Here is a 50,486-nt window from a genome sequence, read left to right on the forward strand (position 1 = left end):
GTGAGCGCCGTGACGACGAGGGCGGGACGGGTGGCGAGCACCGTGCCGTCGGTGTTCCAGGCGAGCGCGGCGGCGGCCGGGCCGACCGCGAAACCGAGGGCGCGGGCGCACTGCACGCCGGCGCCGGCGGTCGCCATCCGGTCCCGCGCGGCCCCGGCGAGGACGAGCACCTGGGTGGGGCCGCCGTAGAGCCCGGTGCCCAGTCCGGCCAGCGCCACCCGCCAGGCGACGTCGACCGGGGTCCAGGACCCCCCGTCGGGCAGCGCGGCGAGCAGCGTGAAGCCGACCGCGGCGAGGGCGACGCCCGCGACCGCGACCGCGCGCGGGGAGAAGCGGTCGGCGAGCCGGCCAGCTGGCGGCCCGGCCACGACCATCCCCAGCGGGAACGCCAGCAGCGCCAGCCCCGCGGCGGCGGGACCGGAGCCCCCGGCCTGCAACCCGACGGCGACCAGGTACGAGGCGGCCGCGAACGCCCCGGCGAGCAGGGCCACGGCGGCGGCGGGCGCGACGCCACGCGGCCGAAGCGCCGCGGCGACCGCGCGAGCGCCGGGGCGCGACGCCGAGGTGACGAGCGCGGCGACCGCGACCACGACCGCCGCGGCCACCACCGCCGGACCGGCGAGAACACCGGTGGCGACGGCACACACGAGTCCGAGACCGGCGACGAGCAGTGCGGCGTCGACCAGATCCGCCCGGTCCGGCCCGGCCAGCACCCCGGCCGGGATCCTGGACCGGCGGACCAGCACGACCGCGACCAGCGACAACGCGACCACCGGGACGAACGCGACGCGCCAGCCGGCCAGCTCGATCATCGGCCCGCCCACCGCGGGACCCAGCACCCCGCCGATCGGGCCGGCCGTCGCGGGCACCGCCATCGCCCGGCCCCGACGCTGCGGGGCGACCGCGGCCACCGCGAGCACCGGCATGAGCACCATCAGCACCGCGCCGCCGGCACCCTGCAGGACGCGCAGCCCGACCAGCACCGGCAGCGACGGCGCGACCACGGCCGTGAGGTTCGCGGCGGCGAAGACGCCGACGGCGGTGAGCAGCGCGGGGCGCACGGCGACCCGGTCCAGCCACCGACCCGCCGGCAGCAGCAGCGCCACGGCCGGGATCGCATACGCCAGCACGACCCACTGGACCGACCGGGGATCGGCGCCGAATCCCTCCGCGATCCGCGGCAGGGCCACGGTGACGACGTTCATGTCGAACATCGCCGTGAACGACAGCAGGCCCGCCACCGCGACCGCGGCCCGGTCGTCACGCACCTGCCCGGCCGGCTCCGACGCCGTTCCGTCCTCGACCACTCCACCTCCGATCGCCACACCGTCGAGTGACGAGTCGTCACCACACGTGGTCGGGTTCCCGGGCGATACGGCCGAACGGCGCGATCCACGTCACACGTCGTGACGACGACCGGAGGAACTGATCGACCGCGGACGCCGACTGGTGAGGTGTCCAGGACGAGTACGGCATGAAGGACGTGTGCGGGTGCGACGACACCGACGGACGATCACGACGGCAGTGGCCGCCCTCGCCACCACGGTCCTCCTGCTGGCCGGGTGCGGCAGCGGCGCACCGGCCGCCCGCGACCACGCCGGTCACGAGGGCATGGACGGGGGCGGATCGTCGGCGGGCGGTGCCGGACACCCGGCCGCACCCGCCTGCCCTCCGGTGCCGCAGCTCGCGGCCCCGCCCCGGCGCGTGGTCACCATGGACGGTGGCGCCGCCGCGATCCTGACCGAGCTCGGCCAACGTGACCGGATCGTCGGCACCGCCGCCCCGGACTTCTTCGCCGCCTTCACCGGCGCCGAGCGGACCGAGCTCGACTCGATCCCGGTGCTGGACCCCGGACAGGGCAGCACCGAGTCGGTCGTCGCGGCGAAGCCCGACCTCGTCGTCGGGATCTCCAGCTACAGCTTCGGCGGTTTCGACGGCACCCCCTCGGTGGAGCGGCTGCAGCAGGCCGGCGCCGCCAGTCTGGTGGCCTGCGAGGACGCACCCTCGCCGGTGCAGGACATCGATGAGACCTACACGTTCATCCAGCAGGTCGCGACCGTCTTCGGCGCGCAGGAACGGGGCACGCAGCTGGTCGACCGGATCAAAGCCCAGGTCGCCGCGGCGGCACCCGCCCCCGGCACCGCGCCGGTCCGGGTGCTGGCGCTGTCCTCTGCCCCGCAGACCGCCCAGCCGCTGATGACCCAGGGCGGCTCCGGCCTCGCCAACGGCATCATCACCCTCGCCGGCGGGCAGAACATCGCCGCCGACCAGGACGCCGACTTCGCGAGCCTGTCCGCCGAGCAGGTCGCCGCGCTCGACCCGCAGGCGATCGTCGTGATCACCGGGTTCTCCCCGCAGAGCGACGCCGAGCTGACCGCGGCCATCCGGTCCAGCCCCGTCCTCGCCTCGACGACCGCGGTGCGCGAGAACCGACTGGTCACCGTTCCGCAGTCGATCACCCTGTCCCCCAGCGTGCTCAACGGGCAGGCCGTCGCCACGATCGCCAAGGGCATCCACGGCACCGGATGACCACCCACGACGAGACCGCGCGGACCGGCAGGCCCTCCGGAGGTCCGGGCTCACCCCTGCCGTCCCCGGCTCCCGCGACCGGCGGCCTGCTCGGCCGGGTCCCGCCGGCGGCGGTGCTCACCGGGCTGCTGCTCGCCCTGCTGGCCTCGGTCGTCGTGGCGATCGGGCTCGGCCCCGTGTCGATCCCGCCCGGCAGGGTGCTCGACGCCGTGACGGCCCACCTGGCCGGGGGTTCCTCCGGGATCGACCGGGCCGAGGACTTCATCGTCTGGGAGCTGCGTACCCCGCGGGTGCTGCTCGGCGTCGTCGTCGGGGCGGGGCTGGCCGTCGCCGGGCTGCTGGTGCAGGCGATGGTCCGCAACCCGATCGGCGACCCCTACATCCTGGGGCTGTCGTCGGGTGCCTCGGTCGGCGCCGTCCTGGTCATCACCACGATCGGGACCGCGACGGCCGGGCTGTTCACCCTGCCCGCCGCCGCGTTCGCCGGTGCGGTGCTCACCGGGGTGGGCGTCTTCGTCCTGTCCCGGGTCCGTGGACGGCTGCACGCGACCCGGATGGTGCTCGCCGGCGTCGCGGTCGGGCAGCTGCTCGGTGGTGTCACCTCGTTCCTGCTGCTGCGCACCCGCAACACCGATGCCCAGCAGCAGGTCCTGTTCTGGATGCTCGGAAGCCTCGCCGGGGCCCGCTGGGACCTGCTCGGGTTGTCCGCAGCGGTGGTCGGGGTGCTGCTGGTGCCGTTGTGGTGGCAGGCGAACCGGGTCAACCTGCTCGTACTCGGCGAGGACGCGGCCTCGGCTCTCGGTACCGACCCGACCCGGCTGCGAGCGGCGCTGTTCGTCCTCACCGGGCTGCTCACCGGGGCGGTCGTCGCGGTGTCGGGCAGCATCGGGTTCGTCGGACTGGTCGTGCCGAACCTGGCCCGGCTGCTGTTCGGCGCCGACCACCGCCGCACCCTGCCGGTGTGCGTGCTGCTCGGTGCGCTGGTCGTCGTCTGGTCCGACACCGCCGCCCGTCTCGTGCTCGCCCCGACCGAGCTCCCGATCGGCATCCTCACCGCCGCGATCGGCGTGCCCTTCTTCCTGTACGTGCTGCGCCGCAGCGCGGCCGGGGCGGTGGGGGTGTGAGCTCCCGGCTCGTGATCGACGGCGTCAGCGTCGGCCACGGCGGGGACCCGGTCGTGCACGACGCCACCCTGACCGTCCCCGACGGCGCGGTGCTCGCCCTCGTCGGGCCCAACGGATCGGGCAAGTCCACCCTGCTCAAGAGCCTCTACCGGGTGCTCAAGCCAGTGCGCGGGCATCTGCTGCTCGGCGACGACGACCTGGTCGCGATGCCGCACCGCGACAACGCCCGCGCGGTCGGGGTGCTCTCCCAGGACGACCCCGGCGGGTTCGACTTCACCGCGTGGGAGGCCGTGATGCTCGGTCGCTCCCCGCACCTGGGCACGTTCGGGCGTCCCGGCCCCGGCGACGCCGCCGTCGTCGCCGACGCGCTGGAGCGCACCGGCTGTACCGCGTTCTCCGCCCGCCCGCTGTCGGAGCTGTCCGGCGGGGAACGCCAACGGGTGCTCCTCGCCCGTGCGCTGGCCCAGCAGCCCCGGGTCCTGGTGCTCGACGAGCCCACCAACCACCTCGACCCCCGTCACCAGCTCGGAGTCCTGCGGCTGGCGAGGGACCTCGGGATCACCGTCGTCGCCGCGCTGCACTCCCTCGACCTCGCCGCCCAGTACGCCGACCTGGTCGCCGTGCTGTCCGCGGGCCGCATCGCGGCACTGGGCGCACCGACCGAAGTGTTGACCCCCGGGCTGCTCGCGGCGCACTTCCGGGTCGACGGCTCGATCGTCGCGGACCCCGTGACCGGGGCGCCCCGGGTACTGCTGCGGGAGCTGGACGCCGGTCGGGCCGCTGAGTGACCGCACCGGCACCCGGCCTGCTCATCTCCGGATTCGCTCGCGCTCGGCACCGGGGTCGCGGCAGTATCACGGCTCGTGGAGACGAACCCCTGTGACGGCCGCCGGGCCGCCGACCGCCGTGGCGCGGCGATGCCGCTGCACCGGTGATCGACGAGAGCGGAGACCGGACGGTCCGCCGGGTCCGCATCACCCAGCTCGTCGGGTCCACCGTCGACGGCGCCGTTCTCGCGACGGCGGTGCTGTACTTCAGCACCCGGGTCGGGTTGGCGGCCGAGACTGTCGGGCTCGTGCTCGCCGTCGCGGCCGCGTGCGCACTGGGTTTGTCCGTGCCCATCGGGGTGCTGGCCGACGCTGTCGGTCTGCGCCGGGCGGGCGTGGCGCTGAGCGGTCTGGTCGTGGTCTCGCTCGTGGTCTACGCCCTGGCCGGCGGGCTCGTCTCCTACGCGGCCGGGGCGATCTGCTTCGTCGTCGCGCAGGCGGGGATCGGCGCGGTCCGCCAGGCCGTCGTCGCCGCGGCGGTGGCACCGGAGGACCGCGTACGAGCCCGGGCGGCGCTGCACGCACTGCTCAACGCCGGGATGGGACTGGGCACGGTGTGGGGCGCGGTCGTCCTGGCCGCCGACTCGGCGGCGCTCTACCGGGCGACGTTCGTCGGGGGCGCCGCTGCGGCACTGGTCTGCACCGTCCTGTTCGCCGGGCTGCCCGCGACGGCCCCGACGAGGGGCGGGACGGCGCCCGGGGCTCGCCGCCCTGCGTGACGGCCGGTTCGTCACGGTGACCGGCCTGTCGGCGCTGCTGCAGCTCACCATGCCGGTGCTCAGCGTGATCCTGCCGCTCTGGGTGGCTACCAGGACCGGTGCCCCGGAGTGGGTCGCTGCCGTCGCGCTCGGGCTGAACACGATCCTGGTCCTCCTTCTCCAGACCGCCTGGGCTGCGAGGATCGGCTCCGTCACGGCCGCCCGGCGCTCGGCCGTGACGGCAGGGACCGCACTGCTCGTCTCGTGTGTCCTGATCGGACTCGCGGGCAGCGTAGGCGGGGCGGTGCTGCCCACCGTGCTCGTGCTGATCGGGGTGACGGTTCTGACCGCGGGCGAGATCGGGGCGGGCGCGGCGACGTGGTTCGTCGCGTTTCGCTCCGTCCCGGAGGGCGCCCAGGGCCAGTACCAGGCCGTGTTCGGGATGGCGGCCTCGTTCGCGCGGATCATCGGACCGGCGCTGGTGCTACCGCTCGTCCTCGCCACCGGCGAGATCGGGTGGTTGGCGGTCGGCGCCGTGATGGCCGCCGCGGGAATCGTGCTCTCGGCGATCACCGGGCGATCCGACCGAACTCCGCCGCAGCTCGGCTGATCGGAGACCATCGCACGCGCTCACCGGTAGATGCCGATGTCACCGTCCGGTCCGGGACTACGGCATCTGCCGGTCGATTCGGCGTGCGGCCAGGCTGGTCTCACTGCCCCGACGGCAGCCACCCCTCCGGGAAGGACCGACCATGACCACCGCCACCGACCAGGACGTCGAGCTGCGCCCCTTCCGCATCGACGTCCCGCAGGCCGCGCTCGACGACCTGTCCGACCGCCTCGCCCGCACTCGCTGGGCCCCGGAGCTTCCGGGCGTCGGTTGGGAACGCGGCGTGGCGATCGGCCACGTGCGCGAGCTGGCCGAGTACTGGCGCACGACCTACGACTGGCGAGCGCACGAGGCGGCCCTCAACGCGTTCCCGCAGTTCACCACCGTCATCGACGGCCAGGAGATTCACTTCCTGCACGTGCGCTCGCCCGAACCCGACGCCATGCCGCTGCTGATGTGCCACGGCTGGCCGAGCTCTGTCGTGGAGTTCCAGCGCGTCATCGGCCCGCTCACCGACCCCCGGGCGCACGGCGGGGACCCGGCGCACGCCTTCCATCTCGTGCTGCCGTCGCTGCCCGGGTTCGGCTTCTCCCCACCGGTCACGGAACCGGGCTGGGGCATGGTGCGGACCACCGCGGCCTTCGCAGAGCTCATGCGTCGGCTCGGCTACTCCCGGTACGGCACACAGGGCGGGGATGCGGGCGCCGGGATCGTCGCGATGCTCGCCGGCCTCGCGCCGATGGCCGGCGGCCAGGTGGCCGGGATCCACCTGAACGGCCCGTCGAGCTTCGGGCCGCCCGCGGACGAGGCCGGCTGTGACAGGCTGCAGGAGGTGCTCGCCGATCCGGACGCGGAGCTGTCCACCTCGGCGGGGCAGGAGCTGATCACCGTCCTGTTGCACGGTGCCGCGCTCTCCGGTCGGGTGCCGGCCGCCTCCGTGGCGGGGCTCGGGGCGCGGCTGCTGCGGATCGTCCCGGCCCACGAGCTGGATCCGACCGGCGCGCTGCCCGAGCTCCTGGGACTCGCACTGGTGGCGGCGGACCGGGCGGGGTCGCTGGCGCACCGGATCGCCGAGCAGCAGGGAGCGGCGGCGGGCGCCGGCCGTTCCGCGGATCTGCACGCCCTGCTCGCACTCGCGCGTGGCCGCGAGGTCCGTCTCGCCCCCCGCGATCCGGACGCGCCGGTCACCCCGCTCGCGGTGGCCCTGACGGCCACCGCCGTGGTGAAGGAGATCCGGATCCGGGGCACCGACACCGACACCGACCTCGCACGTCCGCGACTGCCCGAGCGCGCGATGCACCGGCTGCGCCGCAGCGGTGCGGCGTCGGCCGCCGGGGACCTCCCACTGGCGCTGGAGTGCCTGCTCGACGCCGGTCGTCACCTGGACCACCTGGGCTGGCGCAATCCGGCGGTGTTCCCGTGGCGTGGGCGGGCCGCCCTGCTGGCCGCCCGGCTGGGCGAGGTCGGCACCGCCCGCGACCTCGCCGAGACCGAGCTCTCGCTCGCCACGAGCTGGGGGGCACCGGCCGCACTCGGCCGTGCGCTGCGGGTCCGTGCCGAGCTCGCCGAGGGGCCGGAGCGCCTGCGCCTGCTGCGCTCGGCGTCGGCGGTACTCGCGGACTCCGAGGACGGCGCCGAGATCGACCGGGTCACGGTGGCGCTCGAACACTGTCCCGATGCCGTCCCCCGGCCCGGGGCTGCCGGCGGGGGGTCGGTCCCGCCCCGACCCGTCCCCCGCCCGGTGCTCGCCCCGCGTCCCGCGGCAGGCGCACCGGCAGCGTCGGCCGAGGCGCCGCTCGGCGCCGCCGTCGCGGCTCGTGCCGGCTCGTCACGGTCCACGGGGACCGGGGCCGGCCGGCTCACCGCGGGCGAGCAGGAGGCCGTGGCCCTGGTCCGCGCCGGGGCCTCCAACCAGCAGATCGCGCAGCAGCTGAGGGTCAGCCGGCGCGCCGTCGAGAAGCGCCTCACCAGCGCCTACCGCAAGCTCGGAATCGGTGGCCGCGGCGACCTCGGCCCGGGCTGAACGCCGGCGAGCCGCTGTCACCCGGCAGGAGTCGGATACTGGTGATATCCGCACATGACGTCCCCGACACTGGTCGTCATGAACAGCGGTCGCGCCGTAGATGACATTCTGATGTACGTCGCGTCCGAACTCGATGACGAATTGCCGCGCCATGTCGCGTGAGACACGGAATCGACGGATCGGCCCCGCCCCCGGAATGACGGTCAGCGTGCTGAGCAACGGGTGGATGGAAATCCGGCTCGCCGGAAGTCCCGACACGCTCCTCTGCACCGCCGCGCAGACGGCGATGTGGGTCAGCCTCAGCCGGGCCCAGTGGGTCCTGGGCGATGCCGCCCTGGAGCTGGCCCGCGCCTGGCAGGCCGATCCCTGGGTCGTCCGCGACCGCATGACGGGATGACTGGCCGAACTCGCCGCGAACGGCTTCGTCCGCCTCCTCGACCGCACCTGACCTGCGGCGATGGTCGCCATGACTCCAGCATGACCACGGTATGACCGTGACATGACCCGACCCCGGGTCTGCCGTGCAGGTGCCCCGGGTGAGCCCCCGACGATGCCGCAGACCGTATTGAGGAAACCCCCAGAATCCACCCCTCCACACCGTAGTGATACCCATCACACACCGCCCCCTCTCGCCACCCGGCCGAGTGACTGCACAGCCACAGTGTTAAGCGCTTGCGGCCACTCCGCGTTGACGCTCCGGCGTAACGGTTCATAACGTCGGTGGAAGCCGTTCGGCGTAAAGAGTTGATCCTCCCGAACACGCCGGGATCCCGATTCGCAGGGGAGCGACATGAACCAGTCGACGACAGGGACACGCTCGTCACAGTCACGCGGCCCCGGGGCGCACCAGTCCTGCATGGTGTCCCTGGACCGATCGCTGCGGATCGTCGCGGCGAATCAGGAGATGTTCCGGCGGTTCCGTCAGCAGCTGCAGGAGGACCTCTGCGGGTCGGCGTTCTGTGACCTGCTCGACCCGAGCGTGCGGACCGCGGTGCACGGTCGGCTGCAGCGACTGCTCGACGGTCAGCAGTCCCGGTTGAAGGACACCACGGTCACGCTGCAGTCCCCCGAGGGGCAGCTCCAGGGCGAGCTGACCGCGACCCCGTTCGCCCGCGGGGCGGGCCGGATCGAGGGCGTCATCGCCGTCCTCGCGCCGCACGCCGAGCGCGGCGCGCCAGTCCCGCGACCGCGCCGGATCCTGTCCGACATGGACGCCAAGATCCTCGAAGGGGTGGCATCGGGGGCGTCCACCGTCCAGCTCGCCTCGACGCTGTTCCTCAGCCGCGGCGGGGTGGAGTACCACGTCACCTCCCTGCTGCGCCGCATGAAGGTCAAGAACCGTCCGGCGCTGATCTCGAAGGCGTACGCGCTCGGGATGTTCGAGATGGGGTCGTGGCCCCCGCAGGTCGTCGCCGACCACGTGAAGTGAGCGGAGCCGACCGACGGAGGGATGGACATGACCACGACCAGGGACGGCGTCGGCACGACCGGGGACCCCACCGAGCCCGACCTGCGGTCGCGGGTCGGTGAGCTCGCCGAGCTGCGTGAGCAGGCCCGCAGCGGCCCGTCGGCGCAGGCGACCGCGGCCCAGCACGCCCGCGGGAAGCTCACCGTGCACGAACGCCTCGCACTGCTGCTCGCCCCCGGTTCGTTCCGGGAGATCGAACGCTTCCGCCGGCACCGCGCCCACGGGTTCGGGCTCGAGGACCGCCGGCCGCACTCCGACGGCGTCGTCACCGGCTGGGGGCGGATCGACGGACGGACGGTCTTCGTCTACGCCCACGACTTCCGCATCTTCGGCGGCTCGCTCGGCGAGGCCCACGCCAGCAAGATCCACAAGGTCATGGACATGGCCGAGGCGGCCGGGGCACCGCTGATCGCGCTCAGCGACGGGGCCGGGGCCCGCATCCAGGAGGGGGTCACGGCGCTCGCGGGATACGGCGGGATCTTCCGCCGCAACGTCCGCTCGTCCGGGGTGATCCCGCAGATCAGCGTGATGCTCGGGCCGTGCGCCGGCGGCGCCGCCTACTCCCCCGCACTCACCGACTACGTGTTCATGGTCCGCGACGTCGCGCAGATGTACATCACCGGGCCGGACGTCGTGTCCGCGGTCACCGGTGAGGACATCGACCACGAGGGGCTCGGCGGCGCGCACGTGCACGCGACGCGGTCGGGTTCCGCCGGCTTCGTCCACGACGACGAGGCCTCCTGCTTCGCCGACGTCCGGCACCTCGTCTCACTGCTGCCGTCCAACAACCGGGAGGCGCCACCACGGGTCGAGACCGGTGATCCCGCCGACCGGCCCACCCCGTCCCTGCTGGACCTCGTCCCCGCCGACACGACGCGTGCCTACGACATGCGCGCGGTCGTCGCGGAGATCGTGGACGACGGCGACCTGTTCGAGGTGCACGCGGACTGGGCGCCGAACATCGTCTGCGGGTTGGCCCGGCTCGACGGGCACACCGTCGGGATCGTGGCGAACCAGCCGGCCTCGCTCGCGGGCGTGCTGGACATCGCGGCCTCGGAGAAGGCGGCCCGCTTCGTGTCCACCTGCGACTCGTTCAGCATCCCGCTGGTCACGCTGGTCGACGTGCCGGGCTTCCTCCCGGGCGGCGACCAGGAGCACCGCGGGATCATCCGGCACGGCGCGAAGCTCCTGTACGCCTACTGCAACGCCACGGTGCCCCGGGTGCAGCTGATCCTGCGCAAGGCCTACGGCGGTGCCTACATCGTCATGGACTCCCGCTCCATCGGCGCCGACGTCTCGCTGGCGTGGCCGACCAACGAGATCGCGGTGATGGGCGCCGAGGCCGCCGCGAACGTCGTCTTCCGGCGGGAGATCGCCGGCTCGCCGGACCCGGAGGCGACGCGGCTGCAGCGGATCAAGCAGTACCGCCAGGAGCTGATGCACCCCTACTACGCGGCCGAGGCCGGCCTGGTCGACGACGTCATCGATCCCGCCGACACCCGGTCCGCCCTGGTCGACGCCCTGGCCGTGCTGCGTGCCAAGCGTGCCGACCTGCCGTTCCGCAAGCACGGGAACCCGCCCACGTGAGCGGCCGCACGACCGCGGGCACCGGCTCCCCCGGGCCGGTGCCCGCGGCGGTCCACGTCCTGCGCGGGCGACCGGACGACGCCGAGCTGGCGGCGCTCGTCGCCGCCGTCCTGGCCGCTCGGCGGCCCGCCCCCGCCACCGCCGCGCCGCAGGCCCGGCCGGTGTCGTGGGGCGGCCCGCCCGGGTTCGTCGCTCCCACCAGCTGGATCGGTCCGGGCTGACGGCGTCGGTCCGGGCTCGCTGTCTCGGACCGGGCCGGCACCGCCCCGGCCGACGCGGCACTCATCGCCGACGCGGCGCTCACCGCGGGCACCTGCCCGCGATGAGCGCCGCGCCCTCAGCCCTCGTGCGGGAAGGACCGGACCGCGTCGATGATCGCGTCCTGGTCGGCCGTGGACAGCCCGGTGTGGGTGGGCAGGTAGAGCCCGGTCTCGGCGTAGCGGTGTGCGGCGAGCTCCGGCCAGCGCGGGTCGAGGTACATCGGCTGACGGCTCATCGGCTTGAAGAACACCCGGGTCTCCACGCCCGCGGAACTCAGGTGCGTGCGCAGGTCGTCACGGCGTTCGTGCAGCAGGTCGTACATCCACAGCACGTCGCGCGGGGGCATGCGGGTCAGGCCCGGCACGTGTTCGAGGCCGGCGTCGTAGCGCTTCTCGATCTCCCGGCGGCGCTCGAGGATCTCGTCGAGGGCCTCGGTCTGGGCGAGCGCCACGGCGGCCTGCAGGTTGGTCATCCGGAAGTTGAAGGCGAGCTTGCGGTGCAGGAACGTGTGGTCGGGGTCGAACGTCATCCCCCGCAGGTGCGCCATCTGGGCGGCGAGGCGCGGGGAGTCGGTCAGGCAGATCCCGCCCTCCCCCGAGGTGATGATCTTGTTGCCGAACAGCGAGAAGCAGGCGATGTCCCCCACCGGGCGGACGCCGTGGGCCTCGGCCGAGTCCTCGACGACGGAGAGGTTGTAGTCGTGCGCCAGGGCCATCACCGCGTCCATGTCGCAGCGGCGGCCGTAGACGTGCACCGGCATGATCGCCCGGGTGCGCGGGGTGATGGCCTCCTCGATCCGGGTGACGTCGATGTCGAGGTCGTCGGCGCAGTCGACGAAGACCGGCGTGGCGCCGTTGTAGGTGACCGCGAACGCCGAGGCGATCATCGTGAACTCCGGGACGATCACCTCGTCCCCTGGCCCGATGTCCAGCGCGCGCAGGGCCAGGGTGAGGGCGGTGGTCCCCGACGAGCAGGCCACGCCGTGGGCGGATCCGTTCCAGTCGGCGAAGGCCCGCTCGAACCGGGCCACGTAGGGGCCCTGCGAGGAGATCCAGCCGGACTCGACGGCATCGGTGACGTAGTCGCGTTCCCGGTCGGTGAGATACGGCTTGGACACCGGATGGACGATGGTCATGGGCTCCTCGCAGGGGCTGGTGCGGACGGTCTCCCGGCGCGACGCTAGGTCCGCGGCGCCCCGGAATCGCCTAGTACGGGGTGCCGCGGGACCCGGATCGCTCACCCGTCGCCGAGCTCCTGGTCGAGCAGGGCGAACATCTCGTCGTCGGTGGCGTCGGCGAGGTCGACCGAGCCCGCGCTCGCGCCGTCGCGGGCGTGGCGCACATCGGCCCAGCGGTCGCGCAGCGCGTCGAGCCGGCCGGTGACGGTGCGGTGCAGCCGGTCGTCGGCCTCGATCCCGGCCAGGGCACGTTCGAGCCGGTCGAGCTCGTCGAGCAGGGTCTCGGCCGCCGACGGCGGGTCGAGGTCCAGCTGGTCGAGGACGTGCGCGGCGAGCTCGGCGGGGGTCGGGAAGTCGAACACCAGCGTCGCGGCGAGCCGCAGTCCGGTCTCGGCGGAGAGCCGGTTGCGCAGCTCGACCGCGGTGAGCGAGTCGAACCCGAGGTCGGTGAACGCCCGGTCCGGTCCGATCGCGGACGCGTCGCCGTGGCCGAGCACCTCGGCGGCCCGCTCCCCGATCAGCGTCTCCACGATGCGGGTGCGGGTGCCGGCGTCGGCCGCGGTGAGCCGGGCCAGCAGCTCGGCGGCCCGGGCCGGGTCGGGGGCGCCGCCGGCGTCGGTGCGGGGCCGGACCAGCCCGCGCAGCAGCGGTGGCACCTCGCCGCGGGCGGCGACCGCGGCGGTGTCGAGCTGCAGCGGCAGCACGACGGCGGACCCGGCCGCGGCGCCGGCGTCGAGCAGGGCGAGGCCCTGCTCGACCGGCAGCGGCGGCAGTCCCGCGCGGGCGAGCCGCTCGGCGGCGACGTCGTCGAGCATGCCGGGCCCCCGCCAGGTTCCCCAGGCCAGCGAGACGGCGGGGAGGCCCGCGGCACGACGGCCCGCGGCGAGCGCGTCGAGGAACGCGTTGCCCGCGGCGTAGTTGCCCTGTCCGGGGTTGCCGAAGGTGCCGACGGCCGAGGAGAACAGCACGAACGTGTCGACGCCGGTCGCCAGCTCGTGCAGGTTCCAGGCGGCGTCGACCTTGGGCCGCAGGACGTCCCGTACCCGCTCGGGGGTGAGCCCGGCGAGCGTCGCGTCGTCCAGGACGCCCGCGGCGTGCACGACGGCGGTGACCGGGTGCTCGTCGAGGACGCGGGCCAGGGCGGCGCGGTCGGCCGCGTCGCAGGCGAGCAGCGTGGCCCCGGTGCCGAGCGCGCGGACCTCGTCCAGCAGTTCGGCGGCGCCGGCGGCGTCGGGTCCGCGCCGACTGAGCAGCACCAGCGTCCGCGCCCCGCGCTCGGCGAGGTGCCGGGCGACGGCACGGCCGAGGCCGCCGGTCGCGCCGGTGAGCAGGACGTCGGCGTCCCGCCACGGGTCGGTGCCCGTGGGCAGCTCGGTGCGGACGAGACGCGGCACGCGGACCTGCCCGTCGCGGACCCGGGTCTCCGGTTCGCCGACCGTGAGTGCGCGGGCCTCCGTGTCTCCGGGTGCCGTGTCCGGGTCGAGGTCGAGCAGGCCGATCCGGCCCGGGTGCTCCGATGCCGCGGAGCGGACCAGGCCGCGCACGGCGGCCACGGCGGGGTCGTCGCCCCGGGTGACGACGACGAGGCGTCCGTCGCCGTCGTGTGCGGCCCACTCCTGGAGCAACGCCAGCGCACGCCGGGTGAGTGCGTGTGCTCGTGTGGCCTCGGTGCCCTCGGGGCCGGCGTCGAGTGCGACGAGGACGGTGCCGCCGCCGGTGGCGGTGAGCGCGGCCGGGTCGGCGTCGTGGGTGTCCACCCAGGACAGTCCGGCGAGCGCGAACGGGTCAGGCCCGACCTGGGTGACGGGGCCCGTGGTGCCGGTCCCGCCGCCGGGGGCCTCGACGTGCTCGACGAGGTAGGCCGTCGGTGCGCCGCCCAGCCGGGAGCGGTCCAGCGGGCGCACGGTGAGCCGGTCGACGGTGACCACGGGCGCGCCGGTGGCGTCGGTGACCAGCACCGACATGGCGTCGCCGGTGGGGCGCAGCCGGGCCAGCGCCGCGCCGGTGCCGGAGCGGTGCACGGTGACCCCGCTCCAGGCGAAGGGCAGACCGCCCGCTCCACCGGATCCGTCGCCGGAGAGCATCCAGGCGTGGAGGACGGCGTCGAGCAACGCGGGGTGCACGCCGTAGGCGGCGTCCCGGACGTCCTCGGGGAGCCGGACCTCGGCGTAGACGTCGTCGCCGTCGCGCCAGGCGGAGGTCAGCGCCCGGAAGGCGGGGCCGTAGGCGAAGCCGCGGTCGGCGAGGACGTCGTAGCCGCCGTCGAGCGGGACCGGGACGGCACCGGCCGGGGCGTTCGCGGTGTCGCCCGGCGTCCCGCCGGTGCCCGCCGGGGCCAGCAGGCCCTCGGCGTGCAGCGTCCAGGGGTCGTCGCCGCCCGGGCGGGAGTGGACGGCGACGGTGCGCCTCCCGTCGGCGCCGGGCTCGGCGACGGTGACCTGGAGCCGGATCCCGCCGTCGGGGACGACCAGCGGGGCGGCCAGGGTCAGCTCGTCGATGTGCGGGCAGCCGAGCCGGTCCCCGGCGCGGGCTGCGAGCTCGACGAAGGCGGTGCCGGGCAGCAGGGTCGCGCCGGCGACGACGTGGTCGGCGATCCAGGGGTGGGTGCCCGCGGACAGCCGGCTGGTGAACACGACCGCGTCGGACCCGGCCAGGTCGACGGCCGCGCCGAGCAGCGGGTGCCCGGCGGTGCTCAGCCCGAGCCCGTCGGCGTCGCGGGGCAGGGCCGACGGCGACGGCCAGTACCGGCGGTGCTCGAAGGCGTAGGAGGGCAGTGCGGTGCGTCGTCCGCCGGGGGCGGTGGCGGCCCAGTCGACGGTGCCGCCCGCGGTCCAGAGCCGGGCGAGCGCGGTGAGCGCGGTGGCGTCCTCGGCCCGGCCGTCGCGCAGCAGCGGTGCGGCGGCCGCGTCCGGTACGAGGTCGGCGAGCATCGCGGTGAGGACTCCGCCGGGTCCCACCTCCAGGAAGCGGGTCACCCCGGCCTCGGACAGCGCGGTGACGCGGTCGGCGAACCGGACCGTGTCCTGGACGTGCGCGACCCAGAACTCCGGGTCGGTGACCTTGGCGGTCGCCTCGCCGCCGACCTCGATCGGTAGTTCCGGCTCGTCGAAGGTCAGCGAGCCGACGACGGCGCGGAAGTCCTCCGCCATCGGCTCCATCAGCACCGAGTGGAACGCGTGCGAAGTGTTCAACCTCTTGTGACGGAACCCCTCCGCCACCGCCAGGACCTCGGCCTCCACACCGGACAGCACCACCGACGACGGACCATTCACCGCCGCCAACGACACCCCGGAGGACAGCAGCGGCAATACCTCGGCCTCGGAGGCCTGCACCGCCACCATCACCCCACCCGACGGCAACCCCTGCATCAACCGCGCCCGGGCCGCCACCAACACCGCAGCATCGGACAACGACAACACACCGGCCACATGCGCAGCGGCGATCTCCCCCACCGAATGCCCCGCGAGCCGGTCGACCCGGACTCCCCACGACTCCAACAACCGGAACTGGGCGACCTGCAGGGCGAACAACGCAGGCTGGGCGACACCGGTCGCATCCAGGGCAGCGGGGTCGTCGGAGAACACGACCGCGCCCAGATCCGTCAGCGCGGGGTCCGCGTCGGCGAGCTCAGCCAGCACCGCGTCGAACGACTCGGCGAACACCGGGAACGACGCGTACAACTCGCGCCCCGCGCCAGGACGCTGTGAGCCCTGACCGGAGAACACCACCGCGGTGCCACCCGGCACGACAGCGCCCCGCGCGACCTCCGACGGTCCGGTCCCGTCGTGCAGCAACACCGCACGGTGGTCGAACACCGCACGGGTCGTGGCCAGCGAGAACGCCACGTCCACCGGACGCGCGTCGTCCAGCACCGACATCTGCGCGACCTGCCCGTCGAGCGCGGTCGCGGTGCGCGCGGACACCGGCCAGGCGACGACCCCCGCCGGCTCGACGGTCGGGTCGGACGTGTCGGCGGGAGCGGGTGCGGCCTGCTCCAGGATCACGTGGGCGTTGGTGCCGCTGATCCCGAACGAGGACACCGCGGCACGGCGGGGGCGCCCGGTCTCCGGCCACGCGGTCCGCTCGGCGACCAGCTCCACCGCACCCGCGGACCAGTCCACGTGCGACGACGGGGTGCCTGCGTGCAGGGTGGCCGGCACGGTCCCCCGCCGCATCGCCTCCACCATCTTGATCACACCCGCGACACCCGCGGCGGCCTGGGTGTGCCCGATGTTCGACTTCACCGACCCCAACAACAGCGGGACCTCACGGTCCCGCCCGTAGGTCGCCAGCAACGCCTGCGCCTCGATCGGGTCACCCAGCGCGGTACCGGTGCCGTGGCCCTCGACCACGTCGACGTCGCCGCTGGTCAGCCCGGCGGAGGCGAGCGCGTCGCGGATCACCCGCTGCTGCGACGGGCCGTTCGGGGCGGTCAACCCGTTCGACGCACCGTCCTGGTTCACCGCCGACCCGCGCAGCACCGCCAGGACCTCGTGCCCGTTGCGGCGGGCGTCCGACAGCCGCTCCAACACGACCAGACCGACACCCTCACCCCACCCGACACCGTCGGCGTCGTCGGAGAACGCCTTGCACCGGCCGTCGACGGACAGGCCCCGTTGACGTGAGAACCCGATCAGCGCACCGGGGGCGGACATGACGGTCACCCCGCCGGCGACGGCGAGATCCGACTCCCCCGCACGCAGCGCCTGCGCCGCGAGGTGCAGGGCGACCAGCGACGACGAGCAGGCGGTGTCGACGGTGACCGCGGGCCCCTCGAAGCCGAAGGTGTAGGACACCCGGCCGGACGCGACGCTGCCGGAGCTGCCGGTGACCTGGGTTCCGGCGTCGGAGCCGTCGAGCAGGGTGGCGTAGTCGTTGTACATGACGCCGGTGAACACCCCGGTCCGCGAACCGCGCAACGCAGCCGGGTCGATCCCGGCGTTCTCGACGGCCTCCCAGGTGGTCTCCAGCAGCAGGCGGTGCTGCACGTCGGTGCCGACCGCCTCGCGCGGGCTCATCCCGAAGAACGCGGGGTCGAAGTCCCCGGCGTCGTGCAGGAAGCCGCCGTGGCGGGTGTAGGCCGTGCCGGGGTGGTCCGGGTCCGGGTGGTAGAGCGCGGCGAGGTCCCAGCCACGGTCGGCCGGGAACCCGGTGATCGCGTCGGTGCCGCTGTCGACGAGCCGCCACAGGTCCTCGGGTGAGGCGACCCCGCCGGGGAACCGGCAGGCGGTGCCGACGACGACGACCGGGTCGTCGCCGGTCGCCAGGGTGGCCCGGGTACGGGGGCCGGGCACGGCGTCGGTGGTGCCGGACAGCTCGGCGTCGAGGTGGCGGGCCAGTGCGGTGGCGTTCGGGTGGTCGAACACCAGTGTCGCGGGAAGGTCGAGACCGGTGACGGTCTGCAGGTGGTTCCGCAGCTCGATCGCGGCGAGCGAGTCGAACCCGAGGTCGTTGAACGACCGGTCCGGGTCGACGGCGTCGGCATGGGCATGGCCGAGGGCCGACGCGACACGATCCCGCACCAGGGTCAGCAGCGCGGCGGCGCGGGCGTCGGCGTCGAGGCCGGCGAGGCTCCCGGTCAGGGCCGCGGCGCCGGTGTCGGCGGTGCGGCGTCGGGTCGTGCCCGCGGTGTCGCGCAGCAGGGCGGGCACGGTGTCGGTGCGGGCCCGGACGGCCCGCCGGTCCACGATCATGGGTGCGACGACGGGGACGTCGGTGGCGAGCGCCGCGGAGAACAGCAGCTCGCCGTCCTCCTTCCCGACCGGCGGGACGCCGTGGGCGACCATCCGCGCCCGGTCGGCGTCGGACAGCCAGGCGCCGAGTCCGGCGCCGACGTCCCACAGGGAGAACGCGGTGGCGGTGGCCGGGAGTCCCGCGGCGTGCCGGTGCGCGGCGAGGGCGTCGAGGAACACGTTCGCGGCGGCGTACCCGCCCTGCCCGGCGGCGAGCACCTGCCCACCCGCCGAGGAGACCAGGACGAACGCGGCCAGGTCGGCACCCGCGGTGAGCTCGTGCAGGTACCAGGCCAGGGCCCCGGCAAAGTCGTGATGGGTGGGTCCTGAGCTGCGGTGATGTGGGGGGTGGGGGTGGGTGCGGACACAGGCTTGGCGTGATCATGAGGGTGTCGAATCCTTGCTCACGTCAGGAAGCCTGTGTCCGCAGTGTCAGTGTCTCCGATCGTTGCTGCTCTGGAAGGCCTGGAGGTCGGTCCTGACGCGGGGAGAGCCGCGCCGGTCGGTGAGGCGGCGGGGTTGTCGCTGGTGGAGGCCCTGTCGCGAGTGCCGGACCCGCGGAAACCACGCGGTGTCCGCCACGGTGTCCTCGCGGTGTTGCTACTGGGGGCGTGCGCGGTGTTGGCGGGGGCCCGGTCGTTCACCGCGATCGCCGAGTACGCCCATGACGTCGGCCGCGCCGTGCTGGACGTGCTCGGGGTGGGCGCGGTCGCTCCGCACGAGTCGACCATCCGCCGGGTCCTGCAACGGGTCGACGCCTCGGCGCTGGAGGCGGCGTTGCAGTCCTGGGTGTTGCCCCAGCTCAGCGCCCAGCCGGCGGCGGAGGGCACACCCCGGCGAGAACAGCGTCGCGTGCTGGCCTTGGACGGCAAGACCCTGCGCGGCGCCCGCGTCCGTGCCGCCGACGGCAGGGTCTGGCTCCCGCATCTGGTGTCGGTGCTCGACCAGACCAGCGGTGGCGTGCTCGGCCAGGTTCAGGTCGCAGAGAAGGGCAGCGAGATCACCGCGTTCACCGCGCTGCTCGACCCCCTCGACCTCGACGATGTACTGGTCACCGCGGACGCTCTGCACACCCAGCGAGCCCACGCCGACTACCTACACCGCCGCGGCGGGCACTACCTGATGACGATCAAAGCGAACCAGCCCACGCTGCTGGCACGGGTACGGGCGCTGCCCTGGACCCAGATCGGCGTCGCTGATCGTCAACGCGGGCGTGGGCACGGCCGCGTCGAGACCCGCACGATCAGCGTGGTCAGCCTGCACCCCTGTCCCGACCTGGGCGCAGAGTTCTTCCCCCACGCATCCCAGGCGATCAAGCTGGTGCGCCGGCGTCGCCCACTGCGGCCTGGCGGGAAGTGGAGAACCGAGACCGCCTACGCGATCACCAGCCTGACCAGCACCGACGCCGATCCAGGACTGCTCGCCCGCTGGATCCGTGGGCACTGGTCGATCGAGAATCGCCTGCACTGGGTCCGTGATGTCTGCTTCGACGAAGACCGCGCCACCGCCCACACCGGTCACGCCCCGCAGGTCATGTCGGCGTTGCGGAACCTCGCGATCACCGCGCTACGCCTGCACGGCGTCAGCAACATCGCCGCAGCACTCCGCCACCACGCCCGCGACCCCCATCGACCACTGACCACCTACAAGATCATCTAGCGACTTTGCCGGGGCCCTGGGTGTCACCCCCCACGACCGCAGCAGCGCGGCCGCCGCGACGTGGAACGCGAACAGGGCGGGCTGGGCGGTGCCGGTACGGGCGAGCCGCTCGGCGTCGTCGCCCCACACGATGTCGCGCAGCCCCGGGCGGAGGTGGCCCAGCACCTCGTCGAACGCCTCGGCGAAGGCGGGGAAGCGCCCGTACAGCTCCCGCCCCATCCCCGGACGCTGGGTGCCCTGGCCGGAGAACAGCACCGCGACCCGCCGCGGCACGGCCCGCCCACGCGCGACCTCACGCACCCCGGAGTCGGTGGCGAGCAGCACCGCGCGGTGCTCGAACCGGGACCGGCCGTGCACCAGCGCGTGCGCGACGTCGCCGCGCGGGAGCCCGCCTGCCACCGCCGTGATCCGGGCGACGTGGGCGTCGAGCGCCTCGGGGGTGGCGGCCGAGACGAACCACGCCTCCGTGCCCGCCGGCTCCCGCGCCGGGCCGGTCCCGCTGTCGGGGGCCTGCTCCAGCACGACGTGGGCGTTCGTACCGCTGATCCCGAACGCCGACACCGCGGCCCGGCGCGGACGGTCGCGGTCCGGCCACTTCTCGGTGGCGGTCACCAGCCGCACCGGCCCGGCCGCCCAGTCCACCGCGGACGACGGCGCGTCCACCCCGGGGGTCGCGGGCACGACCCCGTGCCGCATCGCCTGCACCATCGCGATCACCCCGGCGGCCCCGGCGGCGGCCTGGGTGTGGCCCAGGTTCGCCTTGACCGAGCCCAGCAGCAGCTCCTCCGACCGGTCGCCGTAGGCGACGCGCAGCGCCTCGGCCTCGATCGGGTCCCCCAGCGTGGTGCCGGTGCCGTGGGCCTGCACGACGTCGACGTCGTCCGGGCCGAGCCCGGCGGCGGCCAGCGCCGCGTCGATCACCCGCTGTTGGGACGGCCCGTTCGGGGCGGTCAGCCCGTTGGACGCGCCGTCGGAGTTCACCGCGGACCCCCGCAGCACCGCGAGGACCTCGTGGCCGTTGCGGAGGGCGTCGGACTGCCGCTCCAGCAGCAGCAGCCCGACCCCCTCCGACCACGCGGTGCCGTCCGCGGCCTCGGCGAACGGCTTGCACCGCCCGTCCGGGGCGAGCCCGCCCTGGCGGGTGAACTCGACGAAGCTGCCCGGCGTCGCCATCACGGTGACGCCGCCCGCGACGGCCAGGTCGCACTCCCCCGCCCGCAGGCTCTGCGCCGCGAGGTGCAGCGCCACCAGCGACGACGAGCACGCCGTGTCCACCGTGATCGCCGGCCCCTCCAGCCCGAGCTGGTAGGCGATCCGGCCGGAGACGACACTGCCCGCCGTACCGACGCCCCAGTGCGCCTCGGTGCCCTGCGGCGGACCGGCGTGCCCGCTGCCGTAGTCGTGGTACATCACCCCGGCGAACACACCGGTCCGGGTGCCGTGCAGCGAGTCCGGGGCGATCCCGGCACGTTCGAACAGCTCCCAGGCGCTCTCGAGGAGCAGCCGCTGCTGGGGATCGCTGGCCAGCGCCTCCCGCGGCGAGATGCCGAAGAAGGCGGCATCGAAGTCGGCGGCGCCGGACAGGAACCCGCCCTCCCGGGTCGCGCTCGCCCCACCGGCCAGCGCGGCGAGGTCCCAGCCCCGGTCGTCCGGGAACGGGCCCATCACGTGCCCGCCGGCGTCGAGGACCCGCCACAGGTCCTCCGGCGAGGCGATCCCACCCGGGTACCGGCAGGCCGTCCCGACCAGCACCACCGGGTCGTCGTCCGACGGCGGCCGCACCGGGAGCGCACGCCGTGACGGCGCCGTCTCGCCCAGGACCCCGGCCCGCAGGAACGCTGCCAGCGCCGCCGGGGTCGGGTGGTCGAAGGCGACCGCCGCGGACAGCTCCAGCCCGGTGGCCGCGGCCAGCCGGTCGCGCAGCTGCACCGCACCCACCGAGTTCAGGCCGGCCTCGCGGAACGCGCGCCCGTCCCGTGACGCCGGCACGTCGACGCCCAGCGTCCCGGCCAGCGCCGTGCGCACGATCGCGGTGAACGCCGCGGTGCGCCCGGCCTCGTCCAGCGGTTCCACCCGTGCGCGCAGGGCGTCGCGCACCGGGTCCGAGGGGCCCGCGGCCCCGACGGTCTCGAGCAGGCCGCGCAACAGCACCGGGACCGGCCCGGGTGTTCCCGTTCCGGTCGCCTCCAGCCGGACGACGACGGCGTCGGCGCGGGCGGGCAACGCCACGTCGGCCGCGGCGGCGACCTCCTCGACCGCGACGGCGCCCACCCCGGCCGCCGGCGGCACCTCCGGCTCCGGGTCGCCCCAGGCCAGGACGCAGCCGCCGAGACCGTCGCGGACCCGGGCCGCGGCGAGCGCGGACAGGAACGCCGCGGCCGCCGACTCCGCGCCGCACCCGGCCGAACCGAGCGCACCCCGCACGGTCCCGGTGAGGACCAGCGCCGGCGCCCGCGCGGCCGACCGGGAGGCACGGTCGCAGTGCAGCGCGCCCGCCAGCACCGCGTCGAGCTCGGCACCCCGTTCGCCGTCGGCGTGCACCAGCACGGTCACCGGCCGCGGTGCGGACGCCAGGGCGGCGGCGAGCGCGTCGGGGTCGGCCGGGTCGGTGTCGTGCACCGCGCAGGCCGCGCCGAGGTCGTCCAGCTCCCCGGCGAGCCGGGCGATCGCGGGGTCGCCGAGCCCGCCGGGCCCGCACAGCAGGACCTGGCCGAGGCGGTGGCCGCGGACCAGGTGACGGACCAGCGCCGCGGTGCGCGGGCCGGGTGCCCCGGCGACGGCGACCGCGCCTCGCGGGTCGGGGGCGGGGGCCGCCGTGCCACCGTCGGGCGGGCCGGCCGGGGCCAGCCGCGGGACCAGGGCGACCCCCTCGCGCAGCGCCAGCCGCGGCTCGGCGGTGCCGACGGCCAGGGCGAGCGCGTCGGCCGAGGCGGGCGTGCCGTCGGTGTCGAGCAGGACGAGCCGGTCGGGGTACTCGGCCTGCAGCGCGGCCAGCCCGCCCCACACGGCGGCGGCCGCCGGGTCGGGGACACCCGGGTCACCGCCGGGGTCGACCGCGCCGACGGTCACGGCCACGACCCGGCCGGGACCGGCGAGCAGTGCACGGCAACGCGCGTCGGCGTCGCGGGTCGCCGTCGCCACGGACGCCGCGTCGGGAACGCCACGACCACCCGCCGGGGGCACGACGGCGGCCAGCACGGTGATCTCCGGGTCCTCGGCGTCGCGGTCGACGCCGAGCGCGTCGAGCACCCCGGCGATGCCGTGCAGGTCGGCCGGCGCCCCGCCGGCTGCCGACCAGCGGCGCGGCAGCTCGCGCACCCCGGTGCGGGTGGACGGCAACGGCGTCCACGACGTCCGCAGCACCGTGCGGTGCCGGCCGCCCGCGGTGGCGCGCAGCCGGGCCGGGCCGTCGAGCAGCAGGTGCCGGGTGATCTTGCCCGACGAGGTGCGCGGCACCCGGTCGATCTCGAACAGCTCCTCGGGCACCTTGAACGCCGCCAGCCGCTCCCGGCACGCGGCGAGGGCGGCGTCGGGGTCGACACCACCGGGTCCGGCGACGACGAACGCGACGGGGACCTCGCCCTGCACCTCGTGCGGGCGGCCGGTGACGGCGGCGTCGGCCACGCCCGGCACGCCGAGCAGCACGTCCTCGATCTCGGCGGGGTGCACGTTCTCACCACTGCGGATGATCAGCTCGCGGGTGCGGCCGGTGATGGTGAGGTACCCGGCCTCGTCGAACCGGCCCAGGTCACCGGTCCGGTACCAGCCGCCGGGCATCGCCTCGGCGGTCGCGTCCGGGCGGCCGTGGTAGCCGACCATGAGGTTCGGTCCGCGGACCCACACCTCACCCTCCGCGCCGGCGTCGACGTCACGGCCGTCGTCGCCGACCAGGCGCAGTGCGATGCCGGGCACCGGCAGCCCGCACGACCCGTCGACGGTGGCCCCGGTCGGCCAGTTGACCGCCATCAGACCGCAGGTCTCCGTGCTGCCGTAGCCGTCGAGCAGCGGGGCCCCGAAGGTCTGCTCGAACGCGGTCCGCAGCGGGCCGGGGCAGATGGAGCCCGCGGTGAGGGCCCGGGTGAGGCCGTTCGGCACCCCGCCCGCGGCGCGGGCCTCGGCGACGAGCCGGTGGTACATCGCGGGGACCCCGGCCAGGAAGGTGTAGGAGCCCGCGCGCAGCTCGGCGAGGACGTCGTGCGGGTCGAAGGCCGCCATCAGCCGGGCCGTCGCGCCGACCGCGGTCACCCCGACCACGCACAGCACGTGGGCGAGGCTGTGGTGCAGCGGGAGCGGCCAGAGCACCCGGTCCCCCGCGGCCAGCCCGACGATCGGCGCGTAGCAGGCCGCCACCGACCACAGGCAGCTGCGCTGGGTGGACAGCACGCCCTTGGGGCTGCCGGTGGTGCCCGAGGTGTAGAGCATGAACGCGACGTCGTCGAGGTCCTGGTCGTCGCGGGCGGGCTGCGGGGGCTCGGTCCGGGCGAGGCGCTCGTAGCCGTGGACCCCCCGCGGCAACGGCCCGTCCCCGGTCACGAGCACCGTCACCGAGGACCGACCGGGCAGCAGGCCGAGCACCTGCTCCAGGTGGGCCGGGTCGGTGAGCACGACCCGGGCCCCGCTGTCGTCGAGGACGTGCGCGAGCTCGTCGGCGGACCCGGCCGGGTTGCAGGGCACCGCGACGCCGGACGCGCGCAGCACCGCCAGATAGCTCTCGACCACCTCGACCGCGTTGCCCTGCAGGATCACCGCCCGGTCGCCGGGATGCAGTCGCAGGGCCGCCAGGTGCCCGGCGAGCCGGCCCGTGCGCGCGTGCAGCTCGGCGTAGGTCACCGACCGGACCCGGTCGGCGAAGGCAACCGTGTCGCCCCGCTCCGAGGCGTGCCCGGCGACCAGCTCGTGCAGCGGCCGGATCAGCTCTGTGCGCAACATGCCGTCTCCCTGGGTCGAGATCCGGCGTGACGGTAGGTGCGACGGGACCGGCGAATCCTCAGTCCTGAACGGATTCCCCACCCCCTGCCCACCCCCTGGAACCCCCCTGTGACGTGTCCGGCCGGATCGACGCCACGGGATCGGACCTACCGTCGGGACGAGCGACGACCGCACGATTCCGCCGCGATGTCGCTGAGATGTCTCCGGGATTCGACGGCGATTCCACGGTGATTCCACGGCGATTCCGCCGAGGCTCCGCTGCCGTTCCTCCGCGACGCCGCCGCACTGTCCGACCCATTCACCGACGCGAACGGGAAGCCGACGTGACGCAGATCCAGTTCCAGCCCCGCACCGATCTCCCCCGACGCCCCGCCCCCGGCCGCGCCCCGGCCGCCGCGTTCGTCGACATCGCCGACGCCGACGCCTACTGCGCGACCCGCCCCGTGCTCGGCCGGATCGACTACGGCGACACCGCCACCGGCGCGTCGCTGACCGGGGGGCATCCCCGGCTCGGGCTCGGGATGGGCACCGGCACCGCGGATCTGCCCGCGTTCTCCGAGGTGTGGACGACCGAGGGCCCGGTCGAGACGGGCAGCACCGACGGGATCGTGTGGTCGCGCGACGACGAGTTCCTGCTCTGTGCCGGGCACATCGCCGAGGCCGACAGCTACGCGGAGGCGACCCGCTCGGCGTACACCACCGCGATCGACCTGATGCACGAGCTGGGCCACACCCGCTGCTTCCGGATGTGGAACTTCGTCAACCGGATCAACGAGGACAACGCCGACGGCCTGGAGGTCTACCGCGACTTCTGCCTCGGCCGTGCGCACGCCTTCCGCCGCAACGGGTTCCCCGACACCGAGGTCCCGGCCGCGACCGGCATCGGCGCCCGCGGCGACGGGATCATGTTCTACCTGCTGGCCAGCCGCAACGGGCACGGCACGCCGGCCGAGAACCCGCAGCAGGTCGCGGCCTACCGCTACCCGAAGCGGTACGGGCCGGAGGCGCCGAGGTTCGCCCGCGCGACCCGGCTGGTGCTGGACGGGCCCGGACCGGTGTACGTGTCGGGCACCGCGAGCATCACCGGGCACCTCACCCGGTTCCACGGCGACGTCGAGCGCCAGACCGGGCTCGCCCTGGAGAACATCGCTCGTGTGCTCGCCGCCTCCGGCCCGGCCGCCGGGGCCGTCCCCGACCTGTACGACCTCGACCTGGTCAAGGTGTACGTGCGACACGCGGACGACGTCCCGACGGTGCGCGCGATCGTCGAGGCCACCCTGTCCCCGCACGCCGAGGTGCGCTACCTCGTCGTGGACGTCTGCCGGGCCGACCTGCTGGTCGAGATCGAGGGCATCGCCCGCACCGTCGCCGGACCGCGGCCGTGACCCGGTCCGCCATCCCGGCCGCGCCGGCCGTGGCGGACCCCGCCGGGCCACCCGCCGCGCAGCAGCCCGACTGGGCGGGCCACCCGGGCCTCGGCCGCGCCGTGCGCAGGCTCGCCTCGACCCCGCCGCTGGTCGGCCCGGACGAGATCGCCCGGGCCCGGCGCGCGCTGGGCGAGGTCGCCGAGGGGCGGGCGGTGGTGCTGCAGGCGGGCGACTGCGCCGAGCGGCTCGACGAGTGCGGCGCCGGGCACAACGCCCGCCGGCTCGCCGAGCTCGACGCGCTCGCCGCGCTGCTCTCCGACCGCACCGGGCACCCGGTGCTGCGGATCGGGCGGATGGCCGGCCAGTACGCCAAGCCGCGGTCGTCGCCGGTGGAGGAGCACGACGGTGTCGTCCTGCCGGTCTACCGCGGGGACCTGGTGAACGCACCCGAGCCGGACGAGCGGGCCCGCAGGCCCGACCCGGACCGCCTGGTGCGTGCCCACCGGGCGGCGGCCACGGTGCTGGCCGGGGTCCGCGCGCACCCGTCGCGGTCCGGGACCGGGCCCTTCACCAGCCACGAGGCGCTGGTGCTCGACTACGAGCGACCCCAGGTGCGCCACGACCCGGTCAGCGGCGACGACCACCTCACCTCCACCCACCTGCCGTGGATCGGCGACCGCACCGCCGACCCCGGGCAGGCACACGTCGCGCTGCTCGCCCGGGTCGCCAACCCGGTCGCCTGCAAGGTCGGTCCCACCGCGACGCCGGACCGGCTGCGGCGGCTGTGCGCGCTCCTGGACCCGGACCGCTCCCCCGGCCGACTGACCCTCGTCTCCCGGATGGGCCGGGACCGGGTCCGGACGCTGCTCGCGCCGCTGGTCGCCGCGGTCCGCGACGCCGGCCACCCGGTGGTGTGGCTGTGCGACCCGATGCACGGCAACACCGTGCGGACGCCCGACGGGACGAAGACCCGGATGCTGGCCGACGTCGTCGCCGAGGTGCGCGCGTTCGGCGAGGTCCTCGCCGCGGCGGGGCTGCACGCCGGCGGGCTCCACCTGGAGACCGCCGCGACCCCGGTGACCGAGTGCGTCGGTGCCGACGTCCCCGGCCCCGGTGCGCTGGCGGCCCGCTACGAGTCGCCGTGCGATCCCCGGCTGAACCCGGCCCAGGCGCGCGCGGTGATCGCCGCCTGCTGAACGCGGGCGGTCTACGCCGACGCCGCTTCCGGTTCCGCGGCCGTTCCGGGTCCGAGGGACGCCGGCAGCGAGGTGCGGTCCCGCACGCCGAGCTTGCGGAACACCCGGGTCAGGTGCTGCTCGGCGGTGCTGGCGGTGATGTGCAGCCGCTGCGCGATCTCGCGGTTCGTCAGGCCCGCCGCTGCCAGCTCCGCCACCCGACGCTCGCCCGCGGTCAGCACCGCGGCCGTCCGCCCCGGCTCCGGATCGGGATCCGCGGTGCAGTGGGCGCGCAGCGTCGTGGCCAGCGCGTCGGCCCCGCAGTCGACGGCGAGGGTCAGCGCCTGCCGGGCGGTGGCCAGCGCGCGTCGGTGCCGGCGCGCTCCGGCGTGCACCCGGGCCAGGTCGGCGAGTGCCCGGGCGGTCCCGTAGCGGTCCCCGGCCGCCTCCAGCACGGCGACCGCCTCCTCCAGCACCTGCTCCCGGCCTGCGCTGCGACCCGCGGCGGCGAGCAGCCGCAGCGCCGTGCCGCGCTCCCCCGACGGGCCCGCGCCGGTCGCGGCGAGCTGTTCCTGGAGCAGCCGCCGGGCCTCGGAGCGGCCCTCGTCCCGCGGGGTGGTCCCACCCAGCCGGGCGGCGGCCGCTCCGGCCCGCCACGGCACGAGACCCGGCCGGTCCAGGCCCCAGCCGACCGCGAGCTCACCGCAGGACAGGAAGTCCGCGAGCGCGGCGTGCGCGTGGTCCGCGGCCAGGTGGTACTCCCCGCGGGCGAACAGGTAGTGCAGTCCGTAGCGGGTGCCGAACAGCGCGGGAGGCACCGGGCGGGCGAGCAGCGCGGCCGCGTCGCCGAGCCGGCCTGCGCGGGTGGCCGCGACGACCGCGGTGGCCAGCGGCACCCCGCAGGCCACGCCCCAGTCCCCCGGTCCGATCTCCAGCGCCGCCGACGCCGCCGCTCCCGCCGCCCCGAGCCGACCCAGCCGCAGCGCGGCCTCCGCGCCCGCCGCGCGGACCAGGGCCCGCCCGGGGCCCGGCGGTTCCTCGGCCGCGATCGCCGCGGCCCGCTCGCACGCGACGGCAGGCCGTCCCGCGTAGACCAGCACGAGCAGCAGCTCGAACGCCACCTCCGGCCACCAGCACGCGTGGTCCCGGGGCCGGACACGGACCAGCGCCTGCTCGGCGGTCGCCGCGGCCTCGGCCCGCCGGTCGCGGGTGCACACCGCGGCCAGCGCGTCGGCGACGGCCGTCCAGGCCGGGACGGCCGGGTCTCCCGGGACCGGCCCGGGCCGCGCGGACAGCGGAGCCGGGCCCGGGCCCGCCGATCCCGGATGGGTGCGGACCAGCCAGCCCTCGACGGCGCCGGTGTCCGGGCCCCCGACGGCCCGCAGCCGCGCCGCCACCGCACCGGCCTCGTCCGTGCGGCCGTGCCAGAGCAACCGACGCAGCAGCGGCGCCAGCTCGGGATCGGGCAGCTGCGCCACGGCCGCGGCCGGGCGGGTCAGCAACCGGTCCGCGAGGCCCGGTCCGGCCCGCCACTCGGCGCAGGTGGCGCAGGTGTCCGCGGCCAGGACGTCGGCGGGGCCGGCACCGGCGGCCGCGGTCACCGCGGCCCGGGCCAGCGTGCGGGCCGTGGCGGTGCGCCCGTCGCACAGCGCCTCGTCCGCGGCGCGGACCAGCACCCCGACCGCCCACGACGGCAGGGCCCCACCGGCCTCGGCCAGCCGCTCGGCGACGTCGGCGACCGGAGCGCCGCGGTCGTGCAGGCGTTCGGCGGCCCGCAGCCGCAGGGCCCGCAGCTCCGTGGGGGGCACACCGGCCAGGACCGCGTCGCGGACCCCGCCGGGCAGCTCGTCGCCGGTCAGCAGCCCGGCGGCGGCGAGCGCACAGGTCGCGGCCGACCGCCGCGGCTCGGCAGGGCCCGGTACCGCACCGGTCGCCGGCGGCGGCGCCGCGGTCCGGCGCCCGGTGACCGCGAGGGCGAGCGCGAGCCGCGACGCCCCCTCGGGCAGCCGTGCGAGCAGCACCTCGACCGCCCGGACCAGCGCCGGCCCCGGCACCGTCGTCCGCCCGGCCGCGTGGTCGGTGAGCAGTGCCGCGACCAGCCCCGGGTGCCCGCCGGTGGCCGCCAGCACGGCCTCCGGCCCCGGCCCCGGCCGGGCCCGGCAGACCTCGGCGACCGCGTCGGCGTCCAGCGGGCCGACGACGTGCTCCCGGGCCGCCGGGCAGCGCCGCAGGTCGTGGGCGAGCGCGGCACCGGGTGCGGCGACCAGCAGCAGGACCGGTCGCCCCGGACCGGTCCGGCGCGCGATCCAGCACAGCAGGCCCAGCGAGGCGTCGTCGGTCTCGCCCGCGTCGTCGACCGCCACCAGCACCGGCCCGGGTGGCAGCGCCGCGCCGAGCTCCTCCACCCGCAGCGCGCGGGCCGCCTGGTCCGGGCCCGGGTCGGGCAGCGGACGGCCGCACAGCTGGGCGGCGACACCGAAGGGCACCGGCCGCTCGGCCGCGGACGCCGTGGCCCGCAGCACCGTCGTCCCGGTCGCCGCGGCCCGCGCGGTGACGGCGTCGAGCAGTGCGGTACGCCCGCAGCCGGGTGGCCCGTCGAGCAGCGCGACCCCGCCGGTCCCGCGGCGCAGCAGGTCGAGCTGCTCGCCGAGGGCGGCCCACTGCGCGGTGCGGCCGGGCAGGACGGTGCTCACGACCACCGAGGCTAGGTCGTCGAAGACTGGCAATATCCCGGTTCCCGATCCGGTGCCATGGACGGCATGAACGCGACCCGCCCCGCGGTGCTGATGGTCGGGCTGCCGGAGAGCGGCCTGATCAACCCGATGCTCGTGCTCGCCGGGGAGCTGTCCCGACGCGACGTCGCCGACCTCTGGTTCGCCACCGACGACCACCGACGCGACGACGTCAAGGCGGCCGGCGCGGACGGTGGCGCCCCGGTGCGGTTCTGCGGCCTCGGGGAGGTCGTCGGCGAGCTGTCGTCGGTGACCTGGGACGACCGCACCTACCGGCGGGTGACCGGGCGGTCCCGGTTCCGGGCCCGCGCCGCGGTCATCCGGAAGACCTACGTGCCCGGAGCGCAGGCCGAGAAGTACCGCAGGCTGCTCGCGGTGGTGGACCGGGTGCGGCCGTCGCTGATGGTCGTCGAGAGCATGTGCCAGTACGGCGTCCAGGTCGCGATCACCCGCGGCATCCCGTTCGTGCTGAGCAACCCGTTCGTCCCCAGCAACCTGCTGACCTCGCTGGTGCCGTTCGGGCCGTCCTACACGCCGAAGGACTTCCCGGTGCCGCACTCGGGGCGCTCCGCGCACGCGGGGCCGCTGGGCCGGCTGGCCAACCGCTGGTTCCGGTGGCGGATGCTCGGGCTGTTCCTGTCCCCGGCCATGCGCCGTCGCAACGCCGAGGACGCCCGGATCGCCGCCGAGCTCGGCGTCGACCCCGCCTCGGCGGGCCAGTTCACCCGGACCGAGTCCGCGGCGATGGTCCTCAACTACTCGATCCCGGAGCTGGACTACCCGTTCGAGCTGCCCGCGGTGTTCCGGACCGTCGGCGCGATGATCCCGCCGCTGCCGCAGGAGCCCCCCGGTGAGCTGACCGACTGGCTGGACGCACAGACCTCGGTGCTCTACGCGGGCTTCGGCACCATCACCCGGCTCACCCGCCCCGAGGTCGCCACGATGGTGGAGCTCGCCCGCCGGCTGGAGGGCCGTCACCAGGTGCTGTGGAAGCTCCCCGCCGAGCAGCAGCACCTCCTCCCGGACACACTGCCGGCCTCCCTGCGGGTGGTGAGCTGGGTGCCGTCCCAGTTGGACGTGCTCGCGCACCCCTCGGTGCGGGCCTTCCTCTCGCACGGCGGCGGGAACGCCTACCACGAGAGCCTCTGGTTCGGGAAGCCGATGGTGGTCCGTCCACTGTGGGTGGACTGCCACGACCAGGCCGTACGGGCCGAGGACCTGGGCGTGGGGCTGTCGCTGCGCCGACCGCGCCGGTTCGGCATCGACGACCTCCAGAACGCGGTGACCCGGGTGCTGGAGGAGCCCGCGTTCGCCGAGAACGCCCGGCGGTTCGCCGCGCTGCAACGGGCGGCGGGCGGACGCGAGCGGGCCGCCGACCTGGTCACCGGGCTCCTCGGCGCCGGTCGAGCGGCCCCGTCCGTCCCCCAGCCCTGACCCTCCCCGGAGGAACCATGTCGACCACCGAGACCGATCCCGAGCTCGTCCCGTTCCTGATGCGCGGGCCGGGCAAACCCTTCCCGCCCCCGGAGTACGACGCGCTGCGTGGGCAGGGACCCGTCCGCGCCGCGCTGCCGGACGGGACGCCGGTCTGGCTGGTGACCCGGCACGCCGACGTCCGCGCCGTGCTCACCGACCGGCGGATCAGCTCGAACCCCGACCGGGAGGGCTTCCCCCGGCCGAACGCCAACGGCGGCGCGCCCTCGGCGACCGAGGTGCCCGGCTGGTTCGTGTCGCTGGACCCGCCCGAGCACGACCGGTTCCGGCGCGCCCTGATCCCGGAGTTCAGCGTGCGCCGGGTGCGCGAGATGCGCCCGGCGATCCAGCAGGTGGTCGACCGCGTCGTCGACGACCTGCTGGCCCGCGACGGCGAGGCCGACCTCGTCGCCGACTTCGCCCTGCCGGTCCCCTCCCTGGTGATCTCGGCGCTGCTCGGGGTGCCCGAGGTCGACCGGGACTTCTTCGAGTCGCGCACCCGGACCCTCGTCACGATCGGGTCCGCCGACGCCGACCGCGACACCGCCACCGAGCAGCTGCTCCGCTACCTGAACCGGCTGATCGCGATCCGGACCCGGCGCCCCGGCGAGGACGTGCTGAGCCGGCTGGTGACCGCCGGGGACTTCACCCCCGAGGAGCTGTCCGGGGTGGCGATGCTGTTGCTGATCGCCGGGCACGAGACCACCGCGAACAACATCGCGCTGGGTGCGGTGACGTTGCTGGCGCACCCCGAGTGGATCGGCGCCGACGGTCTGCCCGACGAGCTGCTGCGCCTGCACTCGGTCGCCGACATCGTCGCGCTGCGCGTCGCGGTGTCCGACGTCGAGATCGGGGGTCGGACCATCGCGGCCGGTGAGGGCATCGTCCCGCTGATCGCCGCGGCGAACCACGACCCCGAGGTCTTCGGCGAGTGCCCGGCACGCTTCGCCCCGTCGCGCGAGTCCCGCCAGCACGTCGCGTTCGGGTTCGGTGTGCACCAGTGCCTGGGCCAGAACCTGGTCCGGACCGAGATGGAGCTGGCCTACCGGACGCTGTTCGACCGGGTCCCGGGCCTGCGGCTCGGGGTGCCCGCCGAGGACCTCCCGATCAAGTACGACGGCGTGCTGTTCGGCCTGCACGCCCTGCCGGTGCGCTGGTGAGCCGCCCACGGGGAGAGGCCCCGCCCACGGACAGCACCGACCGCACCGACCACACGGACCGCACCGACGGGACGCGGGCCACGACCGCCGCGGGCGGCGCCGGCCGGATCGTCGTCGACGTCGACCGCTGCATCGGGGCCGCCCAGTGCGTGCTCTCCGCGCCCGAGATCTTCGACCAGGACGACGACGGCTTCGTGGTGGTCCTCGACGAGACCCCGCCCGCCGACCGGGCCGACCGGGTCGGTCTGGCGGCGCGCATCTGCCCGTCCGGGGCGATCCGACAGGTCCCCGACGCCGGACCGTCGTGAGGGGGCCGGCCCGCCGGCCGGAACGGACCTGACAGGGGTGCCCCGCCCGCGTTCCGCGGAACGCGGGCGGGGCATCCCTGTCGCCGGTCCGGGTATGTCGGACGTCGGTGTCGGTCGGCGCTGTCAGGCGTCCACGCGGCGAGCGGTCAGCAGCAGGTAGCCGAAGCCGTCGACCGCGGCCATCTCCGCGCACGGGTCCGGCCAGTCGGCCGCGCCCCCGGACCCGGCGGCCGCCCGCTGCTGGACCCGCGCCATCTCCAGGAACGTGCGCCGGGTGCTGTGCCGGCTGATGTCGCGGATCTCCTCGAAGGTCATCCCCGCGGCCCGCAGCAGCTCCGGGTAGTCCCCGGCCCGCGACAGCGACATCATCGAGCCCTCCAGCAGCATCCGCAGGGCCGGACGCTGCTCCGGCAGGATCGGCCCCCGCTCGAAGAAGTCGGTGAGGACCAGGCGCCCGCCCGGGCGCAGCACCCGGGCGGCCTCCGCTACCACCTCGGACCGGTCCGGTACGTGCATGATCGACTCGAGCGCGACGACGGCGTCGAACGACGCGTCCTCGAACGGGGTCCGGCGCGCGTCGGCCACCCGGAACCGCACGGCGTGGTCGGCGCCGGCGATCTCCGCGGCACGCCGGGCCTCGTCCACCTGGTCCCGGCTCAGCGTCACGCCCTCGACCGCGGCACCGGTCCGTGCGTGCAGCCGCAGGGCCGGGCCGCCGATCCCGCAGCCGAGGTCGAGCACCCGGGAGCCGGGCCCGACCGCCAGCCGCTCGATCACCATGTCGGTCAGCCGCAGCGAGGCCTCGGCGAGACCGAGCTCCTCCTGCGGCGACTCCCAGTACCCGAAGTGGAGCTGGTCGCCGAAGCCGAAGTTGCCGGCGTCGGTGTCGTCGTCGGCGTCGGTGCCGCGCTCGGCGCACTGCTCGCCGAACGCGTCGTAGAGGCGGCCGACCGCCTCGGCGGAATCGTCGTGTCGGCCGGTTCCCGTGTCCGTGTCGGTCATTGTCGCAAAGGTCCTCTCCGGGCGGTCCGGCGACCGGTGACACTCATCGCACGGATACGTCATTCCATCGGGTGACACTATTCGAGGGGCGTCTAGGGAATTATCCGGAAAATCTCCTCGATACGGTTTCCCGGCGGGTCGGGGCGCAGAATCGGAATATGCGTTCCCCCATCGGCCACATGAGGCTTATTCAGGCCCCGTGAAATAACGATCTAGCCCGGCGTGTCGGGTTGGGCGACAGCCCGTCCATCGCGAATATTGGTTTGCCGAATCAATCCGAGATGAACGGGCTGCCGCAGTATGTACTATACCACTGGTTTCCGGCGTGATGAAATTCAGGATCTTGTCGCTATAGTGAGGCTTATTCAGGCTCCGTCAGGTAAGTGTGTAGAAGATGAGTCCGATGACTGCCGAGATTGTCGTTTTAAATGTGGCGTAGGGCCGCCGGTAGTCTGTGTGGAGAACTTTCCACGTTTTGATATGGGCGATGACTCGTTCGATGGTGGCGCGTGTGTGGTTGAGGCTCTTGTTGAATGTTTTTTGCCAGTCGAGAAGTTCCCGGCCGGGTGGTTTTTTGAACGGGGTGAGCATGCCGCGCCCGATGTATCCTTTATCGCCGATCGGGGGGTATGTGGCGAGGTGGTCGAGGGCGCCGGATTGGTCGAGGCAATATAGGTCGTGTCGGGAGCCTGGGGTCGGGTCGGAGATCCACGACAGCTGCCCTTCCAGGGTGGCTGCGACCTGGACGACGACGCCGGTGGTGCGATGCTTGCCCGACCACAGACCCGGCACCGCGGCCCATGACCAGCAGGGCAGCAAGGTTCCATCGATGATGTACTGCCGATCGGCACGAAGCTCCTCTGCCGTCGGAACGACACTCCGCAGCGCCTGTGCCAGCAACGGTGTCACCCCCGTGATCGCTCGACTAACCGTCGACTGCGACACCCCATAGGTTTCCGCCAACTCCCACTGCACACGATTCCCGCGCAGATACGCCAACGTGATCACCACCGACCAGAACAATCCCAGAATCGGCGGCCAAGGCCGTCGCAGGCCAGTCGCGTTCCGCTGATCCTGCTCATGCACCAGAGCGGCAAGATCCTGAATCTCATCACGCCGAAAGCCAGTGGCATAGTACATACTGCGACAACCCGTTCATCTTGGATTGATTCGGCAAATTAATCTTCGCGATGGACGGGCTGTCGCCCAACCCGACACGCCGGGCTAGATCGTTATTTCACGGGCCCTGAATAAGCCTCAGTGTATGAGCAGGATCAGCGGGACGCGACGGAGGCACGTTTGTCTTGGCCGCCGGTTCTGGGGTTGTTCTGGTCGGTGGTGATCACGTTGGCGTATCTGCGCGGGAATCGTGTGCAGTGGGAGTTGGCGGAAACCTATGGGGTGTCGCAGTCGACGGTTAGTCGAGCGATCACGGGGGTGACACCGTTGCTGGCACAGGCGCTGCGGAGTGTCGTTCCGACGGCAGAGGAGCTTCGTGCCGATCGGCAGTACATCATCGATGGAACCTTGCTGCCCTGCTGGTCATGGGCCGCGGTGCCGGGTCTGTGGTCGGGCAAGCATCGCACCACCGGCGTCGTCGTCCAGGTCGCAGCCACCCTGGAAGGGCAGCTGTCGTGGATCTCCGACCCGACCCCAGGCTCCCGACACGACCTATATTGCCTCGACCAATCCGGCGCCCTCGACCACCTCGCCACATACCCCCCGATCGGCGATAAAGGATACATCGGGCGCGGCATGCTCACCCCGTTCAAAAAACCACCCGGCCGGGAACTTCTCGACTGGCAAAAAACATTCAACAAGAGCCTCAACCACACACGCGCCACCATCGAACGAGTCATCGCCCATATCAAAACGTGGAAAGTTCTCCACACAGACTACCGGCGGCCCTACGCCACATTTAAAACGACAATCTCGGCAGTCATCGGACTCATCTTCTACACACTTACCTGACGGAGCCTGAATAAGCCTCCATCCATCCCGATCCGGTCGGCTTCGAGGCGGACCGGCTGCGAGGGCGGCGCGCGATCGTGCTCGGCGCCTCCAGCGGCATCGGTGCCGCCGCCGTGCGGCGCTTCGCCCGTGAGGGTGCGTCCGTGGTGGCCGCGGCGCGCCGGCGCGACCGGCTCGAACAGGTCTGCGCCGAGGTCCGCGACGGACTACCCGCCTCGGCCGGACCGGTGCTCCCGATGCCCTGCGACGTGCAGGACGAGGAGTTGGTCGCGGCCCTCGTGGACGCCACGGTGGAGCGGCTCGGCGGCCTGGACACGGCGTTCAACGTCCAGGGCGTCGGCAACACCCCCGGCCCGCTGCACGAGGTCCCCACCGAGGAGTTCGACCAGGTCGTGGCGGTCAACCTGCGCGGCACGTTCCTGGCGATGAAGCACGAGATCCGCGCGATGCTGGCGGGCGAGGGCGGCAGCATCGTCAACACCTCCTCGGTCGCCGGCCTGGTCGGCACCCCGCAGCTGCCCGCCTACGGCGCGTCCAAGGCGGGGCTCGACGGGCTGACCCGCACCGCCGCGATCACCTATGCCGACCGGGGCATCCGGGTCAACGGCCTGGCACCCGGGGCGACGATGACCGAGATGCTCACCCCGTGGGTGACCAGCGACGCGATCCGCCAGAAGGTCGCCGAGACCGCGCCGCTGCCGTTCCTCGCCCTGCCCGACGACATGGCCAGGGTCGCGGTGTTCCTGCTGTCGGAGGAGGCGCGCTGGATCACCGGCACGGTGCTGCCGGTGGACGGCGGCGCCTCGGCCGACTGATCCGCGGCCCTGACCGGTGCCGCCACGGGCCGGGCGGCACCGGTCGGGGACGACACCTGGCAGGAGCGACGCCGGGCAGGTCAGCGGTCGCGGCGTAGGACCGCGTCCAGTGCCGCGGTCACCTCGGCCTCCGGATCGTCCGCGGGACCGGTGGCGCGCCAGGCCACGACCCGGTCCGGGCGGACCAGCACCGCTCCGCCGGGGCCGGTCCCCCGCCGGTCGAGCCAGGCCGTTCCGGGGGCGAGCAGGTCGCCGTCTAGGTGCCCGATCCGGACCGCGTCCAGCCCGACACCCAGCTCGCCGGCCACCTTCGCCGCCGCCTCGGCCCAGGCCTGCCCGTCCTCGCCGGCGATCAGCAGGAACCGACCGGGACGGACCAGGTCCATCACCGGCAGCCGGGCCGTGACGTCGCCGTCGGGGTCGACCCAGGCGTGCGGCAGCAGTGCTCCCGGACGGGTGCCCGGCCGGTGGATCCGCGGGTCCGGCGGCGGGTCCGCCGGCGAGCCGTCGTCCACGAGCGCGGTCGCCGGGTCGGCAGGGTCCAGCTCGTAGCCGTACTCGATGCCGAGCGCGTCGAACTCCCCGGACTGGTCGGCGAAGGCACGGCGCATGCGGCGCCGGAGGTCCTCGTCGGCGGGGTCGTCCCCCCACATCCGGCGCAGCGTCGCCCAGTTCCGGTCCGGGTCGCTGCCCGGGCCGAAGCCGGCCGCCTCCATGCCCCGCAGATGGGTGACGATGTTGGCCACGGCGTGCTGGACGAACTGCACCGTGACCGGTTTGCGCTCGGCCTCGTAGCTGTCGAGCAGGCCGGGTCCGGCCTGGCCCTGCAGCACCGCGGCGACCTTCCAGACCAGGTTGTGCGCGTCCTGGATCGCGGAGTTGAGCCCGAGCCCGCCGGTCGGCGGCAGCCGGCGCACGGCGTCGCCGAGCAGCAGCACCCGGCCGTCGGCGAACCGGTCGGCCACGACGCCCTCCACCAGCCACCGGTTGATCCGGTGGACCTGCATCGGGTGCCGGTCCAGGCCCAGTGCCCGGCGCAGCTCGGCCACGACCGCCTCGTCATCGGGGACCGGGACGTCCATCGGGAAGCTCAGGTGGAACACCCACTCCTCGGAGTCGGTCCCCCAGCGCTGCGGTCCCATCGGCACGATCGCGCAGCTGGTACCGATGTGCGGCAGCCAGATCCAGCGGATCAGGACCTCGTCGTCGCGCAGCCAGCGGGTCAGGTCGGTCGTGGCGTGCACCGACATCGACCGGAACAGGTTGCTGACGCCCTCCATGGTCACGCCGCGGTCGGGCCCCACGAAGCGGCCGCCGTCGCACCCGAGCACGTACCGCGCCCGGACCCGGGTGACCTCGTCGGTCGCGACGTCGCGCACGGTGGCGGTGACGCCGTCCTCGTCGGGGTCGAGGGCGGTGACCTCCCGGCCGAACCGGACCCGGCCGGGGGCCAGCTCCTCGGCGCGGCGGCGCAGCAGCGGTTCCAGCCGGATCTGCGGGAGGTTGGTGGTGCGGCACGGGCTGGCCGCGACCCAGGCCGGGGCGGTCGCGCCGGCGCCCCAGCACTCGATCCGGGCGATCTCGCGCCCGTAGTCGTCGTGCTCGCCGCGCAGCCCGGCGTACCAGCCGGTGTGGCTCATGTTCGCCGCGGGCGTCCCGGCCGCGTACACCTGCTCGGCCAGGCCCAGCTCGCGCAGGATCTCCATGGTCCGCTGGTTCAGCACGTGCGCCTTGGGCACCGTCGAGGTGTCCGGACGGGCGCTGACCAGCAGCGAGTCGATCCCCAGCCGGGACAGCAGCATGGAGGCGGTCAGGCCGGCCCCGCCGCCGCCGACGACGAGCACGTCGACCTCGCGCACGTCGTCCTCGCGCCGCTCGACCCCGGGCACCTCGACCCCGGGCACGTCGACCTCGGGCAGGCCGCCGGTCATGCGGGCCGCCGCCCGACCACCGCGCCGTTGGCGCCCGCGGCCTCGAACCGGACGACCTCGAGGTCGACGAACCCGGTGTCGGCCAGCCAGCCCAGGTACTCGGTCTCGGAGTAGTTCTCCCCGCCGTCGTGGGCGACGAGCATGTTCATGCCCATCAGCGCCGCGGCGGGAGGTCCGCTGCGCGCGGGGTCGAGCAGGAGCTCGCAGACCACCACCGCACCGCCGGGCGGCAGCGCCTCGAAGCACTTGCGCAGCGTCTCCCGGTTGCGTTCCTCCCCCGCGCAGTGCAGGACCTGGCTGAGCACGATCAGGTCGTGTCCGGACGGCAGGGCGGCGTCGGTGAACAGGTCGCCCGGTGCGGTGCCGATCCGGTCCTCCAGACCGGCCGCGGCGACCTTCTTCGTGGCGACCGGGCAGACGTGCGGCAGGTCGTACACGGTCGCCCTCAGGTTCGGGTGACGCCGGCACAGTTCGATCGGGAACCCGCCGGAGCTGCCGCCGACGTCCAGCAGCGCGGTGTGCCGGCCGACGTCGTAGGCCCCGGCCAGCGCGCCCGCGGTGGTGAGTGCGACGGCGTGCATCGCGTTGCCGAAGAACTCGGTCATCACGAAGTTGTCGACCTCGAAGACGCTGTCGCGCTCCTCCGGCTCGGCGAACACCGGGCTGTCGGTGCGCAGCGCCTCGGTGATGCCCTGCCAGCCGGGGTAGAGCACCCGATCGTAGAACTGCACGAAGCCGCCGAAGTGGTCCTCGACCCCCTCGACGAGGAACTCCTGGGCGAGCGGGGTGTTGCGGTAGTGGCCGTCGGCGGTGCGCTCGACCAGTTCCAGGGAGGTGAGCGCGGCCAGCAGCACGCGTGCGGGGCGCGGAGCGAGCCCGAGCTCCTCGGCGAGCTCCGCCTCCGTCCGGGCACCTCGGCCGGACAGGGCCGTGAACACGTCCAGCTCGACGGCGGCGGCGAGGGTCTTGAAGGCCATGAACCCGTTCACCAGGTTCAGCAGCGGTATCTGGGACGGCCGTGCGGACTGCTCGGTCACGTCGGTCTCCTCACGGGTCTCGGTCACCAGGTGACGGGAAGGGCGGCGAGCCCGCCGGCCAGGCGGCCGCCCGGGTGCGGCGCGAGCTCGGAGTCGTCGACGGCCAGGCGCAGGTCGGGGAACCGCTCGAACAGGGCCCGGTAGGCCACCCCGAGGATGATCCGCACCAGCGGCGCGCCGGTGCAGTGGCGCAGGCCGTGGCTGAAGGTGAAGTGCGGGTTCGGCACGCGGTCGACGTCGAAGGTGAACGGGTCGTCGAACACGCGCGGGTCGTGGTTGGCCAGCGAGAAGTCCACCATCACCAGGTCGCCGCGGCGGATGGTGACGCCGTCGACCTCGATGTCGGTGTGCGCGTAGCGGGGCAGCACGGGGGCGCCGATCGTCGCGCGGAGCACCTCGTCGACGGCCCGCGACATCACGTCCGGGTCGGCGACGGCGCGCCGGCGCTGCTCGGGGTTGCGCAGCAGCAGCAGGGTGCCGAAGTCGACGTGGCTGGCCAGCCCGGACAGCCCGGTGAACAGCAGCGCGACGATGTGCGTCGCGATCGCGCGGTCGTCCAGCCCGGTCTCGACGAACCGGGACACGACGTTGTCGCCCGGCGCTGCCCGCACCCCGGCGGCCGTCGCGGAGGCCCGCTCGAACAGCGCCTCCATCCCGGCGTGGGAGTCCGCGGCGTCGGTGGTGTCCCCGACCCGGTCCATCATGGACAGCAGCGGCTCCCGCTCCTCCTCCGGGATGCCCATCATGTCGCAGAGCGCCTGCTGCGGGAACGGCATCGACCATGCCTCGTGCAGGTCGGCGGGGGCGCCCGCCTCCTCGATCCGGTCCAGGAGCCGCTCGGCGATGGCCTCCACGGAGGCGCGGCGGTCCAGCACCCGGCGGGCGGCGAAGCTCGCGGTGTACATCGCGCGCTTGGTCAGGTGCTCCTGGAGCTCGACCTCCGGGGGTGCGTCGGTGATGAGCATGTCGAGCATCGGGTTGTCGAGGAACTTCGGGGCGTGTGCCGGGTCCTCGTGGGACCGGCCGAGCCGGTTGTCGGTCAGCAGGGTCGCGACCTCGGCGTGCCGGGTGACCAGCCATGCGGGGTCACCGACCGGGGTGCGGATCGGGCACACCCCGGCCTGCTGCTGCAGCCGCAGCCGCAGCGGGCTCAGCGTGAGCACACCGGGCGGGTCGATGCCGACGATCGGCGGCTCGTCGTGTGCCGCGGCGGCACTCGTCGTGGAGGTGGACATGGGTTCTCCCTCGGGTGGACCGGGACGGACGGGTCAGGTGCGTGCCGGCACGCGCTCGGTCAGCCACTCCTCGACGACACCGGCGGTCAGGGCGGAGTCCTCCATCACCATCGCCATGTGCGTGGTGGGGATCTCCCGGACCTCGTCGGCCGGGACGGCGACGCTGATCCCGGACGCGGTGGCCGCGCCGGTGGCCTCGTCGTCGCGCGAGCACCGGACCATGAGCGTCGGCACCGTCGGCTCGTCACCGATGCCGGTCATGCTCACGAACCAGTGCGCCATCGCGGAGAGCCGAGCGCTGTTCATGCTCACCGCGGGCGAGTCCATGGTGGTGAAGTAGTGCTGGGAGGTGGCGTCGAAGTCGATCGCCTCGCCGCCGTCGTAACGCAGGCTCAGCGTGTCGAGCATGATCACCGCCTCCGGGCGGACCCCCCAGGTGCGCTCGAGGATCCCGGCGGCGAAGTAGGCCAGCGTGCCCCCCGAGGAGTGTCCGAGCAGGACGAACGGCTCGCCCTCGGAGGCGTGCAGGATGCTCTCCGCGACGACCCGGCCGGCCGCCTCGGTGCTCGCCGGGAGGCTCTCCCCCGGCGCGAAGCCCACCAGCGGCAGCGCCGAGACGTGCCGGCGGCCGCGCAGGTGGGCCGCCATCCGGGCGTAGAGGTGCACGCCGGCGCTCGCTCCGGGCGAGCTGATGCAGATCAGCCGCGGGTCCCGGGACCCCTCGGCCAGGACCACGGGTGCGGGCAGCTCCGCCAGCTCGGCAGGGCTCTCGAAGCTGGGCCGCAGTGCGGCGACCGCGGACAGCATCCGCAGCCCGGCCAGCGACCGCCCGTCCCGGACGGCCTGGCTGAACAGCTCGTGCACGGTCTCCCCGGCGGGCACCGTCCGCGGCCCGGGCCCGGGCCCGCCGGACGTCGCGGCGCCCTCCACCACCTCGGGTGCGGTCGCCAGGTACCGGGCGAGCTCGGCGGGGGTGCGGTGGTCGAACACCACCGAGGTCGGCAGCCGCAGACCGAGCGCCTCGGACAGCGCGTTGCGCATCTCGACCGCGATCAGCGAGTCGAAGCCCAGCTCCAGGAAGTCCCGGTCCGGGTCGATGCCCGCGGGGTCGTCGTGCCCGAGCAGCCGGGCGGCCTGGGCCACGATCTCGGTGCGCAGCAGCTCCACCCGCCCGTCGGCGTCGCGCTCCCGGAGCCGGGTGCCCAGTGTCGCCGGGGCGACACCGGTCCCGGCGACCGGGCGGGTCCGGCGGACCAGGCCGCGCAGCAGCGGCGGCACGGTGCCGGCTGCGGCGCCGCCGCGCCCGGTCCCGAGCTCCAGCACGACCGTGGCCGGGCGGTCCGCGGCGACCGCGGCGTCGAACGCGGCGAGCCCGCGGCGCACGGTCAGCGGCGGGAACCCGGAGCGGGCGATCCGCTCGGCGGCGGCCGGGTCGGCGGTCATGCCGCCGGTCGGCTCCCACGGCCCCCAGGCGATCGACGTCGCGGGCAGGCCGAGTCCGTGCCGGTGTGCGGCGAGCGCGTCGAGGAACGAGTTCGCCGCCGCGTAGACCCCCTGCCCGGCGCCGCCCATGATCCCGGCGACCGAGGAGTAGAGGACGAAGAACCGCAGCGGCAGCGCGCGGGTCGCCTCGTGCAGGTTCCAGGCACCGCCGGCCTTGGGGGCGAGCACCCCGGCCAGCCCGTCGGCGGTGGCCGCCGCGACCAGGCCGTCGTCCAGGACCCCCGCGGCGTGCACGACCCCGGTCAGCGGGTGCGCCTCCGGGACCGACGCGACGAGCGCGGCGACGGCGCCGGGATCGGCGACGTCGCAGGCGGCGAGGGTGACCCGGGCGCCGTGCTCGGCGAGCTCGTCGCGCAGGGCGACCGCACCCGGGGCGTCGGCGCCGCGACGCCCGGCGAGGACGAGGTGGCGCACCCCCGCCCCGGTGACCAGGTGCCGGGCCAGCTCCGCGCCGATCCCGCCGGTCCCGCCGGTGACCAGCACGGTGCCGTCGGGGTCGGGGTCCGGGGTCCCGGACAGCGCGGTGGTGACCGGCGCCAGCCGCGGGACGCGCACGACACCGTCGCGGACGACGACCTGCGGCTCGTCCCCGGCGGTCAGGCCGGGCAGCGCCGCCACCGAGTGTTCGGAGACGTCGATGTCGGCGAGCAGGAACCGGCCGGGGTTCTCCGACTGTGCCGAGCGGACCAGCCCGGCGGCAGCGGCCGCGGGCAGGTCGCGCGGCGCCTCCCCCGGCGGTGCCGCGGCGCCGCTGGTCACGAACACGACGGTGCAGCCGGCGAGCCGGTCGTCGGACAGCGCCTCCTGCAGCAGTGCCAGGGTGCGTCCGCCCAGCTCGCGGGTCGCGGCCGGGACGTCGTCGGTGTCGGGCGCGGCGAGCGGGACGAGCACGGCGTCCGGGACGCCGGCGGCGGCGTCCGCGACGGCGCCGAGGGTGTCTCCGAACGCGTCGACGGTGTGCCCCGCCGAGTGCACCCCGTAACCCAGGTGCCAGTGGTCGACGCCGACGATCCCCCATCGCAGCCCGCCCGGGTCGGGTGCCTCACCCGCCCGTTCCGGCCAGTCCTGCGTCAGCAGCGGCAGCCGTCCGGTGGCGGGGCCACCGCGCCCCGAGGTGGTGCGCAGCTCCAGCGCCTCCACGGTCAGGACCGGCAGGCCCGCCCGGTCGCTGGCCCGCACGCTCACCGATCCCGGGCCCGCGGCGGTGATCCGCACCCGCAGCGTCGTGGCGCCGGAGGCGTGCAGGACGGCCCCGGACCAGTCGAACGGCAGGCCCGGGGTGTCCTCCTCGAGCAGCACGATCGGGTGCAGCGCCGCGTCGAGCAGCGCCGGGTGCACGCCGTAGCCGCCGGTGTCGCCGGTCGTCCCGGCGGAGATCTCGGCGTACACGGAGCCGTCGTGGCGCCAGGCGCGCGCGACACCGCGGAAGGCCGGGCCGTAGTGCAGCCTGCCGTGCTCGGACAGGCCCTCGTAGAACCCCTCGAGGTCGACCGGTCGGGCCCCGGCGGGCGGCCACTCGGCGTCGTCCGGCGCCGGGACGGCGTCGTCGGCGGTGGTCAGCCGTCCCGACGCGTGCAGGGTCCACGGGCCGTCCGGGTCGCCGGCGGGCCGGGCGTGCACGGTCACCGGGCGGCGGGGGTCCGCCGCCGCGGGGTCCTCGGGGGCGCCGACCCTGACCTGCAGGGCGACGGCGTCGTGCGGGCCGAGCTCGAGCGGCTCGGTCAGGGTCAGCCCCTCGACCCGCTCGCAGCCGGTGGCGTCGCCCGCGCGCAGGACGAGCTCGAGGAAGCCGGTGCCGGGGAAGAGCACCCGCTCGCCCACGACGTGGTCGGCCAGCCACGGCTGCTCGGCGAGCGACATCCGTCCGGTCAGCACGGTCTCACCGGACCCGGCGACCGAGACGGTGGCGCCGAGCAACGGGTGGTCCGCCGAGCCGAGACCGAGGCCGGAGGCGTCGGGGACACCGATCGCGGCGGTGCCCGACGGCCAGTGCCTGCGGTGCTCGAAGGCGTAGGTCGGAAGCTCGACCCGGCGCGCACCGGTCCCGGCGAACCCCGCCGCCCAGTCCACCTGTCCGCCCGCGACGTGCAGCTCGGCCAGTGCACCCAGCACCGAGTCCTGCTCGCTCCGGCCGGTGCGCAGGGCCGGGACCAGCACCGCGCCGTCGGGGGCCGAGGCCGCGGCCAGTGCGGTCAGCGTGGAACCGGGCCCGACCTCGACGAACGCGCCGATGCCCAGCCCGGCCAGGGTGGCGACGCCGTCGCCGAACCGGACCGGGTCGCGCAGCTGGCGGACCCAGTACTCGGGCCGGGCCAGCTCCTCCCGGGTGGCCGGGCGGCCGGTGAGGTCGGAGATCAGCGGGATCGACGGCGCGGCCGCGGTCAGGTCGGCGACGATCTCGCGGAAGTCGTCGAGCATCGGGTCGAGCAGGGGCGAGTGGAACGCGTGCGAGACGGCCAGGCGGGTGGTGCGGCGTCCCTCGGCCGACCAGCGGGCCGCCAGCTCCTCGACGACGGCGGTCACCCCGCTGACCACCACCGAGCGGGGCCCGTTGACCGCGGCCAGCGCGACCTCGTCGGTGTGCCCGGCGATCAGCGGCACGACCTCGTCCTCGGTGGCCTCGACGGCGACCATCGCGCCCTCGCCGGCCATGGTCTGCATGAGCCGGGCCCGGCCGGCGACGAGCGCGCAGGCCTCCTCCAGCCCGAACACCCCGGCGACGTGTGCGGCGGCGAGCTCGCCGATGGAGTGGCCGAGCAGCGCGTCCGGGCGCACGCCCCGGGACTCCAGCAGCCGGAACAGCGCGACCTGGCCGGCGAACAGCGCGGGCTGGGCCCACCCGGTCTCGGTCAGGGTGTCCGGGTCCTCGCCCCACAGGACCTCGCGCAGCGGGCGCTCCAGCCACGGGTCGAGGTGGCGGAACACCGTCTCGATCGCGTCGGCGAAGACGGGCTCGGTGGCGTACAGCTCGCGGCCGGCCCCGAGGCGCTGGCTGCCCTGTCCGGAGAACAGCAGCGCGGTGCTGCGCCGGGTCGCGGTGCCGCGGGCGAGCTCGCGGACGCCGTCCGGGCCTGCGGCGAGCACGACGCGGTGCGGATGGGTGCCGCGGGTGCTCGCCAGGGACCAGCCGACGTCGAGGGGACGGGGGGCGTCCGGTCCGGTGGCCAGGGCGGTGATCCGCTCGACCTGGCCGTCCAGCGCACCCGCCGTGCGGGCCGACACCGGCCAGGGCACGGTGCCCGGTGTCCCCGGTGTCCCCGGTGCCGCCGTGGTCCCGCCGGGGGCGGCGCCGGGCTCGGGGGCACCGTCGTCGGGCTCCGGCTCCGGGGCCTGTTCCAGGACGAGGTGCGCGTTGGTGCCGCTGATGCCGAACCCGGACACCCCGGCGCGGCGCGGCCGGTCGGTGCGCGGCCACGCCTGCGCGGTGGTGAGCAGCTCGACCTCGCCACCGGACCAGTCGACATGCGTGGTGGGGCGGCTGACGTGCAGGGTGCGCGGGAGGGTGCCGTGCCGCAGCGCCTGCACGGTGGCGATCACCCCGGCGACGCCCGCGGCGGCCTGGGTGTGCCCGAGGCGGGACTTCACCGCGCCGAGGCGCAGCGGGTGCTCCCGGTCGGCTCCGTAGGCCGCGATCAGCGCCTGGGCCTCGATCGGGTCGCCGAGCACGGTGCCGGTGCCGTGCGCCTCGACGGCGTCGACGTCGGCCGGGTCGAGACCGGCCGAGGCGAGTGCGGAGCGGATCACCTGGACCTGCGACGGGCCGTTCGGTGCGGTGAGACCGTTGGAGGCGCCGTCGGAGTTCACCGCGGACCCGCGCAGCACCGCGAGCACCGGATGCCCGTGCGCGACGGCGTCGGACAGCCGCTCCAGCAGCACCACGCCCGCGCCCTCGGACCAGCCGGTGCCGTCGGCGTCGTCGGAGAACGCCTTGCACCGGCCGTCGGCGGCGAGACCGCCCTGCCGGGTGAACCCGGCGAAGTTGCCGGGGGTGGCCATCACGGTGGCGCCACCGGCGAGCGCGAGACCGCACTCACCGGCCCGCAGCGCCTGCGCCGCCAGGTGCATCGACACCAGCGACGACGAGCACGCGGTGTCCACGGTCACCGCCGGGCCGACGAACCCGAGTGCGTAGGACAGCCTCCCGGAGATGACGCTGGCCGCGGTGCCGGTCCCGGCGTGGCCCTCCACGTCCTCCCCGGACCGCATCAGCACGTGGCCGTAGTCCTGACCGTTGGTCCCGACGAACACACCGGTCCGGCTGCCGCGCAAGGTTTCCGGGTCGATCCCGGCCCGCTCGACCGCCTCCCAGGTGGTCTCCAGCAGCAGCCGCTGCTGCGGGTCGGTCGCGAGCGCCTCGCGCGGGGAGATCCCGAAGAATCCGGCGTCGAAGTCACCGGCGCCGTCGAGGAACCCGCCGCGCAGGGTCGCGCTGTGCCCGCGCTCGCCGCCGGCGAGCAGCGCGAGGTCCCAGCCCCGGTCGGTCGGGAACGGCCCGATCACGTCGTCGTCGGAGCACAGCAGCCGCCAGAGGTCGTCGGGCGAGTCGATCCCGCCGGGGAACCGGCAGGCCATGCCGACCACGGCGATCGGCTCCCGCACACCGGCCTCGGCCTCCTCGAGACGCCGGCGCGTCCGGTGCAGGTCGGCCGTGACCCACTTCAGATAGTCGACGAGCTTCTGGTCGTCCGGCACGGCGGGCACCTTCCTTCTGGGCTGACGGGTCGGCGGTCAGGAGTGGTCGGAGCCGTTGCGGGCCCGGCCCAGCTCGTTGTCGATGAAGGCCAGGACGTCCTCGGCGCTGGCCTCGCGGATCCGGTCCTCCACCCCGGCCCCGCCGGGGCCCCGGTCGCGGGCCTCGTGCCGGGCGAGCAGCCGGCGCAGACGCGTGAGGACGTCGGCGCCGGTGAGGTCGGCGGGATCGGCCGAGGCGAGGGCCGCGTCGAGGCGGTCGAGCTCGGCGGTGAGCGCGGGCACCGGGCCGGTCGCGCCGACCAGCTCGCCGACCAGGTGCCGGGCCACCGCGAGCGGGGTCGGGAAGTCGAACACCAGGGTCGAGGGCAGCGTCAGCCCGGTCGCCGCGGTGAGCCCGTTGCGCAGCTCGACCGCCGCGAGCGAGTCGACGCCGAGCGCCCGGAACTCCTTGTCGACCGTGACCTCGGCGACGTCGTGCCCGAGCACCGCGGCGGCGCTGCGGGTGACGAGGGACAGCACGTGCTCCTCGCGGCGCTCCGGCGCCATCTCCGTCAGGGTCCGGGCCAGGTCCTGCGACGACGTCCGGTCCGACGCGCTGCGCCGGCCACCGACGACCAGGCCGCGCAGGATCGGCGGTACCGGTCCGGCCGGACGGCCCCCGCCACCACCGAGGCGGACGGCGACCTGGACCGGGTCGGTGCGGGTCACCGCCTCGTCGAACAGGGCCAGGCCGTCGGCGGTGTCCAGCGGCGGCATCGCGGTGCGGGCGGCCCGTTCCGCGACGGCCTCGCCCATCCCGGCCGCCCAGGGGCCCCAGGCGAGCGACAGCCCGGGCAGGCCGAGGTCGTGCCGGTGTCGGGCCAGGTCGTCGAGGGCGACGTTCGCGGAGGCGTAGTTCGCCTGCCCCGCGGCGCCGAGCACGCCGGCGACCGAGGAGTAGAGGACGAACCCGCGCAGCCCGGCGTCGCGGGTGAGGTCGTGCAGGTGCCAGGCGCCGTCGACCTTCGGGGCGAGGACGGTGTCGAGCCGCTCGTCGGTGAGCGAGCCGACGGTGCCGTCGTCGAGCACACCGGGAGGCTTATTCAGGCCCCGTGAAATAACGATCTAGCCCGGCGTGTCGGGTTGGGCGACAGCCCGTCCATCGCGAATATTGGTTTGCCGAATCAATCCGAGATGAACGGGCTGCCGCAGTATGTACTATACCACTGGTTTCCGGCGTGATGAAATTCAGGATCTTGTCGCTATAGTGTATGAGCAGGATCAGCGGGACGCGACGGAGGCACGTTTGTCTTGGCCGCCGGTTCTGGGGTTGTTCTGGTCGGTGGTGATCACGTTGGCGTATCTGCGCGGGAATCGTGTGCAGTGGGAGTTGGCGGAAACCTATGGGGTGTCGCAGTCGACGGTTAGTCGAGCGATCACGGGGGTGACACCGTTGCTGGCACAGGCGCTGCGGAGTGTCGTTCCGACGGCAGAGGAGCTTCGTGCCGATCGGCAGTACATCATCGATGGAACCTTGCTGCCCTGCTGGTCATGGGCCGCGGTGCCGGGTCTGTGGTCGGGCAAGCATCGCACCACCGGCGTCGTCGTCCAGGTCGCAGCCACCCTGGAAGGGCAGCTGTCGTGGATCTCCGACCCGACCCCAGGCTCCGACACGACCTATATTGCCTCGACCAATCCGGCGCCCTCGACCACCTCGCCACATACCCCCCGGGGCGATAAAGGATACATCGGGCGCGGCATGCTCACCCCGTTCAAAAAACCACCCGGCCGGGAACTTCTCAACTGGCAAAAACATTCAACAAGAGCCTCAACCACACACGCGCCACCATCGAACGAGTCATCGCTCATATCAAAACGTGGAAAGTTCTCCACACAGACTACCGGCGGCCCTACGCCACATTTAAAACGACAATCTCGGCAGTCATCGGACTCATCTTCTACACACTTACCTGACGGAGCCTGAATAAGCCTCCGGCGGTGTGCACCACCGCGGTCAGCGGGTGCTCGGCCGGGACCGCCGCGAGCACGGCGGCCAGGTCGGCCCGCACGGCGGTGTCGGCCGCGGCCACGGTGACCTCCGCGCCGTGCGCGGCGAGCTCGGCCCTCAGCTCCAGGGCGCCGGGGGCGTCCGGGCCGCGGCGCGAGACCAGCAGCAGGTTGCGGTGGCCCCGGCCGGCCAGGTGCCGGGCCAGCTCGGCGCCCAGGCCGCCGGTGGCGCCGGTGACGAGCACGGTCCCGTCCGGGTCCCAGCCGGGCACCGGGCCGTCCCCGGTGCCGTCGGTGGGTCCGTCGGCCGGGGCGAGCCGGGGCACCCGGACCGCGCCGTCGCGCAGGACGAACTCGGTCTCCCCCGCCGTGAGCAGGGCGGGGAGGGTGGCGAGCGCGGCGAGCGACCCGGCGTCGGTGTCGGCGACGGCGAAGACGCCGGGGGGCTCGGAACGGGCCGAGCGGGCCAGCCCCCACACGGTGCCGGTGGCCGGGTCGGCGAGCCGTTCGTCCGGTGCGGCGGCGACGCCGCCGCGGGTCAGGAACAGCACCGTCAGGTCGGGGCGCTCGGTGGCCAGCCGGTCGGTGACGACGCCGAGCGTGCGATGGGCCAGCGCGCGGGCACGTCCGGGGACGGACCCGTCGGTGTTCGCGGGCAGCGGCACCACGAGCATGCCGGTGCCGTCGGGCACCGCGTCGACCGTGGCCACCACGCCGACCTCGCGTCCCGTCCCGGTCAGCGCCTCGGCCACCGTGCGGGCGACGTCCGGCTCGGCGCCGGCCGGGGTGGGGTCCAGCACCGCCCAGCGCGCCACGTCGACCGGGGCGAGGTCCTCGGCCGGGACCCAGTCGGTGCGCAGCAGCGCCCCGGCGCCGCGCGATGGGCGCACGGGCGTCCCGTCGGGGACGGCGAGGGTGGCGGCCACGGTGAGGACCGGGGCGCCCGCGCCGTCGTGGGCCGAGATCCGCACGCCGCCGGTGCCGTCGGGGCGCAGGGCGACCCGCACCCGCAGCACGGTGGCGCCGGTGGGTCGCGTGCAGCCGTGCGTCGTGCCAGGCGGTGGCCCGCAGGGCGGGCTCCCCGGCGTCGGCGGCGGCGATGCGCACGGCCGCGTCGAGCAGCGCGGGGTGCAGTCCCCAGCCGACCGGCCCCCGGCCCGGGGTCTCCACCAGCGCGATCTCGACGAGGACGCCGTCGTCGGTCCGCCACGCTCCGCGGACCGAGACCGGGCCGTCCGCCGGGAGCGCACCGTCCGGGGCGATCTCCTCGGCGGTCCCGGTCCGGCTGCGGGAGGACGGCGGGCACCTCGTAACCGTCGGGGCCGGGTCCGGCGAGCACGCCGGTGGCGGTGCGCGACCCACGGGGCGTCCCCGGTGCGGGAGTGGACGGTGACCGGGTGGCGCCCGGACCCGTCGTCGTCGCCGGCGCGGACCTGCGCAGCGCGAGCGCTCCGGTGGCCGGGACGACGAGCGGG

At 74.7% G+C, this 50,486-nt stretch carries 29 protein-coding genes and 5 pseudogenes (1 of these 34 running past the window's edge); 20 read left to right on the plus strand and 14 right to left on the minus strand.

The features are described from left to right. Positions 1–1,307, minus strand: partial view of an MFS transporter gene (locus KPL59_RS02265; protein WP_226351497.1) — the 5' portion only. The gene continues 67 nt to the left of window position 1, outside the view; the window shows 1,307 of its 1,374 coding nt (coding positions 1–1,307); it begins with the start codon at positions 1,305–1,307; its stop codon lies beyond the left edge, outside the window. A gap of 184 nt (positions 1,308–1,491) precedes the next feature. On the opposite strand from KPL59_RS02265, the gene KPL59_RS02270 reads away from it, so the two are divergent. The 11 genes and pseudogenes from KPL59_RS02270 (at position 1,492) to KPL59_RS02320 (ending at position 11,087) form a co-directional block, all read left to right on the plus strand. Further along, positions 1,492–2,529, plus strand: coding sequence for an ABC transporter substrate-binding protein (locus tag KPL59_RS02270; RefSeq protein ID WP_226351498.1), 1,038 nt, complete (start codon positions 1,492–1,494; stop codon positions 2,527–2,529). Continuing rightward, entirely contained in the window at positions 2,526–3,653 is a 1,128-nt protein-coding gene (locus KPL59_RS02275; protein WP_226351499.1) for an iron ABC transporter permease, read from the plus strand. Before KPL59_RS02270 ends, KPL59_RS02275 begins: the two co-directional genes overlap by 4 nt. Next, on the plus strand, positions 3,650–4,441 hold the full coding sequence (locus KPL59_RS02280) for an ABC transporter ATP-binding protein (RefSeq protein ID WP_226351500.1): 792 nt from the start codon (positions 3,650–3,652) through the stop codon (positions 4,439–4,441). The genes KPL59_RS02275 and KPL59_RS02280 overlap by 4 nt, the downstream gene beginning before the upstream one ends. Positions 4,442–4,584: 143 nt before the next feature. Then, on the plus strand, positions 4,585–5,199 hold the full coding sequence (locus KPL59_RS02285) for an MFS transporter (protein WP_226359758.1): 615 nt from the start codon (positions 4,585–4,587) through the stop codon (positions 5,197–5,199). Positions 5,200–5,215: 16 nt separating this feature from the next. After that, positions 5,216–5,788: a hypothetical protein gene (locus tag KPL59_RS02290; protein ID WP_226359759.1), complete on the plus strand. Its 573-nt coding sequence runs from the start codon at positions 5,216–5,218 to the stop codon at positions 5,786–5,788. 142 nt (positions 5,789–5,930) lie between these two features. After that, a pseudogene (locus tag KPL59_RS02295) lies at positions 5,931–6,587 on the plus strand (epoxide hydrolase family protein); the annotation flags it as partial. A gap of 495 nt (positions 6,588–7,082) precedes the next feature. Beyond that, on the plus strand, positions 7,083–7,811 hold the full coding sequence (locus KPL59_RS02300) for a helix-turn-helix transcriptional regulator (protein WP_226359797.1): 729 nt from the start codon (positions 7,083–7,085) through the stop codon (positions 7,809–7,811). A 196-nt stretch (positions 7,812–8,007) separates the two neighbouring features. Further along, a complete protein-coding gene (locus KPL59_RS02305) occupies positions 8,008–8,208 on the plus strand; it encodes a hypothetical protein (RefSeq protein WP_226359760.1) in 201 nt (66 codons plus the stop codon). Positions 8,209–8,667: 459 nt separating this feature from the next. Continuing rightward, entirely contained in the window at positions 8,668–9,240 is a 573-nt protein-coding gene (locus tag KPL59_RS02310; RefSeq protein WP_226359761.1) for a LuxR C-terminal-related transcriptional regulator, read from the plus strand. Between the two features lie 21 nt (positions 9,241–9,261). Then, a complete protein-coding gene (locus KPL59_RS02315; protein ID WP_374111582.1) occupies positions 9,262–10,866 on the plus strand; it encodes an acyl-CoA carboxylase subunit beta in 1,605 nt (534 codons plus the stop codon). Further along, positions 10,863–11,087 (plus strand): acyl-CoA carboxylase epsilon subunit, encoded by a 225-nt coding sequence (locus KPL59_RS02320; RefSeq protein ID WP_226359763.1) that lies wholly within the window; start codon positions 10,863–10,865, stop codon positions 11,085–11,087. Before KPL59_RS02315 ends, KPL59_RS02320 begins: the two co-directional genes overlap by 4 nt. Before the next feature lie 116 nt (positions 11,088–11,203). On the opposite strand, the gene KPL59_RS02325 is transcribed toward KPL59_RS02320, so the two are convergent. Further along, a complete protein-coding gene (locus tag KPL59_RS02325) occupies positions 11,204–12,262 on the minus strand; it encodes a DegT/DnrJ/EryC1/StrS aminotransferase family protein (protein ID WP_226359764.1) in 1,059 nt (352 codons plus the stop codon). A 101-nt stretch (positions 12,263–12,363) separates the two neighbouring features. Beyond that, positions 12,364–18,333 (minus strand): type I polyketide synthase, encoded by a 5,970-nt coding sequence (locus tag KPL59_RS02330; protein ID WP_226359798.1) that lies wholly within the window; start codon positions 18,331–18,333, stop codon positions 12,364–12,366. 138 nt (positions 18,334–18,471) lie between these two features. On the opposite strand from KPL59_RS02330, the gene KPL59_RS02335 reads away from it, so the two are divergent. Continuing rightward, positions 18,472–19,695: an ISAs1 family transposase gene (locus tag KPL59_RS02335; RefSeq protein WP_226351754.1), complete on the plus strand. Its 1,224-nt coding sequence runs from the start codon at positions 18,472–18,474 to the stop codon at positions 19,693–19,695. Here the strand turns inward: KPL59_RS02335 and KPL59_RS02340 are convergent. Then, entirely contained in the window at positions 19,603–24,624 is a 5,022-nt protein-coding gene (locus KPL59_RS02340; RefSeq protein ID WP_226359765.1) for a type I polyketide synthase, read from the minus strand. The two genes, KPL59_RS02335 and KPL59_RS02340, sit on opposite strands and share 93 nt — an antisense overlap. Before the next feature lie 323 nt (positions 24,625–24,947). Here KPL59_RS02340 and KPL59_RS02345 point away from each other — a divergent pair, with 323 nt between their 5' ends. Both KPL59_RS02345 and KPL59_RS02350 read left to right on the plus strand, forming a co-directional pair. Next, positions 24,948–26,009 (plus strand): FkbO/Hyg5 family chorismatase, encoded by a 1,062-nt coding sequence (locus KPL59_RS02345; RefSeq protein WP_226359766.1) that lies wholly within the window; start codon positions 24,948–24,950, stop codon positions 26,007–26,009. After that, complete coding sequence (locus KPL59_RS02350; RefSeq protein WP_226359767.1) at positions 26,006–27,187, plus strand: 3-deoxy-7-phosphoheptulonate synthase; 1,182 nt, start codon at positions 26,006–26,008, stop codon at positions 27,185–27,187. The genes KPL59_RS02345 and KPL59_RS02350 overlap by 4 nt, the downstream gene beginning before the upstream one ends. Positions 27,188–27,198: 11 nt before the next feature. Here KPL59_RS02350 and KPL59_RS36480 read toward each other — a convergent pair whose 3' ends face one another. After that, positions 27,199–29,859: a LuxR C-terminal-related transcriptional regulator gene (locus KPL59_RS36480; protein WP_308187815.1), complete on the minus strand. Its 2,661-nt coding sequence runs from the start codon at positions 29,857–29,859 to the stop codon at positions 27,199–27,201. 66 nt (positions 29,860–29,925) lie between these two features. Between KPL59_RS36480 and KPL59_RS02370 the strand changes: the two genes are divergently transcribed. Genes KPL59_RS02370 through KPL59_RS02380 form a run of 3 tightly spaced genes read left to right on the plus strand, consistent with a single transcriptional unit; the run spans position 29,926 to position 32,839 of the window. After that, positions 29,926–31,332: a glycosyltransferase gene (locus KPL59_RS02370; RefSeq protein ID WP_226359768.1), complete on the plus strand. Its 1,407-nt coding sequence runs from the start codon at positions 29,926–29,928 to the stop codon at positions 31,330–31,332. 17 nt (positions 31,333–31,349) lie between these two features. Continuing rightward, a complete protein-coding gene (locus KPL59_RS02375) occupies positions 31,350–32,531 on the plus strand; it encodes a cytochrome P450 (RefSeq protein ID WP_226352483.1) in 1,182 nt (393 codons plus the stop codon). Next, complete coding sequence (locus KPL59_RS02380; RefSeq protein WP_308187816.1) at positions 32,528–32,839, plus strand: ferredoxin; 312 nt, start codon at positions 32,528–32,530, stop codon at positions 32,837–32,839. The genes KPL59_RS02375 and KPL59_RS02380 overlap by 4 nt, the downstream gene beginning before the upstream one ends. Positions 32,840–32,962: 123 nt before the next feature. On the opposite strand, the gene KPL59_RS02385 is transcribed toward KPL59_RS02380, so the two are convergent. Next, positions 32,963–33,841 carry a cyclopropane-fatty-acyl-phospholipid synthase family protein gene (locus KPL59_RS02385; protein WP_226352484.1) on the minus strand — a complete coding sequence of 293 codons (879 nt, stop codon included), beginning with the start codon at positions 33,839–33,841 and terminating at the stop codon, positions 32,963–32,965. 375 nt (positions 33,842–34,216) lie between these two features. Continuing rightward, a complete protein-coding gene (locus tag KPL59_RS02390; RefSeq protein ID WP_226359769.1) occupies positions 34,217–34,981 on the minus strand; it encodes a transposase in 765 nt (254 codons plus the stop codon). Between the two features lie 120 nt (positions 34,982–35,101). Here KPL59_RS02390 and KPL59_RS02395 point away from each other — a divergent pair, with 120 nt between their 5' ends. Together KPL59_RS02395 and KPL59_RS02400 are read left to right on the plus strand one after the other, a co-directional pair. Further along, the gene (locus KPL59_RS02395) at positions 35,102–35,812 is read left to right on the plus strand and encodes a transposase (protein WP_226359770.1); all 711 of its coding nucleotides are present in this window, start codon (positions 35,102–35,104) and stop codon (positions 35,810–35,812) included. 56 nt (positions 35,813–35,868) lie between these two features. Then, entirely contained in the window at positions 35,869–36,627 is a 759-nt protein-coding gene (locus KPL59_RS02400; protein ID WP_226359799.1) for an SDR family NAD(P)-dependent oxidoreductase, read from the plus strand. A gap of 80 nt (positions 36,628–36,707) precedes the next feature. On the opposite strand, the gene KPL59_RS02405 is transcribed toward KPL59_RS02400, so the two are convergent. The 5 genes and pseudogenes from KPL59_RS02405 to KPL59_RS02425 all read right to left on the minus strand — a co-directional run bounded on the left by KPL59_RS02405 (position 36,708) and on the right by KPL59_RS02425 (position 48,093). Continuing rightward, a complete protein-coding gene (locus KPL59_RS02405) occupies positions 36,708–38,558 on the minus strand; it encodes an FAD-dependent monooxygenase (protein WP_226359771.1) in 1,851 nt (616 codons plus the stop codon). Then, positions 38,555–39,622 carry an acetylserotonin O-methyltransferase gene (locus KPL59_RS02410; protein ID WP_226352486.1) on the minus strand — a complete coding sequence of 356 codons (1,068 nt, stop codon included), beginning with the start codon at positions 39,620–39,622 and terminating at the stop codon, positions 38,555–38,557. Before KPL59_RS02410 ends, KPL59_RS02405 begins: the two co-directional genes overlap by 4 nt. Continuing rightward, positions 39,619–40,830, minus strand: a complete 1,212-nt coding sequence (locus KPL59_RS02415; protein ID WP_226352487.1) for a cytochrome P450 — start codon at positions 40,828–40,830, stop codon at positions 39,619–39,621. The genes KPL59_RS02410 and KPL59_RS02415 overlap by 4 nt, the downstream gene beginning before the upstream one ends. A gap of 33 nt (positions 40,831–40,863) precedes the next feature. Beyond that, positions 40,864–47,022 (minus strand): annotated as a pseudogene (locus KPL59_RS02420) (type I polyketide synthase); the annotation flags it as partial. 39 nt (positions 47,023–47,061) lie between these two features. After that, positions 47,062–48,093, minus strand: coding sequence for a beta-ketoacyl reductase (locus KPL59_RS02425; protein ID WP_226359773.1), 1,032 nt, complete (start codon positions 48,091–48,093; stop codon positions 47,062–47,064). 124 nt (positions 48,094–48,217) lie between these two features. Here KPL59_RS02425 and KPL59_RS02430 point away from each other — a divergent pair. Further along, positions 48,218–48,978, plus strand: a pseudogene (locus tag KPL59_RS02430) (transposase family protein). A gap of 11 nt (positions 48,979–48,989) precedes the next feature. Here the strand turns inward: KPL59_RS02430 and KPL59_RS37375 are convergent. After that, a pseudogene (locus KPL59_RS37375) lies at positions 48,990–49,277 on the minus strand (SDR family NAD(P)-dependent oxidoreductase); the annotation flags it as partial. Positions 49,278–49,337: 60 nt separating this feature from the next. Continuing rightward, positions 49,338–50,261: pseudogene (locus tag KPL59_RS37380) on the minus strand (hypothetical protein); the annotation flags it as partial. Positions 50,262–50,486: the final 225 nt, after the last annotated feature.

The sequence above is a fragment of the Pseudonocardia sp. ICBG1142 genome (assembly GCF_020496255.1).
Lineage (GTDB): Bacteria > Actinomycetota > Actinomycetes > Mycobacteriales > Pseudonocardiaceae > Pseudonocardia.

What these genes read in the sequence shown, in the direction of transcription:
- KPL59_RS02390 (WP_226359769.1), bottom strand. Translation starts at nt 34,981, where the DNA reads ATGTACTATGCCACTGGCTTTCGGCGTGATGAGATTCAGGATCTTGCC.
- KPL59_RS02415 (WP_226352487.1), bottom strand. Translation starts at nt 40,830, where the DNA reads ATGTCCACCTCCACGACGAGTGCCGCCGCGGCACACGACGAGCCGCCG.
- KPL59_RS02370 (WP_226359768.1), top strand. Translation starts at nt 29,926, where the DNA reads ATGAACGCGACCCGCCCCGCGGTGCTGATGGTCGGGCTGCCGGAGAGC.
- KPL59_RS02340 (WP_226359765.1), bottom strand. Translation starts at nt 24,624, where the DNA reads ATGTTGCGCACAGAGCTGATCCGGCCGCTGCACGAGCTGGTCGCCGGG.
- KPL59_RS02315 (WP_374111582.1), top strand. Translation starts at nt 9,262, where the DNA reads ATGGACATGACCACGACCAGGGACGGCGTCGGCACGACCGGGGACCCC.
- KPL59_RS02405 (WP_226359771.1), bottom strand. Translation starts at nt 38,558, where the DNA reads ATGACCGGCGGCCTGCCCGAGGTCGACGTGCCCGGGGTCGAGGTGCCC.
- KPL59_RS02300 (WP_226359797.1), top strand. Translation starts at nt 7,083, where the DNA reads ATGCACCGGCTGCGCCGCAGCGGTGCGGCGTCGGCCGCCGGGGACCTC.
- KPL59_RS02325 (WP_226359764.1), bottom strand. Translation starts at nt 12,262, where the DNA reads ATGACCATCGTCCATCCGGTGTCCAAGCCGTATCTCACCGACCGGGAA.
- KPL59_RS02375 (WP_226352483.1), top strand. Translation starts at nt 31,350, where the DNA reads ATGTCGACCACCGAGACCGATCCCGAGCTCGTCCCGTTCCTGATGCGC.
- KPL59_RS02305 (WP_226359760.1), top strand. Translation starts at nt 8,008, where the DNA reads ATGACGGTCAGCGTGCTGAGCAACGGGTGGATGGAAATCCGGCTCGCC.
- KPL59_RS02310 (WP_226359761.1), top strand. Translation starts at nt 8,668, where the DNA reads ATGGTGTCCCTGGACCGATCGCTGCGGATCGTCGCGGCGAATCAGGAG.
- KPL59_RS02275 (WP_226351499.1), top strand. Translation starts at nt 2,526, where the DNA reads ATGACCACCCACGACGAGACCGCGCGGACCGGCAGGCCCTCCGGAGGT.
- KPL59_RS02385 (WP_226352484.1), bottom strand. Translation starts at nt 33,841, where the DNA reads ATGACCGACACGGACACGGGAACCGGCCGACACGACGATTCCGCCGAG.